The following is a 48,191-nucleotide window of genomic DNA, read 5'->3' on the forward strand; positions in this document are numbered from 1 at the left end:
TCGCACCCGTACGTTTTTAAAAGTCCAAGATGGGTGCAATTATGGCTGTGCGTTCTGTACGATTCCTTTAGCCCGGGGAAAAAGCCGGAGTAATACCATCGCCTCGGTTTTGGAGTCCGCCTGGGAAATTGCGCAAACTGAGGTCAAAGAGGTCGTGCTTACCGGAGTGAACATCGGTGATTTTGGAATCGTGGACGGAAAGCGCCAAGAACGCTTTGCTGATTTGGTGTTTGCTCTCGATGAAGTGGATGGAATCGATCGATTTCGGATCTCTTCCATCGAGCCCAATCTGTTAACCAACGAAATCATTGCCTTTGCTGCTACTTCCAAGCGCTTTGTACCGCATTTTCATGTACCCCTTCAGTCGGGTTCAAACACTATTCTTCGAAAAATGGGTCGGCGCTACTTGCGGGAACTTTACGTAGACCGAGTCAGCAAAATCAAAACCCTGATGCCGCAGGCCTGTATCGGAGTCGATGTGATTGTGGGATTTCCGGGAGAAACCGATGAATTGTTTTTAGAAACCTACCATTTCCTCAATGAATTGGACATCTCCTACCTCCACGTGTTCACCTACTCAGAGCGTGCCAATACCCGTGCCGCTGAAATGGAAGAAGTGGTCCCGATGAAAACCCGTAATGAGCGTTCCAAAATGCTTCGAATCCTTTCCGAGAAAAAGCGCCGCCAGTTTTACGAACAAAACTTGGGTAAAACCTTTACTGTGCTTTTTGAAGAGGATGTGGTCGATGGAAAAATGCACGGCTTTACCGAAAACTACATCCGTGTGGCCGCCAAATACGACCCTATGCTGATCAATGAAACTAAGTTGGTTACCTTGGATAGCATCAATGAAGCTGGAAATGTGGAAGTGTTGGAGCCGGAGATGGTTTTTGAAAGGCATGAATTTTAGGACCAATTAGCCGAATTTCCAGCAGTGGGGAATATACCTAAAACTACAACTCTCCTTTCTTCTGGGACAAAAGGAATGGAAACTGGGAATTTGGTGAAGAAAGCAAATCTAAACCTCTTAGAATGAACTTGGTATGAATGGGGAGAAATTTTAACTTGATTTTTCTTGCTAAAAGCATCCTCCACAAATTTATCCCCAAGCCCAAGCATTTTACCTTCCTACCAGGCTAAAATCTCCTTCAGGTCAATTTCAGCCTCAGGCATAAGTAAAACCTGATCGTTCATTTAACTTACATTTTCAAACCCGCTTTTACTTCATCTGTTTATAATTTGTTTTTTATCGGTCAGATGGAATCTCGCAAATCTAATCATCCCGGTGTGTGACGGGTACTTCATGCTCGATTTCATCCAATAATTTTCCTTCGTTCGGATTCTTGATAGGACGCTCCGATCGAATTTCTAGTTTTTCCAATTGCTCCCTGGCAAGATCGTTCAGCTGATCTTTGGGCAACAAAATCGAATAGGCGAGTTTCAAGAGCTCCTTATCTGCACCATCTATCAATTGGTGCAATTCTTTTTGAATTACTGCCTTATCCATACACGATTACTACTACCAAAATTCTCGTAAATTCTAGCATACATATTTTTTTTAAAATGCTTAGATTGCTTCGAACTCGATTCGAAGGTCAAGTCCCCTATTTTTACCTAGTTTTGGCTGAACCAGATGCCAATGGATCATACTAGATTCGATTTCGCTCCGAGCCCATTCGTCTTGTTTTAGTGCAGGGAGAGGAAAATGCAGCTCTGCCGTATTTTACTTTCCCTGCATTACAAAGTTTAAACTCAGAGGCAGAGCGAAGCCGAGGCCTAATCATTCTACTTTAAGCAATTTCTAAGATTTTCTAATTGTAAAAAGGGATGAAACTTTTTCCTCATACTTCCAATCCTAGTATTTTTTCCTAATTTCAACTCAATCAAATTTTGACTTTTTGTGAGCAAAACCTCCTTAGCATTAATCAGTGATGAGCCTTGGCTGAACGATTTTGCCCCGGCTATCCAAAAGCGTTTAAAAGACTATCAAACGGCCCTTTATCAGATCAATGAATCTCTGGGCAGTATTTTGGAATTCGCCAATTTCCATGATTATTATGGGGTGCACTTTGAACCGGTCCGGAAGGGTTGGATTTATCGGGAATGGGCCCCGGCAGCTCAGCAACTTTTTTTAACGGGGGACTTCAACTGGTGGGATAGGGAATCCCACCCCTTGCGAAAAAATCATCGAGGCGACTGGGAGATTTTTCTTCCCTATGCACAGTATAAAGACACCTTCACCCATCAAAGCCGCATCAAAGTTCGGGTGATCGATGCACAAGGCCGGGATCTGGATCGGATTCCCGCTTATATCCGACGGGTGGTTCAGGACGAAAAAACCCATGATTTCACCGGCCAGCTTTGGTTTCCTCAAGAAAAATTCACTTGGACTGATCGGTATTTTTCACTGGAAGCAATCGCTCAAATGCCCCTGATCTACGAATGTCATGTGGGTATGGCTCAGGAAAAACTGGGAGTTGGAACCTATCGGGAATTCGAGGAACTCATTCTCCCTCGGATCAAAAAAGGAGGATACAATGCCATCCAACTGATGGCGGTCATGGAACATCCCTATTACGGATCCTTTGGTTACCATGTATCTAATTTCTTTGCCCCTTCTTCCCGCTTTGGTACTCCTGAGGAACTCAAATCCTTGATCAATACTGCCCACCAAATGGGTATTGCCGTAATTATGGACATCGTTCACTCTCATGCAGTCAAAAATGTTAATGAAGGGCTAAATGAATTTGATGGAACGGATCATCAGTACTTCCACCCTGGAGATCGTGGCTATCATGAAGGATGGGATTCCAAACTCTTTGATTATGGCAAATGGGAAGTACAGCAGTTTTTGCTCTCCAATATCCGCTATTGGCTGGAAGAATTTCATTTCGACGGCTTTCGCTTTGATGGGGCCACCTCCATGCTCTACCATCATCATGGCCATGTGTCTTTCGATTCGGCAGACAAATACTTCGATGAAGGCGTAGATGAAGCAGCCCTCCGTTATTTCCAACTGGCCAATACGCTGATTCATCAATTGAAGCCTCATGCGATTTCCATCGCTGAAGAAGTCAGCGGGATGCCGGGACTCTGCCGAAATATCGAGGACGGAGGGATCGGTTTTGATTTCCGACTGGCTATGGGAATACCGGACTTCTGGATCAAAACACTCAAACACAAAACCGATGAACAGTGGGATCTTTTTGAGCTTTGGCATGAACTGAGCAATCGCCCCAAGAAAGAAAAATCCATCGCCTATGCCGAAAGTCATGATCAGGCTCTAGTTGGCGACAAATCCTTAGCCTTCTGGCTGATGGATAAGGAAATGTATACCTCCATGTCTGTGCTTGAACAAAATCTGGTCGTGGATAGAGGCATTGCCTTACACAAAATGATCCGCATGATTACGCTTTCGCTTGGCGGAGAAGGGTATTTGAATTTTATCGGAAATGAATTTGGTCATCCTGAATGGGTGGATTTTCCACGTGAGGGGAATAATTGGAGCTATCAGTATGCAAGACGGCAATGGTCACTCGTGGATGCTGAACATTTGCGGTATAGCCAACTCAATGCCTGGGATCAGGCGATGATCGAGCTGGTCAGCAAGCATCAAGTCTTGAAAGCTCCTCACGGAGAGCAGCTCTATCTGGAGCCGGATAAGAAAATTTTGGCCTATGAACGAGGCGGTTTAGTTTTTGTCTACTCATTCCATCCTACTGAGTCATATTTTGGTTTTCCGATCCGGATGCCGGAATCGGGCAGCTACCAGATTTTGCTTCATTCCGATCAAAAAAAGTTTGGTGGGTTTGAACGCTTGGACCCTACTGTAAATTATCAAACAGATCAGGATCATACTGTAGCCCTCTACCTCCCCAATCGTGTAGTGATGGTGATGAAAAAAGGGAATAAAAAGTAAGGGAAGGGTGTTTAGCTCTAGCGTATTATTCTTGATTTCTGTTGAAGCGATAAATAGGCAAATTAAATTTAGGCTGATTTATGGAAATACAGAATCAAAAAAATAGACTAAACGTGAATAACTCACGCCTATATTCTTTTATTTAAGATATTTTCTTGAAATTTGAAATTTTAGGCTTATATTAGCGTGAATTTTACACGGAAAAATTATGTTAATTAGATTTATAGTCAAAAATTTATATTCCTTTAGAGACGAAACTGAGTTCAACCTTTTTCCGAATAAATCTCAAGGGCTTCAACATCATAAAGTCAGAATTGGCAATTTTGATTTTTTAAGATATAGTGCCATATACGGTGCAAATGGTTCTGGAAAATCGAACCTGATCAAAGCGATTTCATTTTTAGAGACCTTAGTTGAACAAGGTAAACTTCCATCAGAGACTGAAGATATTAAGTTTAAACTGAATGAAGACAATTTAAATACACCCATATCTCTAGGCATTGAATTTATTGCTAATGATGTACCTTTTTTCTATACAATTACCTTTAACGAAGGTATAATTCTTTATGAAAGTTTAGCTTTTAGCAATAAGAGTGATGATATTTTGATTTTTGAAAGAAGTTTTGAAAATGAAACCCAAGAGATAACATTTTACAAAGAGTATTATAAAACTGACAAAGAAAAATTATTTGTAGAAGTACTTTCTGAAAAATTAATCCAACGCAATGAACTACTTATTACATTTTTAAGCAAAAAATATCCTGATGATTTTAAATCAACCCATTCTGCATTTAGATGGTTTGATGAAACTCTAGTCATCATCAAACCCGATGCAAAACCAGGTGGAATTGCTCATATTTTAGACAAAGACCCAACAATTAAAGAATTTGCTAATAAATTCATTCCAAGTTTAAATACTGGAATAACTAAAATTGATATTGACACAAAGAAATTTGAAGAATTTTTTGGTGAAAGTGGTGATGCAAAACTTAAAAGAAAAATTATAGAAGACTTAAAAAATGAACCAAATAAACTATCACTATTAACAGATAGCGAAACCGGTGAAGAGGTCACGTTAGTTTACGAAAATAACGAGGTTCTTGCAAAAAGACTTATTACTAAACACCAGAATGCACTGGGTGAAAGCACAGATTTTAATATAGGTCAAGAATCTGATGGCACTCGAAGACTAATTGATTATATTCCAGCCTTTCAAGGTATTATTAACGACAATAAAGTATTTGTTATTGATGAAATTGAAAGAAGTATTCATCCAATGACAATTAAAGAGATCATGACAAAATTGGCCTTAGACGAATCTGTTAAAGGGCAACTTATTTTCTCAACACATGAATCAAACTTATTAGATCAAAGTATATTTAGAGCAGATGAGATTTGGTTTGCTCAGAAAGATCTTGATGGTTCAAGCAAACTATATTCCTTAAGCGACTTCAAAATTCATAATACTATAAATATCGAAAACGGATATTTAAAGGGTCGATTTGGAGGTATTCCTTTCTTAGGCAACTTAAAAGATTTGAATTGGTAAATGAAATATTTAAGCCGGAATAAAATTTATGAGAAGGTTGATCCATTCAAGAACGCAAAGAAAATTTACATTTTTTGCGAAGGGGATAGAGAAGTTAATTATTTAAAGTTTTTTCAAGGATTTGCTTCAAATATTGACATCATTCCCATTCCAAATGAAAATGGTAAATCTGATCCTACTAAACTTAAAGCATAGGCAGAAAAATGTCTTAAAAGCAATTCTATTTCTTTATCAAAAGAGTTATCCGATGAAATATGGTTTGTTATTGATACTGATAGGTGGAATGAAGGAAATAAAATTGATGAGTTAAGAAACTACGTAAAAGACAAGCAAGTTACTTAGGATGGATGGTTTGTTGCACAAAGTAACCCGTCATTTGAAATTTGGCTTTACTACCATTTCTTCTCGGAAAAACCAGATGATTCTGAAGTAAAAGATGCAAAAAGTTTTAAAGATTTTGTTTCAATAAAAATCAAGGGTGGATTTGACAATCTCTATGCCCTTAGAAATTCAAAAAGTAGCCTTAAATGCCGAAAATAAATTTGAAAGCGAAAATGGACAACCAAACTTATATTCGACAGAAGTTTTCAAGCTAGCAAAACAAATTATAAAGTTCACAAAAAAACAATTAGATCAATGCTTGACTGACCTGAAACGGCTTTCAAAAGAAAACACAAAAGACACCTAAAAAAGAAATAGAAGTGGCCCTTAAACGAAAAGCAGCATAGGAAGGGGAAATAAAAAACTTGATGACGCAAGAAGGGTTCAAAGAAAAAACTTCGGCAAACGTGGAACAAAAAGGCGTGACGAACTTGAATCAGGAAATGAAGCAATTAAAATAGGTGCTTGGATTCATGACACACGCATAGCATTGGGAATGACTCAGGAACCACTTGCAGAAAGAGTAGGGACTACCAAGTCCTTTATTTCAAAAATTAAATACATGCTGAAAAAGCCCGAATTTCGACACTTCAAAAAATTAGTGAACTTGGTTTTGGAGGCCAACTTAAAGCCAAGGTAAAACGCTAACAAACGAATTAACCGAATTAAGAAGAAAAAATAACAACACCCCTTAGGATACACCATTCTTTCCATGAGCGCTTTTCAAGTCTTCCTTTTATTTTTTATCCCCTCGGTTGCTAGTAGTCAACAAGTAAGCTACAATTTCCAGCCTGATTCCAGCTCCTTGGAAACTCTGGAAGTGATGCAACTTTTTGAAAATTACCTAGCATCCAATCCTCAACATCAAGAAAAGAATGCCTACTGGAATACCGAAGAACAGCAGAACTTCAAGAACTATGACTTTTTAGCAAGTGAATTTCAGCCCTCACTCTACATGGGATTCCCGGTTCATGTTTTGAGTATCAAAACCCATGAGGATATTTATGAAATCAAGGCTCAATTTTCCTATAGCCAAGAAGACGGAAGTCCCTATGTCCTTGCCATTGTCAATTACATGGCCCAAAAAGAAAATGGTGTCTATAAATTAGTTAATGCCCTGTCCATCAACCGGCAGAAATGGAGGTGCACCACGGTGGGTTGGGTAGACTTTTATTATCCACCCTCCCATTCCTTTAATCAAAAAAAGGCTGAAAAGCTCAATGATTTTATTGATCAGATTTGCAGTAATTTCGGGATAGAGCCTACCCCATTTGAGTATTATTTGGCTGATGATTTCGATGAAATCCAACGTTTAAAAGGACTGGATTATTACTTGGGAATGGGTGGATCTTCCAAGCCCCGAGGCAAAGCAGGAGAACACAAAGTCTATTGTGGGGGGATGGGGGAATACTATCCCCATGAAGTTTTTCACGTATTGATCGACAAGCATTTTCCCAACAAACACGTGTGGGCTTCCGAAGGCATTGCCACACTTTTAGGGGGCAGTCGAGGGAAAAGTTTGGATTGGCACCTTAAAAAAACCAAGTCCTATTTACAAAAGCATCCCGAACTCAATTTGAATGAAATGCTGACTTTGACCAATTTGGATAGCGAAACCGCTTTTCATTACGTTTTGGGCGGATTGATCGCCAGAAAATTTATTGAAAAAGGGGGATGGAATTTGCTCACCGAACTGATGCGGAGTGGAAAAAATGATCAAGACTATTACCGTTCCATCGAACAGCACCTTGGAATCAACCAAATGGAGTTAAATGAATTTTTGAGGAAGGAATTGGAGCAAGTAAGCGAGTACTAAAAAAATGGCCTATACGCTTTCCCTTACTCAATGTTTGGGACAGCAACGGTGTGTTTTTTGTTATTCGGCACAAAGACAACCTGGCATTCCATACCGTTAAAGAGCGGGAACTGCCTGAAGACAAAGCCCAACATGTACTTATAGACGAAGAGATCGAACTGTCCAACCCCCAATCCAAGGCCAAGTATCCGGGAAAGCTCAGAAGGGTAGCTGTATGGGATGAGGAAAACAAGCAGACCATAGAGTTGATCACCAACAACTTCACTTGGGCTGCACAGACCATAGGGGATCTTTACAAGTCCAGGTGGGAGATCGAAGTGTTTTTCCGAGACATCAAACAGTTGTTGCACATCAAAACATTTATCGGAACCTCAAAAAATGCGGGAATGATCCAAATTTGGACTGCATTGATCACCATCCTATTGTTGAAAGTCATGAAAGCCACCGCAAAATTCGGATGGCATCTATCCAATCTTGTCGCCTTTATCCGATTGAACATATTCGTCAAAATTGAACTACAAAAATGGCTTGACAGGCCCTTTGAGGACCACGATAAACCACCGCAGAAAAGCTCACAGGGGGATCTATTTCCAGATTACTCTTAAAATATCCCTTGAATTGTAAAAAATAGGTAAATTGATCCTCATCAAAAATTAGTTAGGACAGCATGGATATGAGGTTAAGATTGAATTAAAAAGTTACCTCTTTCTGGCTGCTCTTGAAACCACCTCAGGTTTAGTGCAACAGCACCTAAGTAAACATGGGGCGGACAGCGGTTTACGCAAGGTTCGTTCTTCATGGTTAACTTTGTCACGGTCGGACGGCTAAGGACTTCGAAAGTCCCACGTTTCTTAGCGGCAATACGTTAGGCCACATCGAAAAAAAGAACTCATATGGAATCAGAAATTCAAACTTTATACTCATCTTTAGCGTTAGTAACGCAATAAGTAAGTATGATAATTTCATTTGGGTCAAAGCAAACTGAGAAAGTATGGAAAGGCGAAAGAGTGCCGAAATGGCCAATTGAGATTCAGAAAATAGGTAGGCGTAAACTTAGAATGCTGAACAATTCACAGAATATTGCAGATCTCAGAATTCCACCATCCAATAGGCTGGAAAAACTTTCTGGAAATCTTAGTAAATTTTATAGCATCAGAATTAACGACCAATGGAGAATCATCTTTCAGTGGGAAAATGGACAAGCATCAGAAGTAGAAATCATTGATTATCATTAGTTATGGAACATTTACCGAACATACATCCAGGGGAAGTGCTACAGGAAGAGTTTCTCATTCCACTAAATATTTCCGCATACAGATTATCTAAAGATATAGGTATACCACAAACTAGAATTAGTGAGATTATCAAAGGGCGCAGAAGAATTACCGCTGATACTGCTTTGAGATTGAGCTACTACTTTGGAATGAGTGCTAAATTCTGGTTGGGATTACAAGATGATTTTGATCTAGAAGAAGAAACAAAAGCAAAGAAAGTAGAACTGGAAAGCATTAAGAAATATGAAAATGACGCGGCATAACAGACCATAAGCGCAAAGCTACGTCTGCGCCTAGGGTAATCGTTGGCAATTAAAACATGAGAAACTACTTATTAATATTTTTTCATAGTCATTGGTTTTTCAAGCTGTGAAATAGCTAATAACTATACTGAACAAAGCGTTTATCAATTTCAATATCGTAGGCCAGTTGGACTCGTTATGAGTCATTTTCTTGATAGCCTATCCCTAACAGGTAAAGGAGTTAAAATTGGGGTAATTGATGCAGGTTTTGGTGGTATTGATTCTAATGACTTTACCAAAAATCTCAAGGTTCAAGATTATAAAGACTTTGTCGACAATGATACAACTGACTTTTTTGATGACACCGAACATGACCATGGAACTGTTGTGACATCGAGCATTGGCGGCAAAAAGGGAAATTATGTACATGGATTGGCGTTTAATGCTGAATTTTTCCTCGCAAAAACTGAAGATGTATCTTCAGAATTATCTGATGAAGAGAAAAGATTAATAGATGCGGTAGATTGGTTAATTTCTAAGCATGTAGATGTGATCAATATTTCAATAGCTTACACCAAATTTGATGATGTCGACTATTATACTCGAAAGGATTTGGATGGAAAAACAGCATTAAGCTCGAAACATATTGATAGCGTGTTGCAGGCAAATCCTGAATTAATTATTACGGTAAGCGCAGGAAATAAAGGAAACAAAGAGTGGTCTAATATTATGGTGCCAGGTGACCTTCGGTCTCAGACTGGCCTTGACTTTACAACTGTACCCAATGGATATCTCCGCCACTGTACTCAAATCGATTTTTTCTTTTAACGCTTCCATAATTGCTCTTTGGTTTTGTGAAACATGAATTATGGAATGAACCCTGTACGTCGCTGAGTAAGGCCAAGAGGAAAAGGAATAAAAAATGAGCCTGTGGCGAATGGCTTTATGCCGGAAGCTCTTGGCCGCTCCGAAAGCGACGGACGAACTTATTCCGGAATTCAGGTGAATTTTTTAATAAAAAATTTTAGAATAAAATCTCAACGCATTTGATCCGATTGGAAAGGGACAGAGTCGGATTACTTTTGAATCAAGGGCTGAACTGACCCTTCTTATGAAAAATCTTTTTCCGATTGAAGAATGAAATCGGGAAAGGGATTTTGGAAAGGAACCCAGAATAACCAAGCAAATACCTATTTTAGAGTTCTATTTGAATTGATTTCCGATCAATAAGCGCAATATATTTATCCTTCATTCTCTCGGATAAAAAACTACTGGATATTAATCGATTCCACTTAGGAATTAGTTTTTCATACTTCTTGAATATATTTTGAATTACTTTTTGATCAATCCCCGCTCCTAGCATAGCCGTTTCAAAGTCTTTTCGCTTAATCTTTTTCTTCTTACCATTCAAGTTCAATGCAAGATCTTCATCATCCCCCTCCACGACTAACTCTGATGCAACTAAATCATAAGCAGGACAGAAATCATATTTCAGATTTCTTTTTAGTAAAGAGAAGTTTTTCAAATGCATGTCATTATTCCCTGTTAAGAAGCAAAATAGAACCAACTCATAAAAATCTGTCACTCCCAATCCAGGGTTGGCTGTATACCTCAGGATAGCCTTTGCAACCTGCTCATAAGACCCTTTATACTTATGTTCAGTTAGTCTTTCTGTTAACTGACACATGTCCTCCATATGCAATTTTTCACCATTATTTCGATCAATTCTTTTGGTGATATAAGCCAGTTCTCCAGATTTGAGCTTTATTAACGAGTGTCCTACTGTTTTTATCTTGCTTAATTCTGCCAAATGCATTGTTAAATCTTCAATTTCTGGCAGGTTTCGATATGTTTCTGTTTGGGGTTTCAATATGTATTCTCCCCATAACCCAACAATTGTAAAACGCTCAAAGTCACCTTTATTTTCATTCAACCCAAGAGATAACTTTGGCTGGACCCCTGTTACTGTTTTTTGGCTTTTAATTACTTGCTCTGCCAATTGAAATATTTGATCTCCTGTAAAGTCCAACAACGGCGGAGAAGCCTTACCGTAAAACTTCTTACTACATTTTGGATGGTAACCTTGTAGACCTGCGGCAGTGTTTAGATCGGAAGAGTTGATCGTTTGGTAACAGTAGAGGCATTTGTTTTTCATAGGGTCAAATTTCTTTAATAGATACTGCACCTATACAATCTTGGCAGGTCTTTAGCAAGATCTCCATTCGGTCTCGGGGGTCTAGCTTCCAATTTTTTTGAGCTATATCGAGTAACCAACCTTCAGGTATCAACCCATCAAAAAAAGGGAACATCACCTTACTTGTATACACTTTATCTGTGAGAGGAAGTGTTAAACTTATTGGTTCTGCATGATCAGAATATAGATATGAGGTATCATATTGAAAATGGTATCCATTTTCGTCTTCCGTTAATGTCCCGGAAAACTTATCATACATATATACTTCAGCTTTCTTCATTTTTTTCTGATTGCACAGGGCCTAGTTGATGACCAAATAATGTCAGAACCTGATTAACCTTGTCCATTCGTAAACTTTCTTTTCCTTGTTCCAAATCCCTAACAAATCTTAGTCCTACACCGGCTTTAAAAGAAAGATCTTCTTGAGTTAGGCCAAGATTCTTCCTCCTTTTCTTAACGAATTCGCTTAAATTATTCATTACACTATACCCTTTTGGGTATAAATTTAGATTATTTTTTAATAAATATACCTCTTCGGGTATAAATATAATGAAAAATTAATAAATATACCTTAACGGGTATAATTTTATCAACGCCAATAAATCTATACCCGATCAGGTATATGAAATAACAGTTTTCGATGGGAGCCTAAAGCCCCTCTTCATCCGCAAAGGAATAATACCCTTCGGGCGTCACGATGACATGGTCCAATATTGGCAAGTCTAAAGCCTTTCCAATCTCTACCAGTCTTTTAGTCAATCGCTTGTCCTGTTTGGAAGGCCACAAGTTTCCAGACGGATGATTATGGGCTACAATTATCGATGAAGAATTGGCTTTCAAGGCTGTCGCAAACACAATTTTTGGATCCAAGACCGTTCCCGAGGTTCCCCCGCTGCTCACCGTACAGATTCCCAATATCCGATTTGCCCGGTTGAGCAGCATCAGTTGAAAATCCTCCACGAGCGCTATTCTGTCACTTTCCCAAAAATCCAACAATACCTGATAGGCTTGTCGCGAGGAACTCACCTTCGGTCTCAGACTGGCCTTGACTTTACAACTGTACCCAATGGATATCTCCGCCACTGTACTCAAATCGATTTTTTCTTTTAACTCTTCCATAATTGCTCTTTGGTTTTGTGAAACATGAATTATGGAATGAACCCTGTACGTCGCTGAGTAAGGCCAAGAGGAAAAGGAATAAAAAATGAGCCTGTGGCGAATGGCTTTATGCCGGAAGCTCTTGGCCGCTCCGAAAGCGACGGACGAACTTATTCCGGAATTCAGGTGAATTTTTTAATAAAAAATTTTAGAATAAAATCTCAACGCATTTGATCCGAAAGGAAGGCGACCAAGTCGGATTACTTTTGAATCAGGGGCTGAACTGACCCTTCTTATGAAAAATCTTTTTTCCGATTGAAGAATGAAATCGGGAAAGGGATTTTGGATAGAAAATCTCGTTTTAAAAGAAAGCAATCCCTTAAAATAGATTGATTTTCCTTCAAAAAAGCTACTCGTTGACCTAATGAAATTTTCTTATTTTTATATACTGTTTTATGCATTTCAAATACATTTTTTTTGTTAAAAATTGTCTCTTTAGGATTTGAACCCCAGCGGAAAAAAATGACTTGAAGTTTTAATAAAATACATTAACCAAAATCATTTTTATCAAGAAAAATAAGGATTTTACTACATAAAAATATTACTTTACAGGTATAGAATTTTGCACGAAAATTCATCACTTTGAAAAAGCGTAAATCTCCACGTCCATTTTGTCGGAGGTTTGTTAATAATTGATAATCAATAGCTTACGAGAAAGGTTCGAATCCCTCCTCCTCTGCAAGACAAAGCCATAACCGTCTGAAATACTGATAGTTAGGATTTTATTTTTAGACACAGGGATCTTTTTAGGGTCTTATGAATCTGCTCTAGATCAGAATTTGTCGTTTTTTTGGATTTAGATCACGCCAGTTATTTACTCTGCATCCTATCGCTCCCTTTTTAAACAGGCTCGAACGATTCGTACCGTGCGAGGGGTACGAAGTGTACGATTGGTACGAATTGCGAATAGCTTTAGAAGCCAAAAAGAAACTTCAAAGAAGCCAAGGTCCCCAGAAGAAAAAAGCAGAATGAACCAAGGCTGACTAGCCTAAAACCCATTCTGGAAAGAAAGGGCTTCTTCAAATGTGCGTCTTGAACCAAGAAAAGTACAAATCCAGTTCCTAGAAATAAGGTGACGATCAAAAATGGCTCCAGCATATTAATTCAAAGGCTTAGATTTAAGATTGGCCAAGCTACAAAAACATTATTTTCATCACACAGGGAGATTGAGTCCTCACCCAGTGTTTCGATTCCTAAAATTTAATCGGCCCATGGATTTGATCTACCAAAATTAAATTCCAATTTTTTCTTTTTGCTGTATCTGAAGTTAGAGTTGACCAAATTAATCCTCAGGAATAAAGCTGGCTTTATTTATCACCATAATGACCATAGGCACCTAAAATCGTCACGACGATTTTTGTTCCATCTATCAGATATACAAGCCTGTGTTTTCTATCTATTCTTCTCGACCAGGTGTTTAACTGGTAGTGTTTGAGTCTTTCCGGTTCCCCTGTGCCCGTTTCAGGGTGTTGCTTTAGTTCTTGGATAAGGGAGAAAAGTTTCTTTAAAATAACTTTGTTTCCAGTCTTCTTCAGCTTCTCAATATCTTCCAGTGCCTCAAATGTATAGTCAATCTCAAATATCATATACCAAGTAGATCCTTCAATTGGTCATCAGACAATTTTACAGTTTTACCTTCGGAGTAAGACTGAATGCTCTTGGCCAATCGTTCCTGTACGGCTGGATCATCAAAGAATCGGTCATTTTTTACTTCGTTTGAAATTTCATACACTTTATCCTTTCCCCGCTGGATGATCACCCGTTCATTCTTATCAATCAGATCTAAATATTTTTTGAGATTTTGCCGAAACTCTCTTGTGCTTATGACTATCATGGATTCAAATTTTGTGTACACGTATTGGTACACTAAATTAAATGAAAAGGTTCAGAATTTTAGGTAAAAGATGATTTAAACATCACTTGACCCATCAATGAAATTTCCGGTATCTTTTCCCCAATTTGATTTAAAAAATCAAGATCAAATTTACTCCTCACTTAGAAATCTAGCTATCTGCCCCACAAACCATCCTCCAAATCCCAAATTGTCATAATCCACTTGAAATCCAGTTAAGTGCTCACCTTCATATCGGATAATTGAACAATTGGTCCCAAGGTTCTGCTGAAGGTTCATAGCCGAAGTGTGGGTGGTAACTTTATCATTAGATGCTGTTAAAAGCAAAATAGGGCAATCGATGGATTCAAGGGATTTTTTAAACTCACTGCTATTCCTGGGTCGAAAAAATTACCTGTTCGCAGGTTCCCATGAGGCGGCACAACGGGCAGCAATGATCTACTCGTTTTTTGCCATGTGCAAAATCGAAGAAGTCAATCCTCAGCAGTGGCTCAAGTATGTATTCGACCATATCATGGACACCAACATCAAGAAAATACAGGAACTCCTGCCCAATTATTATAAACTTTTCATTAATAAAAAATCAAACTAGCAAAGACGGGGTTACTCGGGTGGATACAAATTTCCTTGCTCTTGGCACAAACGGATGCGGGTTGGAAAATAATTCATGAGCACCATGCTCCACTCACTGCGTTGGCAGGGGAATAAATAGCCTTCACAAAATTTCTCCCGAAAAGTCTTCAACTTGCTGATTTTTCGGGAGTTTTTGACTTTCTTCCACTTTTTTCAAAACTCAAAGCTCAAATTCCCACCCTTGCGAAATGCGGTCAAATTAAATTCAGGGAGCTTTCGATCGGCAAAATAGATTTTTCGGGATTGTCTAAAAAGCTGCTGAATGCTTTGGGCCAGTACCCCTTCCCCTTTCATTCGGCGACCAAACTGATTATCCCGCACCTGACCGCCATGTAAATCGGCAATTTGATTCATGACTTTATCAAAACGGTCGGGAAAATTTTTGCGCAGCCAATCTGAAAAAATTACCTCCAGTTGTCCATTGAGTCTAACCACCGTGTAGCCCGCTCCTTGAGCACCATGGTCGGCGGCAGCTTTCAATACCGCAGGAATTTCCTGATGGTTTAGCCCCGGAATAATCGGTGCATTCATGACGGCTACCGGTACCCCGGCCTTACTTAATTGCTCCACCACATTCAACCTTTTACTAGCAGCAGCTGTACGAGGCTCCATCGTTCTTCTTAACGCTTCATCTAAGGTTGTGATTGAAATGTAAACCTGAACCAATCGATCTTTGGCCAAATCCTGTAACAAATCCACATCCCGGAGAATCAACCTGTTTTTGGTGATTAAACCGACGGGATGACGATAGCGAACAAAGACCTTGAGCAGTTCACGCGTGATTTTCATCTCTTTTTCCAAAGGCTGATAACAGTCCGTATTTCCGGAAAGGGAAATGGGGGTCACTTTCCAGGATTTGCTCAGCAGCTTTTTTTCGAGCAGCTGCGGGGCATCGGGTTTGACCATCAGCTTGGTTTCGAAATCCAACCCCGCACTGTACCCATAGTATTCATGAGAGTTTCTCGCATAGCAATAAATGCAGCCGTGTTCGCAGCCTTGATAGGGATTGAGCGAAAAACTCATGCCTAAATCCGGGCTTGAAATGGGATTGACAATCCCTTTGGGATGCTCAATCCGAACTTCAGTCTTTGGATGGAGGATCATTTCCTCATCCAGGCCCTCGACGTGTTCCTGCACAATCCTTTGCTGTAAAAAACGATTGCCAGACTGAATCTGTGCGCCCCTACCTTTGAAATAGTCCTGCGTATTGTTAATCATATTGTCATCATTTAGACAATAATTTAAACAATTTGAAGCAAAACAAAAAGTCCTTGTCCTGAACAGCCAAGTGAATTACCCAAAACAAGGAAAGTGCAAAGAAAGAGGGCTCCAGTCCTATTAGAATGGAAATGTCAAAAGCGAATGCTGACAAACCGTGTTGAAATCCCGCCAAACCCGGTTGAGTTCGGTCTCGGTTTTGGCCGCTTCCAACCCTGCAAAAGGATACAGCGCTGCAGTTACCTTCCGGCAACGGCCCGTCATTTTTCGGCTGATTTTACTGATGGATTGTTGAGATGTTAAGGAAAGCTGATTGCACTCCTCCAATTCTTTCCAGGCTTTTTCAACTTTCTTGTAAAACGTAGCACGAATCTTCTGGAGTCTTTTTTCGGATTTTTTGGCCAGTCGTATAAAATAGGCCAACTGATCGGCCGAGAAGGGTTTGCGTTCATGTCTTTGCCAAAAAGAGGCTTGAATCAATTCGATTACATGCAGGCTGATTCCCAGAATATTCACTGCCAAGGTAGCTTCGGCAAAGGGCATAAATGGAAATTGATAAATGGGCTCAGAAAGCTTCGCCCTTTCAGGTAAGATTTCAAAGGACCGATTGCGTGGCACAGTTAATTCAGAAGTTTTAAACGCATGACTTCCTGTAGCCACCATGCCCATGTAATGCCAGGCATCAAGAATCTCAACTTCTGTTCGTTTTAATATAAAGGCCTTCACCAAAGGTTTTCCTTCGGGGTCCAGGACTACCTTCCCCTTATCCCAGATTTCACAATTTGCCGTAAAGTGGGTGGCATGCACTGCCCCTGAAGCATAAGTCCAATGCCCGGAAATTAGGTAGGAATCAGGGCGGATTTCAGCCTTTCCACCCACAAATCCACTTCCTGCCAGGCATACCTTTGGGTCAGCAAAAACTTCCTTTCGTAGCGAATCCTCCAAAAAGCCGACAAACCAACCCGCCCCGGCACACAGCGTGACTGTCCAGCCCAAACTACCATCAAGTTGGGCTAATTTCTCTTCCACCGCCAGTGCCTCAGGAAAACCCAAGGCTAATCCGCCATTTGCTTTCGGCACAAAAAGTTTAAACCAATTTTCTGCATAAATTTTGTCCAGCCACTCGGGAATCAAACTCCCCAGCTTTTCGGCTTTTTGAGCATTTTGATCAGAAAATAACGTGTCCATAGATCTACAAATAAATTAACGTATTCAGAATCAATCTAGTAAAACAAGCTAAACAATTCTGTATTTGCCTTGTTTACTAGTTATGAAATCGATATTTAAACCCGAAGGTAGAATCACTCGACGAAAATACTTGACGCTATTTATGTTTTTTTATTTCGTCAATTTACTTTGCTTGATGAAGGTCTGGGAATCGTATCAAATTGAGGCCTGGCCCTCTTTCTTTTCATTTGGAATCATATTGATCGCTTCCATAGTGCTCTTGTTGATTCAGGCCATCCGAAGATTACATGACATTGGGATGGATTGGAAATATGCTTTATACCTGTTGATTCCACCCCCTGTAAATTTTATAGGCTTCATTTGGCTGGCATGGAAAGAAGGTCAAGAGGGGCCTAACGAATATGGGCTAGATCCCCGAAAAACCGATTGGGTTTAATTCCACCACATCAATTAAAAACAAGGGGGAATTCCTACTGAATTCCCCCTTGTTTTTTACTGTTGGATTTTCTTTTGCTTTTTTTCTTCCGTTCTAGATCAGCGTTTTTGTGCAGCAAGCCACTCCATAATCGTCACCGGTTTTCCATCCAGCTTCACCAGTGAACCATCAAAATCGGTTCGGGCCGTATTCGCGTGGGAATAAATCCAAGACCAATGTCCGGGATAGTGAAAATCGCTTCCGCCGTAAAATCCGGTGATGTCCGTCACGTGATCGTAGTAGCTAAAAATCACGTTTTTGGCACCCGCTTCCTTCAGCCTTTGGTAAATGGGCACGACCGTTTCATCGGGCTTGGTGGTGCCGTCATCCGCCGAATGCACAAACCAAATCGGCACATTTTTGATGCGTTTGATTTGTTCATCACTCACAAACTCATTGTGATAGGCCAAAGCACTGATGTAGCCTGCGGCAAAATACTCGGGATGTTCCAAGATCAGCTTCAGCGACATGTATCCTCCGTTGGAGCAACCTCCAACATAAATCCGATCTGAGTCGATTTCAGGATTGGCCCCTACATATTCCTCGATTAAAGCAAATAGGGCCTCATGATAAATATCCTCTCGATCCCCTCGGGTATAGCTGCCATCTTCTGATTGCATCCAAAAAGTTGGGGCTTGAGGCACTAAGACATGGGCTCCTCCAAAATAGGCTTGGATTTCATCTGAAGCATAATTTGCTGCTCGGTTGCCCAATAGCGGAATGGTAGGATCTTCACCTCCTTCCCCACCACCATGAAGCCAAATCAGCAAAGGCATCTGCGAAGTTTGGGTCTCCGGGCGGAACGCAGCATAAGAAAGTGTCATTTTGTTTTGGTAGGTGAACTTCTCAGAAAGATCAAATTCATCCACCAATGGCAGGATTCGATCGGACTCCTCATTCCAGATTTGACCCGAACTCGAATGGAGGATAGTTAACTCGTAAGTAATCCAAAAATTCCCTCCTCGTTCGCCTACCCGCATGTATTGTATCGGCGAACCCAACGGCTGGGTAGGGTTTACCTCCAACACCAAAGTCAGGTGTGCTCCTTGAGCTTGTCGGTTTCCATTTTCATCCGAAGGATAGGTATAAATCACGTCCCTTTTTCCTGATTGCTGGGTGGAAGGAATCTGGCCATCTACAGTAGATCGATGAACAAAAACCTCAAAATCAGAGGCTGCCGTATTTTCCAGTTTTTCCTCCGGGCTGATGATCACCTTTTGGACTGCCGGTCCCCAGTCAAAACCGGCGATCACCAATTTGTAGGTACCGGGACTTGCCTCGGCGTGAACCAAAAAGGGCAATAAGCTAAAAGCCAGTACTAATTGAATCATTCGTATCATGAGTCTGTCATTTTTTTAAGGTCACCTGGAATCTCACATGAGTTGCCAGTCCTGTTTAGGGGGAGAGGTTCAACTCAGGCTTGATCCCATCGGTTAATGGGTTTGATTTAACCTTGAACCTATAAAAAAAACCACAGAAATACCTCACTTTTATTTCTGTGGTCAGAAACCTATTCTTCCGGATATTACTTCAAGTTCCCTTTTTTTAACTCCTTTACCGCATAATCCACCGCCCGAGCAGTCAAGGCCATGTAGGTAATCGAAGGGTTTTGGGTTCCTGTAGAGGTCATGCATGCCCCATCGGTCACAAAGACATTGGGTGCCAAATGCATCTGGTTGTAGGCATTGAGTAAAGAGGTTTTGGGATCCTTTCCCATACGAACCCCTCCCATCTCGTGAATATCAAGTCCGGGGGCCTGCTTACTATCGGATTTATAAATGTTTTTTGCCCCGCCGATATGAAGCATTTCTTCGCCCTGCTCCAGAAAGTCTTTGATGATTTTCTCATCATTTTCATCGTAATCCACCTTTATTTTTAGCAGCGGAACTCCCCAAGCATCTTTTTGATCAGGATCCAAACTCACCTGATTACTTTCTTTGGGGATCGTCTCCCCCTGCATCATCATAAACACATGCCAAGGGCCTGGCTTACTATTGGCTTCTTTAAAACCGGCTCCGAAAGGCGCTTCAGGCTCTCCACCCCAGCCTCCTCTTCCTGCTGAATAAAAGGTCATATAGCCTCGAAGAAAATCCATTTCTTGCTGCTTGACATTCCGGAAATTGGGCATCATCACCGCAGTTGGCCTTCGGCCAAACTGCTGCTTATCCTCAAATCCCTCAACTGATCCACCCAAGGTTCCCCGGTAATTATGAAAGGCAATGTATTTTCCCAAAATCCCATGCTCATTTCCTAAACCGGCAGGAAAACGCGTAGACTGACTGTTTAACAGGATAAGATTGGTATTCAGCGCAGAGGCGTTGAGGAAAATTACCTTGGCAAAATATTCTTTGGCTTCCTTAGTCAGCCGGTCGACTACCCGCACTCCGGTCACTTTTTGGTTCTGCTCATCCCAAATCAGGGAATGAACCACCGAATCCGGCCGTACAGTTAGCTTACCGGTTTTGGCCGCCCAAGGTAAAGTAGACGAATTACTGCTAAAATATCCTCCGAAAGGACAGCCCCGATAGCATTGATTTCGGGCCATGCACTGTCCCCTTCCCTGAGCTAGATGCTCCTCTTTGGGCTGGGTTAAATGGGCACAACGCCCGATGATGAATTTTCGATCTTGATAATGCGCATTGACCCGGTCCCTGATTTCTTTTTCCACGCAATTCATTTCCCAGGCTTTGAGAAACTCCCCATCCGGTAAGGTATCCAGCCCCTCGTAACTCCCGCTGATCCCGACGAATTTCTCCACGTAGCTGTACCAGGGATCAATATCTTCATAGCGGATCGGCCAATCCACAGCAAATCCATCCCGAGCTGGGCCTTCAAAATCATACCTACTCCAGCGCTGGGTCTGCCTGGCCCAAATCAAAGACTTCCCGCCGACCTGATAACCACGAACCCAATCAAAAGGCTTATCCTGCACATAGGGGTGTTCGGTATCTTTGACAAAAAAATGAGCGGTATCCTCCTTATAGGCATAGCATCGGTTGACCACTGGATTTGCCTTTTTATCGGCTAGTGGAATTTGATTTCGGTGAGGCATCTCCCAAGGATGCGCAGTCATCGTGGGGTAATCTTTAAGATGTTGTACTTCCCTGCCTCGTTCTAAAACCAGGGTTTTCAATCCTTTCTCACAGAGTTCTTTGGCAGCCCAGCCTCCTGAAATGCCCGAACCCACAACAATGGCGTCGAATTCATTTTGCTTCATTATCGAAAAATAATCGATTCAGCCGAGACTTTTATAAAATTTTTAAACTAGTCCTCGGAATGACTTCAAAAGCAAAGTCCCTCTTTGGGGCCTTTACTCATACCTTAAGGATTCGATAGGGTCTAGTTTACTCGCCTTGTAGGCGGGGAAATAACCCGAAAGCAAGCCTACTACCACGCAGATTGCAAAAGCAACGAGCATCCAAAGCCAAGGCACTAAAAATCCTCCGGGCCCGATCAAGTTAGCAATAACATTTCCCAAGGCAATTCCTAGAATCATCCCGACGATCCCCCCGAGAATACAAATCATGATCGCTTCCATCAAAAACTGCTGCCGAATCCGAAGCGGCGTAGCTCCCAAGGCTTTTCGGACTCCAATTTCCCGAGTTCGTTCGGTCACTGAAACCAACATGATATTCATCAAACCGATCGATGCGCCCAGCAGGGTAATAAATCCGATTCCAAATCCACCGATACGCAGGTAACCGGCTACCTCCTCGAGACTTTCGGCTACCGATTGACTTTTGGTTAGCTCAAACGAATCCTCCTGAATGACATTATCCTGCCTGATTTTTCGCATCATTCCAGTTGCCTGTCCCATTTCATATTCCACCCGCTCGGGCGAGGTAGCTAAGGCGGTCACGGTGTAATTGAACACTCCCCGCTTATCCAATCTGGCTGCATTCTCTACCGGAATGATGATTTGCCGGTCTGCCCCTTGATCATTGCCTACGGCGCCTTGCTTTTCCAACACCCCGATAATGGTATAGGGCCTTCCAAAAAAAGTGATTTTTTTGTTGATCGGGTTTTCATTGTTTTCAAAAAGCGTATTCTTTAATTCTTGTCCGATGATGCAGACATTGTTTCCGTACCGGACCTCAAGATTGGAGAAATTCCTCCCCTCTTCGATTTCCATCGCCTTGATGCTGAGGTAATTTTCGTCTCCCCCACGTATTCGAATGTTGGGATTGGTGGTTTCTGAGCCTCTTTTCACCTCCACGGAACCGGAGACCGACACAAACACGGTTGCCATTCCAATGGAGGAGTACTCCCGTTTGAACTCCTGCACCTCACGATAGGTCAATTTCGGATAGGTTTTCTCTGACTTTCCTTCCTGAATTGCACGGCCCCCACTGAACCCCCGGTTTCTGACATCAAAGGAATTGGCTCCCAAACCGGAAAAACTTTCGGCGATCTGAGCCTTGATCCCATCGATGGCAGTAAGCATTCCCACCAAGGAGGAAATCCCAATGGCAATGATGGCTCCAGTCAAAATGGTTCTTAAAATATTGACCTGCACAGATTTCAGGGCCTCACGGACGTTTTCGATCAGATTCATTTTTTGTTCGGATTAGAACAGCTTTTTAAAAATTAATTCTTTTTCAACTTCTAGTATACTTAATTCGTGGGAATCCCGATCTGGAAATCTAAAAATCCTGAATTAAAATAGCTTAAATTTCAGCATCAATGCATCCGATCCCCGCGGATTTCCATATTCTTTAGGACTTGAGCCTCGTATTCGAGCCACTCCTGCCAACGCTGATTGACCAAGCTTTCGTCTTGGTAATGCTTGGCCAGCTCAATAAAGGTCACATAATGGCCCGCCTCGGAAATCATCAGCTCATAATAAAAGCGCTGAAGCTCTTGGTCTTGAATTTGCTTGGACAGCAACTTAAACCGCTCACAGCTTCGCGCCTCGATCAAGGCATTCAACAGCAACACCTCGGTCAATTGCTGCTTTCGGTTTCCTCCCTTTTTGACAAATTGATTCAACTTGGCCACATATTCGTCTTTCCGGGGTTCTTTAAACTTCAAATTTCGCTTACGCAATTGCTCCATCACCCGCTCAAAGTGTCCCCACTCCTCGGCGACAATCGGGGTTAGGGTATCGACCAGCTGCTCCAAGTCATGAAATCTCAAAATCAAGCTAATGCAGGAAGAGGCAGCTTTTTGCTCGCAATAGGCATGATCCACCAAAATATCTTCAATTTGCATTTGGGCGATCCCCACCCACCGAGGGTCGGTGGGGAGTTTAAGGTGGAGCATTTTTTCTTTGGTCCGTTCTTGCCAGCTCATCGGTATTTCCATTACTTTTTTAAGGTAGCTTTACATCAATCAAATAGATACCAGGTTATTCCCAAGTCCAGAAATGATTTGTAACCGGTGTAATCCGGGGTCACAAAATAGCCGTCTTGAGCCATAAATCCTGAATTTAAATGGTTGTATTTGAGCAAAACCCGAGTTCGGTTGATCCTAAAGTTTAGGAAAAAGTCCGCCACCGGATAAGCGTACACCTCAAACTCGTTTTGCAAATGAAACTGTTGGTAGGAAGGAAAATAAGCTTGGGCAAAAAAGCTGGACCGGAATCGAATGTCCACACCGAGTTGCACAAATACATTCTCATCAAATGCCGGACTGTCAAAGTAGAACTGGGTATGGCCATACCATTCGGGAATCCGAAATGCATCCGAACCATCCCCGCCTACAGAAGTATAAATTACCTCGGTATCCCAGCGAAATTTCTTTCCTACTTTAACTCTGGCTTCCAATCCCGGCATCACCATAAACGCCTCTGAACTGGACTGTTGCACTTGCCGATCCCGACCAAAAAAGATGTAATTATTGATTCGGTTCAGGGTCAAAGAAGGTCGCAATCGAATCCGCTCCAGGTCTATTTTGACCGTCCCTTTTATTTGATCCACTCCGATGTTATCAAACTCATTCTCCCATTCAAAATGATTGCCTGCATACAATTGCTGCATGGCAGTGGGTTTGTACAGGGCCTTGGTGTAATCTACATCCAGCCAAGGGGACTGAAATAACCCGTGAATCCGAAAGGCTCCCGGCAGCAAATACTCCCCGTCTGCCTGAAGTGACCACTTCTGGGAAAGCTGACCGATCAGCTCACCCCCCAAATACACCTCGTTGAAAACGAAATTTTCCGCAGCGTTGGGGTTTCGCAAGCGCCCATTTCGCAGTCGGCCAAAAGCATTGTAATAAAACCCGCCAAAAGTCCCCTTGAATCCAAACTCATTTCTCCATTCTGCAAAATCGTTGAAATTGCGGGTGGTATCCTTATTTATCAGAGTTGGTGGATAAAAGAGGGAGTCGGTGGAATTTAAATTGGCCTCAAAGGTCAAATCCTGATTTTTCCGATCAAAAATATGGTAGAGCTGCAATCCGTCCCGCACCTTATATTCATGATAGAGGTGATAATCCTGACGAAGGTCGCGCGCTTGGGAATTCCGGAGCCAAACTTTGGCATCTTCATAGGTAAAGTACACCGAAGTCGAGTCCACCTCCGGCGGGATGATGCCCCCGATTTCATTCACGATGTGCCGCATACGCGAAAAATTAGCCAATAACCAATAGCGTCCATTCTCTGTTCGGTAATTGGTATGAAGCGAATACGAGGTCTGATCGACCATATTATCATCCCGACGGGTGGGATTGAGCGTTTTTCTAGCCTTGATGGTATGCAATTCGAATCCAATATTCCAACGGGGGTTGACATTTCGAGCAAACTCGATGTCGAGCATATTACGACTTCCTCCCCCAAAAAAAGCAGACATATTGGTAAAGGGTGATTTGGTATCAAAATACCTTCTCTCCTCGGGTTTGCGGTAATACAGATCGTAGGCATGAAAACCGGAGCTGGTCCCGATCAATTCGGGCACTTGGTAAAAAACGGGGGTGGCCGCACTGCCGATATTTCCCAAATCCTGATATTTCCAGCCACTTTTTGCCACCGGATCATAATTGTGGTAATTGTCCAACAGGGTATCCTGAGGAAATAAGGTCAGGCTATTTCGTTTGATGTCTTCTTCAAAGTAAAAAAGGGCGGTATTGGGCCCAAAGACCATTTTGGTACTGTCATCGAGCAAGGTCCTTCTACCTTCCAGCTCTTCCTCTTCTCCTTCCTGAAGGGCCTCCCGTTGCACGCGCGTATTGGGATTTTGTACCTGCCTGCCCCGCTGGGGAATAGGTCGCTGAGCCAAGAGCTCCAAAGAACTCAGCAAAAACAAAAATAGGGCAATTCCAAAAAGAGATTTATTCACCGAATTGGTCCTTTTTTAAGACTTTTTGTTGGATGATTTGATTTAATGTTTTGGCATCATCGGGGGAAAACTCCACCTGAATCGGGATGACAAAAATCGGAATTTCTCTGATAAATCCTTCGGGATAAAAGGATTTAACTTTTACCGCATCTTTCTCGGTAGTCAACACAACGGGATTCGAACGCGCATGTTTGGTCAAAAGAAGTCCCAACTTTTCAAAATCCCGCTTTTCATACTGATGATGATCCTCTAACCGCAAGCTTTCCAACAATCTAAATTTTGATCGGACAAAGGATTCTAAGGCATCCACCTGAGCAATCCCGGTCATCAACACCACATTTCCAGAAAACCGCGCCTGCTTTCCCCAAGACTCCGGATCCCCATAGCCTATTCTTGAAAATAATATCGGCTGATTCCGCTTAAGGTAGGGCTGAATTTTACGTTTTATGCCATTCTTTTCCTTTTCAGTAATCGAATCCGGGCACTTCGAGACGATGATCAAATCTGCCCGGTTGGCATTGGAACGGGATTCACGAAGCCGACCCATGGGCAGCAAATAATCCTTGAAGAAAGGAGCTTGGTAGGTGGTCAGCAGGATACTCAAATGAGGTTTAACTGAGCGATGCTGAAAGGCATCATCCAAGAGCAGAAGCGCTGTAGAAGGGGCTTCCTGCTTGATCCGTTGGATCGCAGCCAGGCGATCCTCCCCCACAAAAACGCTGACCTTTTCGCCGAATTTTTGATACATTTGATAGGGTTCATCCCCGATTCCTTCCGGAGAAGAAAGTGGAGTGGCTTGGATAAACCCGGTAGTTTTTCGTCCATAGCCTCGAGAAAGGGTCGCTATCGGGAAGGAGGAATGAAACTGGCGAATCAAGTATTCGACCATGGGCGTTTTCCCAGTTCCACCTACTCTTAAATTCCCCACCAAAATCGACCGAATAGGGGAAAGTTGACTTTTCCGGTATCCCTGATCATACAGGTAATTTCGGATTTTGGTGATTAAATTAAAGAGTACTGCAAAAGGGAATAAAATAAAAGCCAGCCAGTGCATTCCTAAGAATTTGTATTTTTGACCAAATAAACCAAAAAATTATGGGATATAAGATTCGTGAGGTAATTTCATTTCTTGAGCAAACCGCTCCGGTAGCCTACCAGGAGTCCTATGACAATGCGACCTTGATTACAGGGGACCCCTTACAGGAACTCAGTGGCATACTCTGTTCGCTAGACTGTACCGAGGCGGTAGTTGAGGAGGCTATTTCCCTTGGCGCAAACCTGATTGTATCCCATCATCCCATCGTTTTTAAAGGCCTCAAAAGCCTTACGGGAAAAAACTACGTGGAGCGAACGGTCATCAAAGCCATCAAAAACGATATCGCGATCTATGCGATCCATACCAATTTAGACCACGTAGCCCATGGGGTCAACAAAAGGATTGCCGATCGACTGGGATTAACTCAGACCCAAATTCTTCGACCCAAAAATCAGATCCTCCAAAAGCTAGTTTTCTTTGTTCCCCGGGATCATAAAAACAAAGTCTTAGATGCAGTATTTGCCGCTGGAGCAGGGCAAATCGGGGATTATAAGAACTGCTCTTTTCAAACCGATGGAATGGGAACCTTTACTCCGGTGGCCGGTGCCCAACCTTTCTCAGGTACCGTGGGAGTCCCCAATTATGAGGCGGAGTCCCGGGTGGAAGTCATCTTACCCACCCACCTGAATGCAAAAATCTTAGCAGCCATGAAAAAAGCACACCCCTATGAGGAGGTGGCCTATTACCTAAGCAATCTGGAAAATGAAAACCAGGAAGTCGGCGCAGGGATGATTGGGCAATTACAAGAAGCCATGCAACCTCTTGATTTTCTGGATTACCTAAAGGAGCGGATGAACCTGCAGATCCTCAAACACACCCCTATTATCGATAAAAAGGTCAACACCATTGCAGTCTGCGGGGGAGCCGGCGTATTTTTGATCGGAGATGCCAAGCGGGCAAAAGCAGATGTTTACCTCACCGCAGACATCAAGTACCATGAGTTTTTTGATGCCGATGGGCAATTAATCCTTTGTGATATCGGCCATTATGAGAGTGAAATTTTCACAAAAGAATTACTTGGCGAACTATTGTCACAAAATTTTCCTAATATTGCACTCTATTTGACAAAAGTAGTTACCAATCCCACATCCTATCGATAGTACATGGAAAGTACAGTAGCACAAAGACTAGAGGCCATTCACAACCTTCAATTAATAGATTCAAAACTCGACGCAATCCTTAAAGTAAGGGGAGCGCTTCCTGAAGAAGTTCAGGATCTTGAAGATGAAATAGCCGGCTACGAAACCCGCCTACAGAAATTCAACAGCGAAATCGAATCTTTTGAGGATAGCATCAAAGCCCTGAAAGAAAGCATCAAAGATTCTGAAAAACTGATCAAAAAATATCAGGAGCAGCAGATGAATGTCCGGAATAATCGGGAATACGATGCCATCACCAAAGAACTTGAACTTCAGGATCTTGAAATTCAAGTAGCCAAGAAAAAAATTGCTGAGGCAGGTCTCAAAATTGATCAGAAGAAACACGATCTAAATGAACTCAACGAGGTCATGAAGGATCGCCAGAAGGATCTTGATCAGAAGAAAAACGAGCTCTCCACCATTGTTGCAGAGAGTGAAAATGAAGAGGGAAAACTCAACGCTGAGCGCGAAAAAGCAGTCAAAAAAATTGAAGAGCGTCTCTTAAAATCTTACGCCAAAATCCGTGAAAATGCCAAAAACGGATTGGCCGTAGTGATGGTTAAAAGAGGAGCTTGCGGAGGATGTTTCAATACCGTCCCTCCCCAACGACAAGCTGATATTCGTGAGAAGAAAAAACTCATTGTCTGTGAGCATTGCGGTAGAATACTCGCCGGTGTAGAAGACGAAATTGAGGAGGAACCCACACCAAAGAAAAAACGTACTTCAAGATCCGCTTAAGGAATCTGTTTTTATATCCACCCCGAAACATCTGTTTCGGGGTTTTCTTTTTTTTAATCCAAACATTCTTGTTTCTCCGTACATTATTTATGTATATTGAATGCTATGAGAACGTTAGTCTTACTCTTCGGATTCATTTTTGCCATCGGTTGGGCAGCTCAGGCCAAACCGGAAACCAAAACTTTTTTGGTTTTATTTAAATCCAAAGAACTAAAAGCAAATAAGACCACTCTGAAAAGTGTGGAAGCCCAATTTTCTTCCTTTTCCACCCGAACCTATGCCGGAAATTCGGAGCTTGCGCTCCTGATCGAAATCCCTTCCTGTGATTTTGATGAATGTTTCTTAGGTCAATTTTTGATCGATACGGGTTCCCGAAAAAATATCCAACTTCAAGAACTTGCCTTCAGGCTTTTTGACATGACCCAGAATGAGCGAGAATTGGAGTTGATTGTCAAAGCGTACGATTCCAAAAACCATAAAAAATCAGGTTCGCTTTTTAAGTCAAATCCTTGAGATGATCTTGATCATTTCCCTTTTTCAAGACAAAAGTCCCATTGGATAGTTCTTCCAAAAGGTAAAGACATAAGTTTTGATGCTCAAATTGATCCATATACCTCAGATCGTACTTAAAAATCAAACTTAGAAATATTCGCATGGCCCTGCCGTGCATGCAAACCAAAATCGTTTCTCCGGGGCCTGAAAGTATCTTTTCGATGCCCAGGGCCAATCTTTTCGCCACTTGGTTGGGATTCTCCCCCCCAGCAATCGCATAATCCAAATTTCCCTGCTGCCACTGGTGGAGCATGTGCTGGTAATATTGGTTTTCCTCCGGGGTCATCGGAGTTCCTTCGTAATCTCCCCAGGAAATCTCATTGAGCTCAGACAAGGCTGTAGTCGGGATTCCCTGTTGGATAAACCCTTCAATGGATTGGCGGGTTCGGATCAAGGTAGTATGGTAAATTTGATCAAAAGGTACCTTTTGGTAAGCGTCAAAAAAGGCCTTGGCCTGTGCCCTCCCCCGATCATTGATCGGCGCATCGATTCCACTTCCCTGCACCACACCCCGAAGATTGAAATCCGTCTGCCCGTGTCTGACTAAATATATTTTTTTTCGATTCATTTTCTCTATTTTTGCCCAAAGCCCAAAGAAAAACAAATCTGTCCAGAATTCATGGTATTTCGAACAAAGCCTGATCTTGTCCAACTCAACAGTAGCAGAAATTTGACTATGGTGGAGCATTTGGGCATTGAATTTACGGCCATTGGAGATGATTTTCTAGAGGCAACTATGCCAGTAGATCATCGAACCAAACAACCCATGGGCTTGTTACATGGAGGAGCCAATGTAGTGCTTGCCGAAACCCTGGGCTCGGTGGCTGCGTCGCTGACCCTTGATCTCACCACTCATGCCTGTGTGGGTTTAGAAATCAATGCCAATCACCTCAAAGCTGTCCAATCAGGCCATGTCAAGGGAAAAGCCAGCCCCATCCACCTTGGCAGAAGTACCCAGGTTTGGGAAATTAAAATCAACAATGAAGCGGGACAACTCTGCTGCATCAGCAGATTGACCCTGGCTATTTTGGAAAAAAAATGATTGAATCTCTGGTCACTCCTCGAATCGCCACCCAAGATGCGATTCAACACCTTTTACATGCCGCATTTTCCTCAGGAAAATCCTTTGCACTATGGAGAAAGCCCCAATCCAAACTTTTGGAACTGGTACTGGATTCCGAAGAATTGACCCGTAAAGTAGGAATGGGAATTGAAGAGCTCCCTGCTGGTTTTATCGTACATCCGTTCGAAGATCAGGAGAATAAACAAGCCTTTTTTATTAAAGCCTGTAGCTACTTTAGCCTGGACCTCAACCTAGAAAATCAAGAGGTTGAATTCCCGGATTGGGTCAAAGTCAATTCGGATCGGACTAGGCCCATCACCGCATACTTCAACCGAAAAAAGCCCAGTTCATCTGCTGAGAAAGAAAAACAAGACGTAGGGGAATCGAAAACCCATTTTATTGAGCTGGTCGAAAAAAGCATTCAATCGATCAAAGCAGGCTACTTGGAAAAAGTGGTTCCTGCCCGAACCAAGACGATCCCGATTTCGGAAAAATTTGATTTGGTGCAAAGCATTTGGGAATTGCTGTTTTCCTATCCCAATTCCTTTGTCAATTTTTTTCACATCCCCGAAATTGGAACTTGGCTGGGGGCAAGTCCGGAAATTTTGATCGAGACCAAAGGAAATGAATTTTATACCATGTCATTGGCTGGAACCCAAAAGGCTCAGGGGGACAATCCGCTCAAATCCGCTACCTGGACGCAAAAGGAAATCGAGGAGCAAGCGCTCGTGAGTCGATATATTGTGGATTGCTTTAAAAAAATCAGGTTGCGTGAATATGAAGAGCATGGACCTAAAACCGTACTAGCCGGAGATCTTTTACACCTACGCTCGGATTTTAGAGTGAATATGAAAGAAACAAATTTTCCTCAGCTGGGCTCTGTCATGTTGGACCTTCTTCACCCTACCTCGGCAGTTTGTGGGATGCCGCGAAAGCAGGCACATGATTTCTTAAAGGAACATGAGGATTTTGACCGGCGCTTTTTTGCAGGGTTTCTGGGCCCGGTTAATATTCAAGGCGGCACCTCGATTTATGTCAACCTCCGCACGGCATCTTTTGGCGAAAATGAAATCAAACTCTATGCTGGAGCTGGGGTAACTGAAGATTCCGACCCCGAAAAAGAGTGGGAAGAAACTGAACTAAAATGCCGAATTATCGGAAAGTTTTTTCAACCCCAATTACCTTGATTATCCAACCCATCATCGATCTGGTAGCGATCTGTGCCAAAAAAGGCATAGAACACGCCATCCTTTCTCCAGGTTCACGCTGTGCACCCCTGACTATAGCCTTTGCCCGGCATCCAAAAATTCAGGTGCGAACCATCTCTGATGAGCGATCTGCAGCTTTTATTGCCTTGGGCATGGCCCAGCAGCTGGAGAAGCCCGTCGTGCTGGTCTGTACCTCCGGGTCAGCAGCCCTCAATTATTATCCGGCCATTGCCGAAGCATTTTTCCAACAAATCCCCCTGTTGATTTTGACCGCAGACCGGCCTCCGGAATGGATCGATCAATGGGATGGACAAACCATTTACCAGCAGGAGGTCTATGGAAAACACGTCAAAAAAAGTATTCAGTTTCCCGATGAGTTCTCCAATCCGGATCAAGTATGGCATGCTTCCCGGATCGTAAACGAAGCCATCAACCTGTCTACTCAATTTCCGGCGGGGCCTGTACACCTTAATATTCCACTCAGAGAACCTTTTTATCCCACTTCTGAGGAAATCCTAACCTTTCCCGAGGAAGTAACAGAATTTTCTCCGGTAGCCAGCCAGGTCAAGCTCCGTTCTGAAAGCCTGGAGCAGCTTCACCGGCAACTGTCCCGGGTAAGTCGTCTCCTGATCGTACCCGGACAGCAGCGGCCAAACCCAGCCATTCAATCCTTATTGGATGAATTGGCTCAAAATCAACAGGTCGTGGTGGTGGCCGATACCATTTCCAATCTTCAGGCAGAACACCGCATCACGCTACACGATCATTGGCTGGGCCACGAGCCGCTGGGAGATCAATTGGCTCCAGACCTGGTGATTTCATTTGGCAAATCCCTGATTTCCAAACCCCTGAAACAGTTCCTTCGAAAGCATAAAATTACGCATTGGCACATCCAACCTAATGGACAGTCCAAAGACACCTTTCAACAACTCGCTCAAATTTTACCTTGTTCACCAGATGGGTTTTTAGCATGGCTTACCCAAAATTTACCTCCCCAATCGAGGGATTTTGCGCAGCGATGGGCAAGCTTAGAGCGAAAGGTTAAGCTTGCTCTACCCGAGATCCTGGATCAAGTGCCTTTTGGGGAATACTCAGCCCTGCACCTTGCATTAACACAAATCCCGGCCTCCTCAAAAATCCATTTGGCCAATTCCATGGCGGTTCGCTATGTGAATTTTTTAGGAAGGCGCACTCAAGAAATCAGTTGTAATCGCGGGACAAGTGGAATCGACGGATCCTCCAGTACTGCTGTAGGATGCACGTTTACCACGCAGGATCCCGTTACCTTAATCACCGGTGACTTGGCATTTTTTTACGACCGGAATGCCTTTTGGCACAATTATCCGATGCCCAACCTTCGCATCATTCTGTTGAACAATCATGCCGGCGGTATATTTCGCCTCATCGAAGGCCCTTCCCGTCAACCCGAATTGGAGGAGTTTTTTGAGACCAAACAGGCACTTCATGCCCAAAGCTTGGCTGCTGAATTTGGGTTTGGGTACCAAAAAGCTGAAAGCAAGAAGGAGCTTCAGGCCGCATTGGACAGCTTTTACCACTCAAGCACCCATCCCAAAATCCTGGAAATCTTTTCAGAAAGCGCATCGAATCAGCAAATTCTTCAGCAAGTCAAAACAAAACTAGCGCGACAGATTCTAGAAGATTAAACTTCTTGTAGCTTGGAAGCCAAACCTGCTGCACTAGCCACTAATCCTGCAAAAACCAGCAGCATGCCATCCGAACCAATCCAGGCCGATAATCCGCCCAGTGCCGCGGCAAGCAGGGTAAAACACCCTATTAAGGTATTGGAAAGGGAAACGTAAAGCGGACGTTCATCCTTTGGGGCAAAATCTACCAAATACGTTTTTCGGCTCAATCGTGCCCCGCCATAAATCATTACATGAATCAAAAAGAGCGCAGCAAAGGAATAAATGTTTTGACTGAAATCCGGCCAAAATGGAAATGAAAACATGGCCAAAATGGAGGCAAGTCCCAAAAGCGCGACCGTTCGCATCATTTTTCGGGAAGAGTAATCGGCAAATTTGCCCCAAAACGGGGAAGATAGGACCGCTCCTATTCCAGCTGCCAATACTAAAAACCCTAAATTCTTAACCTCAGCTCCCAATTCCCGCTGGGCGATCACCACAAAAAAGGGCTGAGCCAAGGGAATAGCCATTAAAAGCCCGCGAGTCAAAATAAATAATCTCAAATTGGAGTTTTCTTTCCAGAGTTTTTTGCCCTGTTTTAATTCGGCAATTGGCGAGCGACCACCCGAGGTGGCCCCCGGTTCCTCATGAATTGCGGCGAAAAAGCCTGCTGAAATCAACCAACAAGCCGCCCCTGCCAGCACTACCCAAAACAGGTAATTGAGGTCTTGGGATTTTTCCGCTTGCTGCAAGAATAAAAAAGCTCCTGCCAAAATGGTGAAAACCCCTCCCAAAGTACTTCGATAGGCCAATAGCTGACCCCGTTTTCCCTTGGTGATGGTCTTGGCCAACACGTCTTTGAAACTGATACTAGCTACCCCACTCGCTCCGCTAAATAAAGCCAAAAGCCCTAAAACCCAAATCCCAGCGGCTAGTTCTTGCTGGGTCTTCACGACCCAAGCCATGGCCAGAAGGCAACATCCCTGGAAGGCTGAGGGCAAAACCCAAAACCATTTTCTCCGGGAATAGGCCCGGATTTTGGCCGAAACTAGCAGTTGTGGCAAAAGTGAGCCGGCATCTTTGATGGGGACCAGAGCGCCCACCAAACCTCCCGGTACATTCAAAGCGGATAAAATCCAGGGAAGCGTAGTTCCCGGAGAAACCAATTGATTGGCTAATTTGGAGAAACCTCCACTGAACACATTTTTTAGAAAATTGCCCGGTACTTCCCGGCAGGATTGTTCGGAAATCGATTCACAGGCCCGTTCCTCCCCCTCATCGGTAATAAAATCGTAAACTTTTTCGCTAAACTGCTGCGCCATTAAAAAACCGAGTTAAAAGGAAAGGTTAAGAATGAAAAAAATGTTTGACTATTCCTAGTGAAATATCAGCCAATGGCAGGGGAATCGGGAGAACTGGGTCTCCCGATTTTTTGAATAAAGTAAATCATTAAGCCCAACTGCCCAATTTCAAAAAAGGTCAGAGGCAACAATCCGAATAGGACTCCGATCCCTGAGAAAATGAGAATCCCTGCAATCAATCCCAGTGCCCCAATGACCTGAGCCAATCCGTATTTTACCTGTTTAAATGCCAAGTAACTGGCACCCAAAAAGGCATACGCCAAGCCAAAAGCCTCCAGCTTAATCCAATAATAATCCTGAATGTTTAACATGGTGCTGTGTAAGGCCAACATATCCAAACTATACAGGACCACATTAAAACCGATCATGACCCATAGCGCTATTTTCAGGATCTTATTGGGAAAGTATTGCTCCAAGGCCAGTAAACCGCCCAAAAAACACAAGTAGCTCACACCAGTAATCAGCTTGATGGCAGTAAAGGCCGGCTTGTTGTTCACCACACCCGCTTCGATCCATTCGTATTCCATCCCGATTTCATAAAAGGCCAAGAAAAAGTAGAGTAAACCTGCTCCAAAGGCTAAATACAAGTAAATGGGCTTAGGTTTAGCTTGATTTTCATCCACGATTCGATCCGCCTCCCATTGGAAATCCAAGGCCTCAAACAGCGCTTTTATCGTGTAGCTTCTGGGGGTGACTTCACCTGCTTCTATCCGCTGAATGGTTCTCACGTTTAGGTTGCATTTTTCAACGAGCTCCTCTTGGGTGAGCCCTTTGGCTTTTCTCAATTCTGAGATTTTCTTGCCTAATTGGGGTTGTTTAATTTCCATAAGTTTTTTCTTTTTTGTTGTCCAGAAATGCGCCAGCATTCCTTTCCTCTAATGGGAACCTGAATTATTTTGCGCCTTTCCTCCTGATTTTTGTTTTTTTGTTTTACCCTGGCAAGATCTTTTAAAGCAGTGGAAATTAAGCCGAAACAAGAGCGGAATTGACCCGACATTCACCCGACATTTCCCAAAAATAGGACTTCTATCCAGTATTGCTCTAGTTTAGGTTAAATCAAGCTCAGGGCTTTTCCCAAAACCGGATTCCTGTTTTCACTTTTCCAAATGACCGAAAGCTCAGTGAATTGAGTTATTGCTGGAATTTCCATAAACCGAACTTTCAAGTCATATCCTTCCTTGAGGGAAGTCGGAATAATGGCCACCCCCAAGCCATTTTCCACCAGGCGAAAAATGGTCAAGGCATGAACCGACTTATGCTTGACTTGAGGTTGGAAACCAGCATCCCGGCAGATTCCCATAATCTGATCGTAGTAAAAAGAAGAATAATCCGATGAAAAAAGAATAAAGGATTCTTCGGCAAACTGAGCGAGGGTCTCAAAATTTTCTAAACCTATCGGATGAGCATTCGGGACCACCAAAGAAAAGGTATCCCTGAATACGACCTTTCGCTTCAATCCTAGCGGAACGGTGGCCAATCGGACGAAACCCAAATCCAACTCATCTTTTTGAATCATTTCCACTTGGAGTTGATTGCTCAATTCCTCCAAACTGGTGGTAATTTTTGGAAAAGCAGTCGTGAGCCTATGAAGTAAGTCGGGGAGAATTTGATTGGAGGCAGAACCCAAAAAACCAATTCTCAACTCCCCTTCACGTCCGGCTGCGATCTCCTTTACCTGGACTTGGGTTGTCTTAAGATGATTGAGTACAAAATCCACTTCCCCTTTCAGGTAAGCTCCTGCAGCGGTCAAGGAGACCTGCTTTTTATCCCGCTCCAAAAGCTGTACTCCCAGCTCTTCCTCGAGTTGCCTGATTTGCCGACTCAGGCCCGGCTGAGAGATAAATAGGCGCTCTGCCGCCTTTCGATAGTTCAATTCTTCGGCCACTGCCTGAAAATAGTTCAAATGCCTTAATTCCATTGATGCCTCACAGTTATTAATTACTAACAAAAATAGTATCAAAAAGCATCATATGAAATCGGTAATTTTACCGTATCTGAGCGATCTAGAAGACCATAAACGCTCAAAAACAGGTCAAACTCATTGAAAAGCCTTACTGCTTTTCATCAGCTCAACAATTCATTCCCTATGAAAACCTTCCACTTTGGAAAAGATAGACTCACAGCTTCATTAGCCATCGGGCTGGCAAGAAAGGAGATAACAGGCGTATTGAGTCTTGAAACCCTTCAGAAGGTCCAACATTCCGCAAAAGCAGTAGAAAAAATAGCTAAGGGAGATCGCCCTGTCTATGGAATTAATACAGGCTTTGGACCACTTTGCACGAGCAAAATTTCGACCGCCGATACCCAACTCCTTCAAGAAAACTTGCTCAAGAGTCATTCCGTCGGAGTCGGAGAACCGGTTGATCCGGAAATCACCAAATTGATGATGGTGCTAAAAATCCATGCCTTGGCACAGGGTTTTTCCGGAATTCGATTGGAAACCTTACAAGCAATACGCTGGATGCTTGAAAAGGACATTATCCCACTCGTGCCCATTCAGGGCTCAGTGGGGGCTTCGGGAGATTTAGCCCCTCTTTCTCATTTATTCCTGCCGTTGATTGGTTTGGGGCAGGTGAGTTTTGAGGGAAAAATCCAAAAAATGGAAACCGTGCTGAACAAATTCAACCGGCCCCCGGTCCAGTTGGGTCCAAAGGAAGGATTGGCCCTAATCAACGGTACCCAGTTCATGGCTGCCCATGGAGTCATTGTGGTTGCCAAACTTCATAACCTGCTTAGCCATGCGAGCATCAGTGGGGCAATGATGATTGAAGGGTTGATGGGATCCATCAAACCCTTTTTAGCAGAACTCCATCAACTTCGCCCCTTTTCCGGCAATCAACATGTCGCCCAAACCATCCTCCATCTTCTTCATCAATCTGAGATTCTAGCCTCCCATCTCCAGTGTGAACGGGTGCAGGACCCCTATTCCCTGCGCTGCATTCCTCAGGTTCATGGCGCAAGCTGGAATGCTTTTCTGCACCTGAAAGAAGCCATCGAAACAGAGATCAACTCGGTCACGGACAATCCGGTGGTATTTAACCCAGAGCATACCATTTCCGGTGGAAATTTTCACGGGCAGCCCATCGCCTTACCGCTAGACTATGCCACCTTGGCCGCCTCGGAGATTGGAAATATCGCCGATCGTAGGATTTATCTTTCCATTGAAGGAACCAGTCCAGGTGTTCCCAAATTGCTGCTCAATCAAACGGGACTGAACTCCGGATTAATGATCCCTCAATACACCACAGCGGCTTTGGCCTCAGAAAACAAAGGACTTTGTTTTCCTGCTTCGGCTGACTCCATCCCCACTTCTTTAGGCCAAGAGGATCATGTCAGTATGGGAAGTATTGGAGCAAGAAAAGCCCTTCGCGTAATTGAAAATGTAGAAAAAATTCTTGGCATCGAACTTTTATATGCTGCCCAAGCCATGGATTTTCATGCCCCCTTGCGGTCAGGAAAGATCCTGACCGCCATCCATCAGCATATTCGGGAAAGAATCCAGCACGTAGACTCCGATCGGATTCTTTATGAAGATATCCAGACAGCCATTGATTTGGTGAAAGGTGGGGATTTGCTCCATCTGGCAAAAGAAGTGGCAGATCGACAGGGATTGACTTTCGAGACAGCATGGACTGAGCTATTTAGCTATTAAATCCTTCAAGAAAAATTTACAAGCATGAAAAAGCGAACACTCATCGGTCCGATCACCCAAGTCCTGACCTTAGACCACCTTTCGCTCAAAGGAGCGCTGCAGGATGATCAATTGGAAATCTCCCACCAAGCAGGAATTTTGATTGAAGGTGGGAAAATTCATTCGGTTGGATCCTGGGAAAGGCTTTGCAGAAACTTTCCTCAAGCGGAGAAAGTTGAATTAAGCGCTGAATTTGTTGCTGTTCCCGGATGGGTAGATTGCCATACCCATCTTTGTTTTGGGGGTTCGCGGGCCAAAGACTTTGCCATGCGGAATGCCGGAAAAACCTATTTGGAAATCGCAGAAGCAGGGGGTGGAATCTGGGATACGGTCACCCAAACCCGGAAAATGTCTCAAAATCAATTAGCTCAACTCACCGCCCATCGTGCCAACCGGCACCTCTCGGCGGGGATCACCACCCTAGAAGTGAAAAGTGGTTACGGACTTTCGGTAGAGGAGGAATTGAAAATGCTTCGTGCCATCCAGCAGGCCAATACGCTTACCCAGACTGATCTGATTCCCACCTGTTTGGCAGCACACTTGGCCCCGAAGGATTTTTCAGGTTCAGCTTCGGACTATCTATACCAGATGGCTGAACGCCTTTTTCCAATTCTTAAACAGGAAAACCTCAGCAAGCGCATCGATGCCTTTGTTGAAAAAAGCGCCTTTTCTCCAGAAGAAATCAGACCCTACCTCCAAAAAGCAAAAGATCTGGGCTTTGATTTAACCCTACATGCCGATCAGTTTTCTGTGGGTGGATCCCAAGTAGCCGTTGCCTATGGTGCTCGTTCAGCTGATCATTTAGAGGCCTCCGGAGAAGTGGAAATTTCTTTATTAGCCCAATCCAACACCATTGCCGTGGCCTTACCCGGGGCATCCCTCGGCTTAGGTATGGGCTTTCCCCCCGCCAGGAAACTCTTAGATCAAGGAGGTAGCTTGGCCATTGCTTCGGACTGGAACCCGGGCTCGGCCCCCATGGGAGATTTGCTCACTCAAGCCTCCATTTTGTCCACCTTCGAAAAATTAAGTACCGCAGAAGTTTTTGCAGGGCTCAGCTTCCGGGCAGCGGCAGCTTTAGGGCTTTCGGATCGAGGTAAAATCTCTGCCGGATACCAAGCTGACGTTATTCTTTTTCCCACAGCTGACTACCGAGAGATCTTATACCACCAAGGCAAATTGACTCCAACTCAGGTCTGGAAAAATGGAAAAAAAACGGAACACGGATTCATCCCAATCGAGCCTCGAGCCCAATTCTAAGCTATCCACCCCAATGAATGGATACTCATACCCTACCCAAGTTGAGCAGTCGACCCCAGGAGAATGAGTATCCAACGGATCCCGGCTGACCATAGAACCCTAAAAACAAGCACATGCACGATCAAATCAAACAAGGCATTCCTTCCAGCCTACCGGCAAAAAAGTTTCCTAACCCGCGACTTTCTCATGCTCCCAAACGAAAGGATTTGCTTTCCCCTGAAGAAAAGAAACTCGCTCTAAAGAATGCCTTGCGCTATTTTCCGAAGGAATGGCATGGGGTATTGGCTCCTGAGTTTTTAAACGAATTAGCTGATTTTGGCCGGATTTACATGTACCGCTTTATGCCAGATTATCCCCTCTACGCTCGGCCGATTTCTGCCTATCCGGCTCAGTCTAAACAGGCAGCTGCCATTATGCTGATGATTCAAAACAACCTGGATCCAGCAGTTGCCCAGCATCCTGAGGAATTAATCACCTATGGAGGAAATGGCGCCGTATTCCAAAATTGGGCCCAATACCTGCTGACCATGAAATACCTTTCTGAGATGACTGATGAGCAGACGCTTCACCTGTATTCGGGACATCCCCTTGGACTTTTCCCTTCTTCAAAAGACGCCCCCCGAGTCATCCTCACCAATGGCATGATGATCCCGAATTACTCCAAACCGGACGATTGGGAGCGGTTTAATGCTCTTGGGGTTACCCAATACGGACAAATGACAGCAGGTTCGTTTATGTACATCGGCCCGCAGGGAATTGTTCACGGCACAACCATTACCGTAATGAACGCTTTTCGTAAAATATTAAAATCAGGAGAAAGCCCGAAGGGAAAAATCTTCTTCACTTCCGGTTTGGGTGGAATGAGCGGCGCCCAGCCCAAAGCCGGGAATATAGCAGGCTGTATCACCGTCTGCGCGGAGGTCAATCCTGCCGCTGCCCGAAAGCGACAGGAGCAGGGCTGGGTAGATGAACTGATTGAAGAAATGGATGAGTTGGTGGACCGGGTGAAAAAGGCAAAAACGGATCAAGAGGTCGTCTCCCTTGCTTTTCTTGGCAATGTGGTGGATGTTTGGGAGCGATTTGATCAAGAAAACATCTTTGTAGAGCTGGGTTCTGATCAAACTTCCCTGCATAATCCTTGGGCTGGGGGCTATTATCCAGTGGGGCTTTCTTTCGAAGAATCCAACCGATTAATGGCTGAAAACCCAAGCGCTTTTCAAACAAGGGTACAGGAATCCCTTCGGCGCCAAGCTGCTGCCATTCATCGCCACGCAGCCAAAGGGACTTATTTTTTTGATTATGGAAATGCTTTTCTTCTGGAAGCTTCCCGGGCTGGAGCAGCGATCATGGCTGAGAATGGAATCGATTTTCGCTACCCCAGTTATGTCCAAGACATCTTGGGCCCCCTATGCTTTGATTTCGGCTTTGGTCCGTTTCGATGGGTTTGTACTTCTGGCAAAGCGGAAGATCTTCGAAAAACCGATCAGATCGCCGCTCGGGTGATGAAAGAAATCATACCAGATGCACCCGCATCCATTTCACAACAAATGCAGGATAATATCAAATGGATCCAGGAGGCCGAAAGGAATATGCTAGTGGTCGGTTCTCAAGCCCGAATTCTCTACGCCGATGCAGAGGGTCGGACTAAAATCGCTGAGGCCTTTAACCGAAGTATTGCCACAGGTGAAATTTCGGCTCCGATTGTACTGGGTAGAGATCACCATGATGTGAGCGGGACGGATTCTCCCTTTAGGGAAACAAGCAATATCTACGATGGCAGTCGATTCACAGCCGATATGGCGATTCATAATGTGATCGGTGATAGCTTTCGTGGAGCCACTTGGGTTTCGGTCCACAATGGCGGGGGCGTTGGTTGGGGTGAAGTGATCAACGGTGGTTTTGGCTTAGTTCTAGACGGAAGTGAAGCGGCGGAGAAACGTCTTAACTCCATGCTTTTTTACGATGTAAACAATGGCATTGCTCGAAGGGCCTGGGCAAGAAATCCTGGGTCTATCCAAGCCATTCAGCGAGAAATGGAACGAAGCCCTCGCTTAAGGATTACAATTCCAAATTTGGTGGATGAGCAAATTTTAGAACACCTGATTGCATAACCGCAATTAAACCAATCTTTACCTAGACAAATCAGAAATAATATGTTAAATCTTAGTTAAGCACTTGTCTGATTTAAATGATGATGCTATAATTGGAAAATATTAACCTTTTAATTCTTAAATGCTATGAAAATTATTTCACCCCCCCCCCCCGGCTAAGCTTGGTCTAAGCCTTTTCAAAAAAAAGTCCTTTTTGACGTTATTTTCAATTCTTCTCATTGGATTTTCTTGTGTTCCAAAAGAAGAACCCACAAAAAGTCCAATTTCTCAGGAAATAGAAGCAATTCAGAAGGCAAAAAAATTGGATTGGTAAAAGTGAAAAGTTCCAGATTCTGGGAAAATATCCTGCAAAAGGGAAAAACCAAATAAAAGAGATAATATGGGATCAAGCAGTCTATCATCAAAATAAAACTATCCTAGAGGTTCCCCTTTCTTAGTATTTTCATGCGGTTCCCAGCGGAAATAACAAGACTACTGAAAGAATTAAGCAAAAACAGGAATTATCCTTTTTTCGTTTGATATTGATTCAAGATGCGAATAATAATTATCATCAATTAATCTTTAAATTTTTTCCAGAAGAGTTCTCACCTAATCTCGAAGAAATAACCGAAAATAGCTTTTTGAATTTAAGCAAGGAGTTTTCGGGAGATATTCGACCATTTAGTTGGGATGAGAAATTTGTCAGAGGCTGGAAAATCAGTGAGGGCCAAGTCACTGGATATACAAAGCCTTTTTACGATCAAGGTACAAAAGCTTCTGTTCAAAAAGAGAACCTGAGTCAAGATGGATGTTATACCTACATTGAAAACGAGTGTATGATTATCGAAAATGAGTTTGATTGTTACGAGTTTCCTGTAATTGTTTGCACAGAGGAAGAATTCCCTGATGAGGATTTTGAAGGCGGAATAAATTCCGACCCTTCATGGAATCAAAATGATTGGCATAGATTCTGGCCGGGTTTTGGTTATGGATATTCAAATACATATTATAATAGTACTACTTATTGGAACTCGGTATACGCCACACTTACCGATTATACATTTCAGTCAAATCCAGGAGTAAAAGATTACAATTCATTAAACCAATCTCAAAAACTATTACACATTTTAAATCACTTAGAAATTGCAAATCAACAAAATAGAAATGTAAGAATTAGAGATTTATTTTCTAATTTACCTTCTTATGGATCAGGAGGTCCTTTTACTGCTCCGGGAGGACCATATGAATCTGGAAATGCGTATCTAAAAATAAATGGTCAAAGTTATGTGATTGGATTTGTATTTGGAATTAAACAAGGTTATGACTACATCAATGTTCAAATATCACCTGATACTCATGATGCTTCATATAAAAACCAATATAACTATTACTTTGAAGATGTTTCTTACCCTGGAAGATCAGCCCTTGAAATCCTCCTACCCTTATCTTTGAGATCGTGGTTTGAATCAAAATTCTTTTAAAATGAAAAAATATATAATTATAATATTATTTGGTATAATTTCTTGTACGCCAAAAAAGGAAAAACCATTTCAAGAAGTATCCTTCGATGAAGTTATTGCTATTGATACCAATGTGAACACACCCGAATTTTCTGAAAGATTTCAGTCATTTGATCTTGAAAAGCCAATTTGGCAATACAATGAAAAAATTGTCCCTGAAGAATTAATAGAAAAAATCAAGGATGATAGTCTTTTATTTAAAGGTCAGAAAATAAAGAATATTTTAGCCATCGCTCCCCAATCGATAAGTAATGAAATTACCAGTAAAAATCAAGCAGAAGTATGGTTGGCAGATAGTACTGTCTCAATTATTATGCAAAATGAGGAAATCATATCAATTAATTTCGCAACTGGATCTAATTTAATTTATGGAGACTTGAATTTATTTTCTTTAACTCCATTAGACTATAAAGAAAAATTTCCAGGATCCTATCAAATGAGGAATTTCACTACGATATCTGATGATATTAATCAATATACGAGTATTGATTCTATCAAATCATTAGACTTTACTCAATTGAATACAAATTCGGGAAAACTTACTATAACTTGGATTAATGGTGATATTGAAAGGATTTTTTATAAAACCTTTCGACACAATAAATAGATTCTTAAATTATAATCCATTAATTACTAAAAAAATCCGTGCAGGGGAGAAATATTCTTCCCCTGCACTTTTAAAACCTCGTCTTGCAGATGACTCCAAATTGGCATCAACAAGAAGTCTAATTAAATATAAGATAGGCGTTGTAAAAAGTTACCTATCACCAATTAACCCAATATAGGATTAAAAGAAATAAAAAATTTGAAATAATTAATTTCAAGAAAAATCATATAATTTAAAACGGCAATACATTGAAGGAAAAAGTTTAATCAAATGATTTTAGCGTAACTGGCGATTATTGCGGGAGGCACACCCAATTAGAAAAATTTTATCTTGATTTGATCCATATCCCCTTAATCCTGTCTAGAAAAAATACCTTTGAAGGCAATTAGGTTTGAAATTGAACCAAATGGACAGCTTATCTTAAATAGATCAGTAAGGGGATCACATGAGAACCAGCTAGTACAATTGATATTTCAGATTAACTAAATATTATTTCCTTGTGGAAGATGCTTATATAATGAGAGTTAAAAATATAATAAATGGATAATCGTTTTGGTTCTTTTACACTTACGAAGGCTAGAAAACTGGTAGTTGATCGAATTTTGATGATTTTGAAGGAGGATAAATTATGAGAATTTTCGCTTTTTCCATCTTTTTTCTTGCCCTTTTGGGATGTGGCCGGTTTACACCTACAAAAATTGATTTGGTGATCCCCGATCAAATTCCCGTTAAATTCCAACTAGATTTTACCAAGCTGGCTTCTCCACCGAATTGGGATTCTTTACTAGTTGTGAAACCTTATGCCGACCCAAATTTTAACCAACTAAAGGGGTATGATACCCTTTCGAGTTTAACTCAAACTGATATCCATATTTTGGTTCTGTTTGTGGATCATCAGCGGATTGTGGCTTATTCTCTTGTCCCAAGAATTCTAGATTTGAATCAGTTATGGGAAAATTCAGAATCTTCGGTTAAAGACCATTACAGTTTTCCAAAAGAAGAGGCAAAATTCACTTTTGAAAAGGAAGAAGGTATGTATGTTTTAACGACAAAAAACCCTTAAAAATCTTTACCAATGGAATCGGGCATGACTAAAAAATCACACACCGGGATGATGAGAATTGCGAGATTCCATGTGACTTTTGAAATCAATTATAACCACATGAAACCCTAATACCGGTTAAAAATTAACAGTAAAGTCTCTACAATTTCGTAATTTGATAGGGAAAACTGAAAATCTCATGGCGATCCATCGCAATCCAAGCGCTGAAAACTGGAATGGTAGAACATCCGAACTACCTGACTATTGGCATCAATTTGTCCACTGCATTTCTGATCTCAACTTTTCTCAGGAAGGCGAAAAGAAAATCGGGATTTTGGGTTATCCTGTCGAGGAAGGAGTCCGAAGAAATCAAGGAAGACCCGGAACCAAAGAAGCGCCCCTACTCATCAGAAAGCTTTTGGGAAGTACGGCCTTTCACCTTGGGGAAAAAGTCCGTGTTTATGACTACGGAGATATTTCCATCCGAGAAAAGGACTTGGAAGAGGCACAGCTAGAAGTTGCTGAGCTTCTTCAGAAATTGATCCAAAGCCAGCATTTCCCGGTAGTGCTTGGCGGGGGGCATGATCTAGCCTATGCCCATGGAAAGGGGCTAATCAGTCAGGTTAAATCCAAAGGTGAAAAGCTCGGAATCATAAACTTGGACGCTCATTTTGATCTTCGTCCCTTGGTAAATGGAAAAGGACATTCGGGATCACCCTTTTTTCAACTCTCAAAAGAATTTCCAACGGACTTCAATTACCTAGCCTTGGGTATCCAACGAGCAGCAAATCCGATTTCACTTTTTCAAAAGGCAGAGGATATCAAGGCAAAGTACTTGGTGATGGAACAATTTCGATTACACAATTGGGAGTATATTGAGGAGCAAATCATCTGGTTTTTAGACTCAGTCAACAAAGTATACCTAACCATTGACTTAGATGGCTTCTCTTCGGCTTTTGCTCCTGGGGTTTCGGCTCCATCACCGATGGGATTTTCTCCCCAGATTGCCTTTAAAGTATTTGATCTTATCGCAAAAAGTAAAAAGCTGATCAGTTTGGATGTGGTGGAGTTAAATCCCCGATTTGATCAAGATCAGGCAACGGCACGACTAGCGGCAAGATGCGTGGAATATATTCTTAGAAAAGTATTTACCTAAAAAACCAAAATATCCCTAAGCAGCCAAACTCGATTCCTTAAATTGAATCAAAAAGCTCGTCCCTCCCTGACTTTGTACATTCATCGTTCCATTGATTTGACGGGTAAGGCTATTGACCAGCCTTAATCCCAAAGTGGGCGATCGCTCGATATCCATATCCTGACTTAAGCCCTTTCCCGTATCGGCCACCAAAAGCTCAAATTCCCCCGGGCCTGTGGCTGCAAGCTTGATTTTTATCGTTCCAGTTTGGGTATCTTCAAAAGCATATTTTAGCGCATTACTCAATAATTCATTGGTAATCAAACCTAGGGGTATCGCCGTATCAATATCCAAATTGATTTCCTCACTGTCTATTTCCACTTGTATTTTCTTATCCGTCCGATAGGTTTGCGTTAGAAAATCACTTAACTGAATCAAGTATTCCCGCATATTAATCGCCGAGAGGTTATCGTATTGATAGAGTTTTTCGTGAATCAAGGCCATCGTTTTGACTCGGCTTTGGCTTTCCTTCATCGCATCAATCATCTTCAGGTCATTCATTCTCCTGGTTTGCATACTGAGCAAACTCGATATAATTTGAAGATTGTTTTTCACCCGATGATGGATTTCTTTTAAGAGCATTTCCCGCTCTTGGTTTTGTTTTTCAATCTTTTGGTTCTTTTGGGTCAAAAGATCATTCGCCTTTTGCTTAACTCGGGAGCGATTGTAAAAAAGGGCTGCTACGACCAAAAACATAAAAATCCCTCCTATTGCCAAATAAATTTGGGCTTGTTGCCGCTCTGCTTTTAGCCCCTGCACTTGGCTCTGCTGGTTCAAGAGCTCGATTTCTTGATCCTTTTTTTCGGTTTCAAAAGCCGTTTGAGTTTCTAAAAGTTGCTTGACTCTTGTTTCGTTTAAGACACTATCACTGTATTGCTTGTAAGCAATCTGTGATTCATAGGCCAACTGGTAGTTCCCGCTTCGTGCATACAGGTCTGCCAGTGCAAAATAGACGTCTCGAAGCCCATTGGGTTGTCCAAATTCGCTGCGTAGGGCTAGGGCTTTTTTCAAAAAATCCTCCGCCAAAACAAATTGGCCGGTTCGCGCATAAGAGGTTCCCAGATTATGATAAATGGATGCGATTTCCCGGCTTTGATCCGAATTCATCACGGCTAAAGCCTCCTGGTAATCGGCGATGGCTTGGGGGAAATTCTCCTGCCTGAAATGAATTCGCCCTCTCAAAATCCGGCCTCTCGTGCCTCCTTCGGATTGCTTACTTTCATCAAAAAAAGCGAGCCCTCTATCCACATAGAATCGGGCTGAATCAAATTGCTCCTGATCCAAAAAATAATCAGCCAGCTCGTAATCCAACTCTGCTAAAATCAATTTATTCTCTTTTTTAGTGGCAAAATCTCGGGCCTTATTCAGGTAAAGTCTCCAATTATCCCAATCTTCCAATCGCTCGTAGATTTTAGTCAAGTAAAGATGTCCCGCATTGGCTTGACTCCAATCTTCATTTTTCTCAGAAATTCGAAGCCCTTTCAACGCAAAATTTAAAGCACTGTCCAAATTCCCGATGTTGAGGTGTACATTGCTTTTATTGTAAAACAAATTCGTCCATCGACTATCTTCCGGATCGGTCCGGATACTTAAAACAGAGTCTGTTTCATTCAAATAGGTTAACGCTTTGCGGTACTCACCTTGGTAGCTGTAGGCCAAGCCTAAGTTTTCCAAGGCCACTGCTAAACCGGCCAAATCATCTGCTTGGGAAAAAATGGGAATGGCAACCAAATAACTGTCGATCGCCCCCTGATAATCCGACTGCCGCTCTTTAATGATCCCCAAATTCATTGCCATCCCTGCAGCGTCCTTCTCCCGTCCTCCTTCTGCGTAATGAATCAAGGCTTGCTCAAAATTGGATTTAGCAGCCTCAGTTTGTCCTCTATAAAACTCCAAATTCCCCAAATAATGAAAGGTCGTGCCCAAAACATCGGGTTGGTCTTGGAGTCGAGTATCCTTAATCAAATCGGAAAAAAGATCAAAAATTTCCGGAGCAAGGGTCTTCTCGCCTTGATTATACACCAGTTGAATCAAAGTAATCGCTTCCTGGCGATTTTCTGTCTGGATTCGCTTTTCAATCCCATCAAGGTACAATTGTAAGGAGTCCTGAACCCAGCGATCCTCCGCTGTTTGAGCGAAGGATAGCTGGGAAATCAGAAAAAGCAGAAAGACTACGAATTGACGCATGGAGAACTAATCATAAGCTAAACAATCTTTTAAATTAGCTTTATTTGGTAAAAGTAAAAACCTCAGCTCTGCTCAATTCAATTCGAAACGAATGGGAAGTTGGTATTTTAGTTTTACTGGAATGCCATTTTGAGCGGCAGGTATCCAGTCCGGCATTTTATGGATTAGTTTTAGGGCTTCCGCATCGAGGATTTCGCAAACTGATTTTTTGATTACGGGCTGACTGATTTTTCCTGATTTTTCGATAAAAAATTCCACGAGTACGGTCCCTTCATGGCCTTTGACCTTTGCCTGAGGCGGATAGTTAAAATTTTTGGACATGAAATCGACCAGCGCTCCATGGCCTCCCTTAAATGCGGGTTGGGAAGAAGACATCATACTGACTAGGGAAAGTTCCGGATAGGGCGTAAATGCCATTTGATTTTGGGCAAAAAGCATTTGGACTGAAACTAAAAAACAAACAACTACAAGATAGATAGGTCGAGCTTTCATGATTAAAGGCGGTTAACTTTTGTTCCATGAAACTACCTTTAATTCTCACGCAGCTCGAGGGAATGGGTAAGAACTGCTTAAACCGCAATTATGCAATAGGAATAGTAAAGTTTCCCAAAATCTTTGAAAGGGAAGAG

At 42.6% G+C, this 48,191-nt stretch carries 45 protein-coding genes and 2 pseudogenes (1 of these 47 only partly in view); 26 read left to right on the forward strand and 21 right to left on the reverse strand.

Annotated features, from left to right (window positions below; genetic code table 11):
- Window positions 1-910, forward strand: the 3' portion of a protein-coding gene (mtaB, locus tag Q0L00_RS11700; protein WP_297337063.1) for a tRNA (N(6)-L-threonylcarbamoyladenosine(37)-C(2))-methylthiotransferase MtaB. Its footprint begins 416 nt before the window's first position; only the last 910 of its 1,326 coding nucleotides appear in the window; its start codon lies off the left edge, out of view; it ends in the stop codon at window positions 908-910.
- Window positions 911-1,273: 363 nt separating this feature from the next.
- On the opposite strand, the gene Q0L00_RS11705 is transcribed toward mtaB, so the two are convergent.
- Window positions 1,274-1,507 (reverse strand): hypothetical protein, encoded by a 234-nt coding sequence (locus tag Q0L00_RS11705; protein ID WP_297337064.1) that lies wholly within the window; start codon window positions 1,505-1,507, stop codon window positions 1,274-1,276.
- Window positions 1,508-1,900: 393 nt separating this feature from the next.
- Between Q0L00_RS11705 and Q0L00_RS11710 the strand changes: the two genes are divergently transcribed.
- The 10 genes and pseudogenes from Q0L00_RS11710 (at window position 1,901) to Q0L00_RS11750 (ending at window position 10,009) form a co-directional block, all read left to right on the forward strand.
- Window positions 1,901-3,919, forward strand: coding sequence for an alpha-amylase family glycosyl hydrolase (locus Q0L00_RS11710; protein WP_297337065.1), 2,019 nt, complete (start codon window positions 1,901-1,903; stop codon window positions 3,917-3,919).
- A 208-nt stretch (window positions 3,920-4,127) separates the two neighbouring features.
- Complete coding sequence (locus tag Q0L00_RS11715; RefSeq protein WP_297337066.1) at window positions 4,128-5,468, forward strand: ATP-binding protein; 1,341 nt, start codon at window positions 4,128-4,130, stop codon at window positions 5,466-5,468.
- A 496-nt stretch (window positions 5,469-5,964) separates the two neighbouring features.
- Window positions 5,965-6,156, forward strand: a complete 192-nt coding sequence (locus Q0L00_RS11720; RefSeq protein WP_297337067.1) for a hypothetical protein — start codon at window positions 5,965-5,967, stop codon at window positions 6,154-6,156.
- Window positions 6,152-6,196, forward strand: a pseudogene (locus Q0L00_RS19700) (hypothetical protein); the annotation flags it as partial. The gene Q0L00_RS11720 and the pseudogene Q0L00_RS19700, both read left to right, overlap by 5 nt.
- A gap of 149 nt (window positions 6,197-6,345) precedes the next feature.
- Complete coding sequence (locus tag Q0L00_RS11725) at window positions 6,346-6,489, forward strand: hypothetical protein (RefSeq protein ID WP_297337068.1); 144 nt, start codon at window positions 6,346-6,348, stop codon at window positions 6,487-6,489.
- 72 nt (window positions 6,490-6,561) lie between these two features.
- Window positions 6,562-7,665: a hypothetical protein gene (locus Q0L00_RS11730; RefSeq protein ID WP_297337069.1), complete on the forward strand. Its 1,104-nt coding sequence runs from the start codon at window positions 6,562-6,564 to the stop codon at window positions 7,663-7,665.
- Between the two features lie 11 nt (window positions 7,666-7,676).
- Window positions 7,677-8,270: an IS4 family transposase gene (locus tag Q0L00_RS11735; RefSeq protein ID WP_297337109.1), complete on the forward strand. Its 594-nt coding sequence runs from the start codon at window positions 7,677-7,679 to the stop codon at window positions 8,268-8,270.
- Window positions 8,271-8,618: 348 nt separating this feature from the next.
- A complete protein-coding gene (locus Q0L00_RS11740; protein WP_297337070.1) occupies window positions 8,619-8,900 on the forward strand; it encodes a type II toxin-antitoxin system RelE/ParE family toxin in 282 nt (93 codons plus the stop codon).
- Between the two features lie 2 nt (window positions 8,901-8,902).
- Window positions 8,903-9,202 (forward strand): HigA family addiction module antitoxin, encoded by a 300-nt coding sequence (locus Q0L00_RS11745; protein WP_297337071.1) that lies wholly within the window; start codon window positions 8,903-8,905, stop codon window positions 9,200-9,202.
- Between the two features lie 177 nt (window positions 9,203-9,379).
- Window positions 9,380-10,009, forward strand: a complete 630-nt coding sequence (locus Q0L00_RS11750) for a S8 family serine peptidase (protein ID WP_297337072.1) — start codon at window positions 9,380-9,382, stop codon at window positions 10,007-10,009.
- A gap of 367 nt (window positions 10,010-10,376) precedes the next feature.
- On the opposite strand, the gene Q0L00_RS11755 is transcribed toward Q0L00_RS11750, so the two are convergent.
- From Q0L00_RS11755 to Q0L00_RS11780, 6 genes are all read right to left on the reverse strand, one after another.
- On the reverse strand, window positions 10,377-11,336 hold the full coding sequence (locus tag Q0L00_RS11755) for a HipA domain-containing protein (protein ID WP_297337073.1): 960 nt from the start codon (window positions 11,334-11,336) through the stop codon (window positions 10,377-10,379).
- A gap of 4 nt (window positions 11,337-11,340) precedes the next feature.
- The gene (locus Q0L00_RS11760; RefSeq protein WP_297337074.1) at window positions 11,341-11,655 is read right to left on the reverse strand and encodes a HipA N-terminal domain-containing protein; all 315 of its coding nucleotides are present in this window, start codon (window positions 11,653-11,655) and stop codon (window positions 11,341-11,343) included.
- A complete protein-coding gene (locus Q0L00_RS11765; RefSeq protein WP_297337075.1) occupies window positions 11,642-11,854 on the reverse strand; it encodes a helix-turn-helix transcriptional regulator in 213 nt (70 codons plus the stop codon). Before Q0L00_RS11765 ends, Q0L00_RS11760 begins: the two co-directional genes overlap by 14 nt.
- A 169-nt stretch (window positions 11,855-12,023) precedes the next feature.
- On the reverse strand, window positions 12,024-12,494 hold the full coding sequence (locus Q0L00_RS11770; RefSeq protein WP_297337076.1) for a JAB domain-containing protein: 471 nt from the start codon (window positions 12,492-12,494) through the stop codon (window positions 12,024-12,026).
- A 1,346-nt stretch (window positions 12,495-13,840) separates the two neighbouring features.
- Window positions 13,841-14,119: a Txe/YoeB family addiction module toxin gene (locus Q0L00_RS11775; protein ID WP_297337077.1), complete on the reverse strand. Its 279-nt coding sequence runs from the start codon at window positions 14,117-14,119 to the stop codon at window positions 13,841-13,843.
- Complete coding sequence (locus tag Q0L00_RS11780; protein ID WP_297337078.1) at window positions 14,116-14,367, reverse strand: type II toxin-antitoxin system Phd/YefM family antitoxin; 252 nt, start codon at window positions 14,365-14,367, stop codon at window positions 14,116-14,118. The genes Q0L00_RS11775 and Q0L00_RS11780 overlap by 4 nt, the downstream gene beginning before the upstream one ends.
- A gap of 379 nt (window positions 14,368-14,746) precedes the next feature.
- On the opposite strand from Q0L00_RS11780, the pseudogene Q0L00_RS11785 reads away from it, so the two are divergent.
- A pseudogene (locus Q0L00_RS11785) lies at window positions 14,747-14,977 on the forward strand (transposase domain-containing protein); the annotation flags it as partial.
- 194 nt (window positions 14,978-15,171) lie between these two features.
- Here Q0L00_RS11785 and Q0L00_RS11790 read toward each other — a convergent pair.
- Entirely contained in the window at window positions 15,172-16,236 is a 1,065-nt protein-coding gene (locus Q0L00_RS11790; RefSeq protein WP_297337079.1) for a PA0069 family radical SAM protein, read from the reverse strand.
- 120 nt (window positions 16,237-16,356) lie between these two features.
- On the reverse strand, window positions 16,357-17,424 hold the full coding sequence (locus Q0L00_RS11795; RefSeq protein WP_297337080.1) for an acyl-CoA dehydrogenase: 1,068 nt from the start codon (window positions 17,422-17,424) through the stop codon (window positions 16,357-16,359).
- Window positions 17,425-17,506: 82 nt separating this feature from the next.
- On the opposite strand from Q0L00_RS11795, the gene Q0L00_RS11800 reads away from it, so the two are divergent.
- Window positions 17,507-17,860 (forward strand): DUF805 domain-containing protein, encoded by a 354-nt coding sequence (locus tag Q0L00_RS11800; protein WP_297337081.1) that lies wholly within the window; start codon window positions 17,507-17,509, stop codon window positions 17,858-17,860.
- A 98-nt stretch (window positions 17,861-17,958) separates the two neighbouring features.
- Here the strand turns inward: Q0L00_RS11800 and Q0L00_RS11805 are convergent, their stop codons facing one another.
- The 6 genes from Q0L00_RS11805 to lpxK form a co-directional block, all read right to left on the reverse strand.
- Window positions 17,959-19,239: a prolyl oligopeptidase family serine peptidase gene (locus Q0L00_RS11805; RefSeq protein ID WP_297337082.1), complete on the reverse strand. Its 1,281-nt coding sequence runs from the start codon at window positions 19,237-19,239 to the stop codon at window positions 17,959-17,961.
- Window positions 19,240-19,424: 185 nt separating this feature from the next.
- The gene (locus tag Q0L00_RS11810) at window positions 19,425-21,116 is read right to left on the reverse strand and encodes a GMC family oxidoreductase (protein ID WP_297337083.1); all 1,692 of its coding nucleotides are present in this window, start codon (window positions 21,114-21,116) and stop codon (window positions 19,425-19,427) included.
- Between the two features lie 93 nt (window positions 21,117-21,209).
- Window positions 21,210-22,454 (reverse strand): ABC transporter permease, encoded by a 1,245-nt coding sequence (locus Q0L00_RS11815; protein WP_297337084.1) that lies wholly within the window; start codon window positions 22,452-22,454, stop codon window positions 21,210-21,212.
- A gap of 125 nt (window positions 22,455-22,579) precedes the next feature.
- Window positions 22,580-23,191, reverse strand: coding sequence for a tRNA-(ms[2]io[6]A)-hydroxylase (locus Q0L00_RS11820; protein WP_297337085.1), 612 nt, complete (start codon window positions 23,189-23,191; stop codon window positions 22,580-22,582).
- 35 nt (window positions 23,192-23,226) lie between these two features.
- Complete coding sequence (locus Q0L00_RS11825; RefSeq protein ID WP_297337086.1) at window positions 23,227-25,173, reverse strand: putative porin; 1,947 nt, start codon at window positions 25,171-25,173, stop codon at window positions 23,227-23,229.
- Window positions 25,166-26,227 carry a tetraacyldisaccharide 4'-kinase gene (lpxK, locus tag Q0L00_RS11830; protein WP_297337087.1) on the reverse strand — a complete coding sequence of 354 codons (1,062 nt, stop codon included), beginning with the start codon at window positions 26,225-26,227 and terminating at the stop codon, window positions 25,166-25,168. Before lpxK ends, Q0L00_RS11825 begins: the two co-directional genes overlap by 8 nt.
- 41 nt (window positions 26,228-26,268) lie before the next feature.
- On the opposite strand from lpxK, the gene Q0L00_RS11835 reads away from it, so the two are divergent.
- The 3 genes from Q0L00_RS11835 (at window position 26,269) to Q0L00_RS11845 (ending at window position 28,659) form a co-directional block, all read left to right on the forward strand.
- A complete protein-coding gene (locus tag Q0L00_RS11835; protein ID WP_297337088.1) occupies window positions 26,269-27,369 on the forward strand; it encodes a Nif3-like dinuclear metal center hexameric protein in 1,101 nt (366 codons plus the stop codon).
- 3 nt (window positions 27,370-27,372) lie between these two features.
- Entirely contained in the window at window positions 27,373-28,146 is a 774-nt protein-coding gene (locus tag Q0L00_RS11840) for a C4-type zinc ribbon domain-containing protein (RefSeq protein ID WP_297337089.1), read from the forward strand.
- Between the two features lie 105 nt (window positions 28,147-28,251).
- Window positions 28,252-28,659, forward strand: a complete 408-nt coding sequence (locus Q0L00_RS11845) for a hypothetical protein (RefSeq protein ID WP_297337090.1) — start codon at window positions 28,252-28,254, stop codon at window positions 28,657-28,659.
- Here Q0L00_RS11845 and Q0L00_RS11850 read toward each other — a convergent pair.
- On the reverse strand, window positions 28,643-29,266 hold the full coding sequence (locus Q0L00_RS11850) for a histidine phosphatase family protein (protein ID WP_297337091.1): 624 nt from the start codon (window positions 29,264-29,266) through the stop codon (window positions 28,643-28,645). The genes Q0L00_RS11845 and Q0L00_RS11850 overlap by 17 nt on opposite strands.
- Before the next feature lie 51 nt (window positions 29,267-29,317).
- On the opposite strand from Q0L00_RS11850, the gene Q0L00_RS11855 reads away from it, so the two are divergent.
- Genes Q0L00_RS11855 through menD form a run of 3 tightly spaced genes read left to right on the forward strand, consistent with a single transcriptional unit; the run spans window position 29,318 to window position 32,633 of the window.
- Entirely contained in the window at window positions 29,318-29,740 is a 423-nt protein-coding gene (locus tag Q0L00_RS11855; RefSeq protein WP_297337092.1) for a hotdog fold thioesterase, read from the forward strand.
- A complete protein-coding gene (locus Q0L00_RS11860) occupies window positions 29,737-30,948 on the forward strand; it encodes a chorismate-binding protein (RefSeq protein ID WP_297337093.1) in 1,212 nt (403 codons plus the stop codon). Before Q0L00_RS11855 ends, Q0L00_RS11860 begins: the two co-directional genes overlap by 4 nt.
- On the forward strand, window positions 30,906-32,633 hold the full coding sequence (gene menD, locus Q0L00_RS11865) for a 2-succinyl-5-enolpyruvyl-6-hydroxy-3-cyclohexene-1-carboxylic-acid synthase (protein ID WP_297337094.1): 1,728 nt from the start codon (window positions 30,906-30,908) through the stop codon (window positions 32,631-32,633). The genes Q0L00_RS11860 and menD overlap by 43 nt, the downstream gene beginning before the upstream one ends.
- Here menD and Q0L00_RS11870 read toward each other — a convergent pair.
- The 3 genes from Q0L00_RS11870 to Q0L00_RS11880 all read right to left on the reverse strand — a co-directional run bounded on the left by Q0L00_RS11870 (window position 32,630) and on the right by Q0L00_RS11880 (window position 35,891).
- A complete protein-coding gene (locus tag Q0L00_RS11870) occupies window positions 32,630-33,934 on the reverse strand; it encodes an MFS transporter (protein WP_297337095.1) in 1,305 nt (434 codons plus the stop codon). The genes menD and Q0L00_RS11870 overlap by 4 nt on opposite strands.
- Window positions 33,935-33,999: 65 nt before the next feature.
- On the reverse strand, window positions 34,000-34,800 hold the full coding sequence (locus Q0L00_RS11875; protein ID WP_297337096.1) for a helix-turn-helix domain-containing protein: 801 nt from the start codon (window positions 34,798-34,800) through the stop codon (window positions 34,000-34,002).
- Window positions 34,801-35,024: 224 nt separating this feature from the next.
- Window positions 35,025-35,891, reverse strand: a complete 867-nt coding sequence (locus Q0L00_RS11880) for a LysR family transcriptional regulator (protein ID WP_297337097.1) — start codon at window positions 35,889-35,891, stop codon at window positions 35,025-35,027.
- Between the two features lie 168 nt (window positions 35,892-36,059).
- Here Q0L00_RS11880 and hutH point away from each other — a divergent pair, with 168 nt between their 5' ends.
- The 7 genes from hutH to hutG all read left to right on the forward strand — a co-directional run bounded on the left by hutH (window position 36,060) and on the right by hutG (window position 45,336).
- Complete coding sequence (gene hutH / locus Q0L00_RS11885) at window positions 36,060-37,625, forward strand: histidine ammonia-lyase (protein ID WP_297337098.1); 1,566 nt, start codon at window positions 36,060-36,062, stop codon at window positions 37,623-37,625.
- A 24-nt stretch (window positions 37,626-37,649) separates the two neighbouring features.
- Window positions 37,650-38,921 carry an imidazolonepropionase gene (gene hutI / locus Q0L00_RS11890; RefSeq protein WP_297337099.1) on the forward strand — a complete coding sequence of 424 codons (1,272 nt, stop codon included), beginning with the start codon at window positions 37,650-37,652 and terminating at the stop codon, window positions 38,919-38,921.
- A 113-nt stretch (window positions 38,922-39,034) separates the two neighbouring features.
- Window positions 39,035-41,032: a urocanate hydratase gene (locus Q0L00_RS11895; protein WP_297337100.1), complete on the forward strand. Its 1,998-nt coding sequence runs from the start codon at window positions 39,035-39,037 to the stop codon at window positions 41,030-41,032.
- Window positions 41,033-41,547: 515 nt separating this feature from the next.
- Window positions 41,548-42,492, forward strand: coding sequence for a hypothetical protein (locus Q0L00_RS11900; RefSeq protein WP_297337101.1), 945 nt, complete (start codon window positions 41,548-41,550; stop codon window positions 42,490-42,492).
- Between the two features lies 1 nt (window position 42,493).
- Complete coding sequence (locus tag Q0L00_RS11905; protein WP_297337102.1) at window positions 42,494-43,138, forward strand: hypothetical protein; 645 nt, start codon at window positions 42,494-42,496, stop codon at window positions 43,136-43,138.
- A 628-nt stretch (window positions 43,139-43,766) separates the two neighbouring features.
- The gene (locus tag Q0L00_RS11910) at window positions 43,767-44,201 is read left to right on the forward strand and encodes a hypothetical protein (RefSeq protein WP_297337103.1); all 435 of its coding nucleotides are present in this window, start codon (window positions 43,767-43,769) and stop codon (window positions 44,199-44,201) included.
- 178 nt (window positions 44,202-44,379) lie between these two features.
- Window positions 44,380-45,336, forward strand: coding sequence for a formimidoylglutamase (gene hutG / locus Q0L00_RS11915; RefSeq protein ID WP_297337104.1), 957 nt, complete (start codon window positions 44,380-44,382; stop codon window positions 45,334-45,336).
- A gap of 15 nt (window positions 45,337-45,351) precedes the next feature.
- On the opposite strand, the gene Q0L00_RS11920 is transcribed toward hutG, so the two are convergent.
- Both Q0L00_RS11920 and Q0L00_RS11925 read right to left on the reverse strand, forming a co-directional pair.
- Window positions 45,352-47,562 carry a tetratricopeptide repeat protein gene (locus Q0L00_RS11920; RefSeq protein WP_297337105.1) on the reverse strand — a complete coding sequence of 737 codons (2,211 nt, stop codon included), beginning with the start codon at window positions 47,560-47,562 and terminating at the stop codon, window positions 45,352-45,354.
- Between the two features lie 72 nt (window positions 47,563-47,634).
- Window positions 47,635-48,054: an energy transducer TonB gene (locus Q0L00_RS11925; protein ID WP_297337106.1), complete on the reverse strand. Its 420-nt coding sequence runs from the start codon at window positions 48,052-48,054 to the stop codon at window positions 47,635-47,637.
- Window positions 48,055-48,191 lie beyond the last annotated feature (137 nt).

This window comes from Algoriphagus sp. (genome assembly GCF_024305035.1).
Classification (GTDB): Bacteria; Bacteroidota; Bacteroidia; order Cytophagales; family Cyclobacteriaceae; genus Algoriphagus.

Excerpts from the sequence above, each read along its gene's own strand:
- Q0L00_RS11705 (WP_297337064.1), bottom strand. The coding sequence starts at position 1,507 with ATGGATAAGGCAGTAATTCAAAAAGAATTGCACCAATTGATAGATGGT.
- Q0L00_RS11715 (WP_297337066.1), top strand. The coding sequence starts at position 4,128 with ATGTTAATTAGATTTATAGTCAAAAATTTATATTCCTTTAGAGACGAA.
- Q0L00_RS11720 (WP_297337067.1), top strand. The coding sequence starts at position 5,965 with ATGCCCTTAGAAATTCAAAAAGTAGCCTTAAATGCCGAAAATAAATTT.
- Q0L00_RS11725 (WP_297337068.1), top strand. The coding sequence starts at position 6,346 with ATGACTCAGGAACCACTTGCAGAAAGAGTAGGGACTACCAAGTCCTTT.
- Q0L00_RS11730 (WP_297337069.1), top strand. The coding sequence starts at position 6,562 with ATGAGCGCTTTTCAAGTCTTCCTTTTATTTTTTATCCCCTCGGTTGCT.
- Q0L00_RS11740 (WP_297337070.1), top strand. The coding sequence starts at position 8,619 with ATGATAATTTCATTTGGGTCAAAGCAAACTGAGAAAGTATGGAAAGGC.
- Q0L00_RS11745 (WP_297337071.1), top strand. The coding sequence starts at position 8,903 with ATGGAACATTTACCGAACATACATCCAGGGGAAGTGCTACAGGAAGAG.
- Q0L00_RS11750 (WP_297337072.1), top strand. The coding sequence starts at position 9,380 with ATGAGTCATTTTCTTGATAGCCTATCCCTAACAGGTAAAGGAGTTAAA.
- Q0L00_RS11755 (WP_297337073.1), bottom strand. The coding sequence starts at position 11,336 with ATGAAAAACAAATGCCTCTACTGTTACCAAACGATCAACTCTTCCGAT.
- Q0L00_RS11760 (WP_297337074.1), bottom strand. The coding sequence starts at position 11,655 with ATGAAGAAAGCTGAAGTATATATGTATGATAAGTTTTCCGGGACATTA.
- Q0L00_RS11765 (WP_297337075.1), bottom strand. The coding sequence starts at position 11,854 with ATGAATAATTTAAGCGAATTCGTTAAGAAAAGGAGGAAGAATCTTGGC.
- Q0L00_RS11770 (WP_297337076.1), bottom strand. The coding sequence starts at position 12,494 with ATGGAAGAGTTAAAAGAAAAAATCGATTTGAGTACAGTGGCGGAGATA.
- Q0L00_RS11775 (WP_297337077.1), bottom strand. The coding sequence starts at position 14,119 with ATGATATTTGAGATTGACTATACATTTGAGGCACTGGAAGATATTGAG.
- Q0L00_RS11780 (WP_297337078.1), bottom strand. The coding sequence starts at position 14,367 with ATGATAGTCATAAGCACAAGAGAGTTTCGGCAAAATCTCAAAAAATAT.
- Q0L00_RS11790 (WP_297337079.1), bottom strand. The coding sequence starts at position 16,236 with ATGATTAACAATACGCAGGACTATTTCAAAGGTAGGGGCGCACAGATT.
- Q0L00_RS11795 (WP_297337080.1), bottom strand. The coding sequence starts at position 17,424 with ATGGACACGTTATTTTCTGATCAAAATGCTCAAAAAGCCGAAAAGCTG.
- Q0L00_RS11800 (WP_297337081.1), top strand. The coding sequence starts at position 17,507 with ATGAAATCGATATTTAAACCCGAAGGTAGAATCACTCGACGAAAATAC.
- Q0L00_RS11805 (WP_297337082.1), bottom strand. The coding sequence starts at position 19,239 with ATGATACGAATGATTCAATTAGTACTGGCTTTTAGCTTATTGCCCTTT.
- Q0L00_RS11810 (WP_297337083.1), bottom strand. The coding sequence starts at position 21,116 with ATGAAGCAAAATGAATTCGACGCCATTGTTGTGGGTTCGGGCATTTCA.
- Q0L00_RS11815 (WP_297337084.1), bottom strand. The coding sequence starts at position 22,454 with ATGAATCTGATCGAAAACGTCCGTGAGGCCCTGAAATCTGTGCAGGTC.
- Q0L00_RS11820 (WP_297337085.1), bottom strand. The coding sequence starts at position 23,191 with ATGAGCTGGCAAGAACGGACCAAAGAAAAAATGCTCCACCTTAAACTC.
- lpxK (WP_297337087.1), bottom strand. The coding sequence starts at position 26,227 with ATGCACTGGCTGGCTTTTATTTTATTCCCTTTTGCAGTACTCTTTAAT.
- Q0L00_RS11835 (WP_297337088.1), top strand. The coding sequence starts at position 26,269 with ATGGGATATAAGATTCGTGAGGTAATTTCATTTCTTGAGCAAACCGCT.
- Q0L00_RS11840 (WP_297337089.1), top strand. The coding sequence starts at position 27,373 with ATGGAAAGTACAGTAGCACAAAGACTAGAGGCCATTCACAACCTTCAA.
- Q0L00_RS11845 (WP_297337090.1), top strand. The coding sequence starts at position 28,252 with ATGAGAACGTTAGTCTTACTCTTCGGATTCATTTTTGCCATCGGTTGG.
- Q0L00_RS11850 (WP_297337091.1), bottom strand. The coding sequence starts at position 29,266 with ATGAATCGAAAAAAAATATATTTAGTCAGACACGGGCAGACGGATTTC.
- Q0L00_RS11855 (WP_297337092.1), top strand. The coding sequence starts at position 29,318 with ATGGTATTTCGAACAAAGCCTGATCTTGTCCAACTCAACAGTAGCAGA.
- Q0L00_RS11860 (WP_297337093.1), top strand. The coding sequence starts at position 29,737 with ATGATTGAATCTCTGGTCACTCCTCGAATCGCCACCCAAGATGCGATT.
- menD (WP_297337094.1), top strand. The coding sequence starts at position 30,906 with ATGCCGAATTATCGGAAAGTTTTTTCAACCCCAATTACCTTGATTATC.
- Q0L00_RS11870 (WP_297337095.1), bottom strand. The coding sequence starts at position 33,934 with ATGGCGCAGCAGTTTAGCGAAAAAGTTTACGATTTTATTACCGATGAG.
- Q0L00_RS11875 (WP_297337096.1), bottom strand. The coding sequence starts at position 34,800 with ATGGAAATTAAACAACCCCAATTAGGCAAGAAAATCTCAGAATTGAGA.
- Q0L00_RS11880 (WP_297337097.1), bottom strand. The coding sequence starts at position 35,891 with ATGGAATTAAGGCATTTGAACTATTTTCAGGCAGTGGCCGAAGAATTG.
- hutH (WP_297337098.1), top strand. The coding sequence starts at position 36,060 with ATGAAAACCTTCCACTTTGGAAAAGATAGACTCACAGCTTCATTAGCC.
- hutI (WP_297337099.1), top strand. The coding sequence starts at position 37,650 with ATGAAAAAGCGAACACTCATCGGTCCGATCACCCAAGTCCTGACCTTA.
- Q0L00_RS11895 (WP_297337100.1), top strand. The coding sequence starts at position 39,035 with ATGCACGATCAAATCAAACAAGGCATTCCTTCCAGCCTACCGGCAAAA.
- Q0L00_RS11905 (WP_297337102.1), top strand. The coding sequence starts at position 42,494 with ATGAAAAAATATATAATTATAATATTATTTGGTATAATTTCTTGTACG.
- Q0L00_RS11910 (WP_297337103.1), top strand. The coding sequence starts at position 43,767 with ATGAGAATTTTCGCTTTTTCCATCTTTTTTCTTGCCCTTTTGGGATGT.
- hutG (WP_297337104.1), top strand. The coding sequence starts at position 44,380 with ATGGCGATCCATCGCAATCCAAGCGCTGAAAACTGGAATGGTAGAACA.
- Q0L00_RS11920 (WP_297337105.1), bottom strand. The coding sequence starts at position 47,562 with ATGCGTCAATTCGTAGTCTTTCTGCTTTTTCTGATTTCCCAGCTATCC.
- Q0L00_RS11925 (WP_297337106.1), bottom strand. The coding sequence starts at position 48,054 with ATGAAAGCTCGACCTATCTATCTTGTAGTTGTTTGTTTTTTAGTTTCA.